This is a genomic window from Klebsiella sp. B345, assembly GCF_051131735.1.
Classification (GTDB): Bacteria; Pseudomonadota; Gammaproteobacteria; order Enterobacterales; family Enterobacteriaceae; genus Klebsiella.
Genome location: NZ_CP180443.1, coordinates 1,431,972 through 1,489,642, shown reverse-complemented (window position 1 = coordinate 1,489,642; position 57,671 = coordinate 1,431,972). Strand labels below are relative to the sequence as shown.

Here is a 57,671-nt window from a genome sequence, read left to right as displayed (position 1 = left end):
CTCGCCACCAGGGGACGAACGCCGGAGTAGGCGCGCAGCACCCGGGTACGACCGAGGACAGGGGCCAGTTTTTCGCCTTCGCGCAGCAGAATGTCGACTTCGGCCGCGGTGACCCGGTTGTCATCAATCTCATGGTCGTCGATATGCACCGAGGTGGTGCCAATCAGCGAAATGGTATCCCCGGGCACCAGAATATCGGCATCGGCGGGCTGGCGGCAGCGGTTGATAACCTGGCGGTTAATACGGTGGTCGAGGATCAGTAGCGATCCCTTGGCTGGAAACATCGCCACCCGCAGATCGGCATATTCGGCGATCCGCTGCCCCCAGATCCCGGCGGCATTGACGACGACACGGGCGTGCAGCGTGCGGCTTTCACGCTGTTGGGTGTCGTAGTAGGTCACGCCGCAAACGCGCGGGCCATGGCGGACAAGCCCGGTAATTTCGCAGCCGGTCAGAATGGTGGCCCCGTGTTCTCGGGCATCCAGCATGTTGGCGGCGCACAGGCGAAAGGGGTCGATAGTGCCGTCGGGTACCTGCACGGCGCCGAGCAGGGCCGGATTGACGGTGGGTTCCATGCGTCGTGCGTCTTCCGGCGACAGCTGGCGGGTATCAATGCCGGCCTGCTGGCAGGCGTTGATGAAAGTTTTCTGCCATGTGAGGTCGTCCTCGGGGAGGGTAATAAACAGCCCGTTGGTGGGCTCAATACAGTGGCGGGCGATACGGCGCAGGATCCGGTTTTCGCTGATGCACTCCCGCGCTGATTCACTATCGGTCACCGCGTAACGGGCGCCGCTGTGCAGTAGCCCATGGTTACGCCCGGTCGCACCGGTGGCGATATCGTGACGTTCAATCAGCGTCACCTGCAGACCGCGAAGTGCACAGTCTCTCGCTATCCCTGCGCCCGTTGCGCCACCGCCAATGACGATGACATCACACTCACGGATTTCGGCCATCATTCGATCCCTCTACTTTCGTTTAACGCCATTTAGCCATACAAAGCTTATGGTTTGTTTGATTTCGAGCACATTCGAGCATTATTTGCTCGTATTATGTGATTTTATGCTCAATATGGAATTTTTTTGTCATATTTTTGTAACAAAGCGTGCGATGTTTCACAGTATCCGGGACGGGCTTTGCCTACCATCCCGGCACATCAGAAGTGAGTGATTAGATTAGATTTTTCTCATCGAACTCATCAGCAGAGAAACCATGGCCACGGAGGCTGCTATGTTAACTATTTTTAAACCCGCGCCACATAAAACGCGCTTACCGGCGGCGGAGATTGATCCGATGTATCGCCGTCTGCGCTGGCAGATTTTTATCGGTATCTTCTTTGGCTATGCGGCTTACTATCTGGTTCGTAAGAACTTTGCGTTGGCGATGCCCTATCTGGTCGAACAGGGCTTTTCGCGTGGCGACCTCGGCTTCGCGCTTTCGGGGATTTCGATTGCCTATGGATTTTCGAAATTCATCATGGGGTCGGTGTCCGATCGCTCGAATCCGCGCATTTTTCTGCCGGCGGGTCTGATTCTGGCGGCGCTGGTGATGCTGGTGATGGGGTTCGTCCCGTGGGCCACCTCCAGCATTATGGTGATGTTTGTGCTGCTGTTTCTGTGCGGCTGGTTCCAGGGGATGGGCTGGCCACCGTGTGGACGAACCATGGTGCACTGGTGGTCGCAGAAAGAGCGCGGCGGCATTGTGTCGGTGTGGAACTGTGCGCATAACGTTGGCGGTGGGATCCCGCCGCTGCTGTTCCTGCTGGGGATGGCCTGGTTTAACGACTGGCACGCGGCGCTGTATATGCCAGCATTTGGCGCGATATTGCTGGCGGTGTTTGCCTTTGCGATGATGCGCGATACCCCGCAATCCTGCGGTCTGCCGCCGATTGAAGAGTACAAAAACGACTACCCGGACGACTACAGCGAACAGCATGAACAGGAGCTGACTGCCGGACAGATCTTCCGTCAGTATATTCTGCCGAACAAGCTGCTGTGGTATATCGCCGTGGCTAACGTGTTCGTCTATCTGCTGCGCTACGGCATCCTTGACTGGTCACCGACCTACCTGAAAGAAGTGAAGCACTTCGCGCTGGATAAATCGTCCTGGGCCTACTTCCTGTATGAGTATGCCGGGATCCCTGGGACGCTGATTTGTGGCTGGATGTCGGACAAGGTGTTTAAAGGAAATCGCGGGGCTACCGGGGTGTTCTTTATGACGCTGGTGACGATAGCCACGGTGGTTTACTGGCTGAACCCGCCGGGTAATCCAGGGGTGGATATGGCCTGCATGATTGTGATCGGCTTCCTGATCTATGGTCCGGTCATGCTGATCGGCCTGCATGCGCTGGAGCTGGCACCGAAGAAAGCCGCGGGCACCGCTGCTGGTTTTACCGGGCTGTTTGGCTACCTCGGCGGTTCAGTGGCGGCGAGCGCTATCGTTGGCTATACCGTGGACTTTTTCGGTTGGGATGGTGGCTTTATGGTGATGATAGGCGGTAGCGTGCTGGCGGTGCTGCTGCTGATCGTGGTGATGATCGGCGAAAAACGTCATCACCAACAGCTGAAGCAGGGTTAACAAAGAAAAAGGGAACGCATGGCGTTCCCTTTATTCCTTCAATTCCTTCCGCTGGTTACATCTCGATTTCGATGTCACCTTGCGCCCGGCAGCAGCAGGGCAAAATCTCACCCGGCTGGATAAACGCCAGCGGTTCGGTCAGCCAGTCAACCTGGCCGGATACCAGTCGCGTACGGCAGGAGCCGCAATAGCCGGCACGGCACTGATACTCTACGTCGATGTTATGCGACTCCAGCGCGGCCAGCAGGGAAGGGTGTTCATCCTGACACTCAAGGCGAGTGTCAGAAATCTTCAAAAAAATGCGTTTCATCAGAGCTGGAAGTTGCTCAGGTCGTCGGCGTCAACTTCGGCGTCGATCTGGCCGACCAGATAGGAGCTGACTTCAACTTCCTGCGGCGCCACCTGCACGTTGTCGGAGACCAGCCAGGTGTTGATCCACGGGATCGGGTTGGAGCGGGTCTGGAACGGCAGATCGAGACCGACCGCCTGCATGCGGATGTTGGTGATGTATTCCACATACTGGCAGAGAATGTCTTTGTTCAGGCCAATCATGGAACCGTCGCGGAACAGGTAATCCGCCCACTCTTTTTCCTGCTGCGCCGCCAGCACAAACAGGTCATAGCACTCTTGCTTGCACTCTTCGGCGATCTCCGCCATCTCCGGGCCATCGACGCCGGAACGTAGCAGGTTCAGCATATGCTGGGTGCCGGTCAGGTGCAGGGCTTCGTCACGGGCGATCAGGCGGATGATTTTGGCATTGCCTTCCATCAGCTTACGTTCCGCGAAGGCAAAGGAGCAGGCAAAGCTGACGTAGAAACGGATGGCTTCCAGCGCATTGACGCTCATCAGGCACAGGTACAGTTTCTTTTTCAGTTCGCGCAGGTTTACGGTGATGGTCTGGCCGTTGACGGTGTGCGTGCCTTCACCCAGCAGATGCCAGTAGCTGGTCAGCTCGATGAGGGTATCGTAATAGTGGGAAATGCCTTCCGCACGTTTCTGAATCTGCTCGTTGGTGACGATATCGTCAAACACCGTCGCCGGGTCGTTGACGATGTTGCGGATGATATGGGTATAGGAGCGCGAGTGGATCGTCTCTGAGAATGCCCAGGTTTCAACCCAGGTTTCCAGCTCCGGAATCGAAATCAGCGGCAGCAGCGCGACGTTGGGACTACGGCCCTGGATGGAGTCCAGCAGGGTCTGATATTTCAGGTTACTGATGAAAATATGCTTTTCGTGATCCGGCAGCGCCTGGTAATCGATACGATCGCGGGAAACGTCGACCTCTTCCGGACGCCAGAAGAAGGAGAGTTGCTTTTCGATCAGCTTTTCGAAGATGTCATATTTTTGCTGATCGTAGCGGGCGACGTTCACCGACTGACCAAAAAACATCGGCTCAAGCAGCTGATCGTTTTTGGTCTGAGAAAAAGTGGTATATGCCATTAAATGTTGGTCCTGTTGAAATTGTATCGCCCGGCAGCGAGGGTGTGCCGGGCTTACAAAACGTCTGGCCGGGTGAGCGTGGCGCTACCCGGCGAGTGTTTTAAATCTTACATGCGCCGCTTTCGCAGCCGTCGTCCTGAATGGATGGCGCCAGATCGTCCTGGGCATCTTCTGCACCATCACGAGTGTTGTGATAGTACAGCGTTTTCACGCCGAATTTATAGGCGTTGAGCAAATCTTTCAGCAGCTGCTGCATCGGCACTTTGCCAGACGGGAAACGCGTCGGGTCATAGTTGGTGTTCGCTGAAATCGACTGGTCGATAAACTTCTGCATGATGCCAACCAGTTGCAGGTAGCCGTCGTTGCTCGGCATTTCCCACAGCAGCTCGTAGTTTGCCTGCAGGGATTCGTAGTCAGGAACCACCTGGCGCAGAATGCCGTCTTTCGACGCTTTGATGCTGACATGACCGCGCGGCGGCTCAATGCCGTTGGTGGCGTTAGAGATCTGCGAGGAGGTCTCAGACGGCATCAGTGCGGAGAGCGTGGAGTTACGCAGGCCGTGGGTTTTAATCGATTCACGCAATGCTTCCCAGTCGTAATGCAGAGACTCGTTGACGATAGCATCGAGATCCTTTTTATAGGTATCGATCGGCAGGATCCCCTGCGCGTAGGTGGTTTCGTTAAACCACGGGCAAGCGCCTTGCTCGATCGCCAGCTCGTTCGATGCTTTCAGCAGGTAGTACTGAATCGCTTCGAAGGTTTTGTGCGTCAGGTTGTTGGCGCTGCCGTCAGAGTAGCGTTTGCCGTGCTTCGCCAGGTAGTAGGCGAAGTTAATCACGCCGATACCCAGAGTACGACGCCCCATCGCACCGCGTTTGGCCGCCGGGATCGGGTAGTCCTGATAATCCAGCAGGGCGTCCAGCGCGCGAACCGCCAGGACCGCCAGCTCTTCCAGCTCATCCAGGCTATCGATAACGCCAAGGTTGAATGCGGACAGGGTACACAGGGCGATTTCGCCGTTTTCGTCGTTGACGTCATCCAGCGGTTTGGTCGGCAGGGCGATTTCCAGACACAGGTTGGACTGGCGCACTGGCGCAACCACCGGGTCAAACGGGCTGTGGGTGTTGCAGTGGTCAACGTTCTGGATGTAGATACGGCCGGTAGAAGCACGTTCCTGCATCATCAGGGAGAACAGTTCAACCGCTTTGATGCGCTGTTTGCGAATGCTGTCGTCTTGTTCGTATTGGGTATACAGACGCTCGAATTCGTCCTGATCGGCGAAGAAGGCATCGTACAGGCCCGGGACATCAGACGGGCTGAACAGGGTGATGTCGCCGCCTTTCAGCAGACGGGTGTACATCAGCTTGTTGATCTGCACGCCGTAGTCCATGTGACGCACGCGGTTGGCGTCGGTACCACGGTTGTTTTTCAGCACCAGCAGGCTTTCGACTTCCAGATGCCACATCGGGTAGAACAGCGTTGCTGCACCGCCGCGAACGCCGCCCTGAGAGCAGGATTTCACCGCAGTCTGGAAATGCTTGTAGAACGGAATACAGCCGGTGTGGAACGCTTCACCGCCGCGAATCGGGCTGCCCAGCGCACGGATACGACCGGCGTTGATGCCGATACCGGCACGCTGGGAAACGTATTTCACAATTGCGCTGGAGGTGGCGTTGATGGAGTCCAGGCTGTCGCCGCACTCGATCAGCACGCAGGAGCTGAACTGACGGGTCGGGGTACGCACGCCGGACATGATCGGCGTCGGCAGCGAGATCTTAAAGGTGGATACCGCGTCGTAGAAACGCTTGATGTAATCCAGGCGCGTTTCGCGCGGGTAGTTGGAGAACAGACAGGCGGCTACCAGGATATAGAGGAACTGGGCGCTCTCATAAATTTCACCGGTGACACGGTTCTGGACCAGGTATTTGCCTTCCAGCTGTTTTACCGCGGCATAGGAGAAGCTCATGTCGCGATCGTGGACGATGAACGCGTCCATCTGCTTGAACTCTTCTTCCGTGTAGTCTTCCAGCAGATGCGTGTCGTATTTGCCGTTCTTCACCATCTTAGATACGTGGTCGTACAGCGCCGGCGGCTCAAACTGACCGTAGGCTTTTTTACGCAGATGGAAGATCGCCAGGCGAGCGGCGAGATACTGGTAATCCGGTGCATCGCGAGAGATCAGGTCCGCGGCAGCCTTGATGATCGTTTCGTGGATGTCGGCGGTTTTGATGCCGTCATAGAACTGGATGTGGGAACGCAGTTCTACTTGAGAAATGGAAACGTTATTCAGCCCTTCTGCCGCCCAATCCAGTACGCGATGGATTTTGTCGAGATTGATGCGCTCGGTGCTACCGTCACGCTTTGTCACCAGCAGACTCTGATTCATGTGGATTTTACCTGTCCGTGAGAAAAAATATCCCCCCATTTATCCACAGCACAGCGTTGTGATTAACTCTGTGGATAAATACTATATGTAGGGGGTAGTAGATAAAAGAAACGCTATATGGTGAGTATTTTAGTAAGGATTCTTTTGAGTACAAGGGTTGATTTTGACGTTAATTTGAGGGTGCGGAAGCATAATAATCGCGAAATCCACGCCCCATAAGGCCTGGCGGAGATGTCAATAAACTGGAAAATAAAAATGAAAATTTGATCGAGTGCTGATTTCTTCAACGGATGTGAAAATTACGCGGCTTGATACCGCGCAATCATCGGATCTTTACTATACGAAATACTGCTGACGTTATGCGCTTTTTGCGGTTGTATGCAACATATAGTTAACATCAACCCCCGGCGCGAGCTTGAAGGTATTGGTCAGCGGATTGTAATGCAGGCCGGTAATATGCTGCTCTTTGAGAATAGTCTGATCAACCCAGCCGATTAGCTCCGCCGGCTTGATGAATTTTTTCACGTCGTGGGTGCCTTTGGGCACCATTTTCATCACGTATTCGGCGCCGATCACCGCCATCAGCCAGGCTTTACCGTTACGGTTGATGGTCGAGAAGAAGACCTGGCCGCCGGGTTTGACCAGCCGCGCGCAGGCATGGACCACCGATTGCGGGTCGGGCACGTGCTCCAGCATCTCCATGCAGGTCACCACATCGTACTGCTGAGGATGCTTTGCCGCGTGTTCTTCTACGGTTTCCTGGACATATTCAACCTGAACGCCGCTTTCCAGCGCGTGCAGCTTCGCAACCTGCAGCGGTTCAAAGCCCATATCGAGGCCGGTCACCGTCGCCCCTTCACGCGCCATGCTTTCTGCCAGAATCCCGCCGCCGCAGCCGACATCGAGCACTTTTTTGCCAAACAGGCCGCCAGAACGCTGTGCAATATAGCCCAGACGCAGCGGGTTGATGCGGTGTAATGGCTTGAACTCACCCTCTAAATCCCACCAGCGCGAGGCGACGGCTTCAAATTTAGCGATTTCTTGATGATCAACGTTGTGGGCCACCGGCTGTTTTTCGGCATTCATGGGCGCAATTACTCCTTATCTGTTCAGACTGGCGAGTATATCAGGTGGCTGGCATGAATAAACCGTCTATCCCCTTCATCCTTCAAGTTGCTTGGTTGTTAGCTGCAGCCGTTCACCCCAGTCACTTACCTGAGTAAGCTCCTGGGGATTCACGGCTTTGCCGCCTACAAGCAACTCGAATTATTTTGGGTAAATCCAATCTTGAGCCCACGCGAAAATCATTGGGTATAGGTTTACCCGTATCACCGCGGCTGTGTTATAATTTGCGACCTTTGAATCCGGGACACAGTAGAGGGATAGCGGTTAGATGAGCGACCTTGCGAGAGAAATTACACCGGTCAACATTGAGGAAGAGCTGAAGAGCTCCTATCTGGATTATGCGATGTCGGTCATTGTTGGCCGTGCGCTGCCGGATGTCCGAGATGGCCTGAAACCGGTACACCGTCGCGTGCTTTACGCCATGAACGTATTGGGCAATGACTGGAACAAAGCCTATAAAAAATCTGCCCGTGTCGTGGGTGACGTCATCGGTAAATACCACCCGCATGGTGATACCGCCGTTTATGACACCATCGTACGTATGGCACAGCCATTCTCCCTGCGTTATATGCTGGTCGATGGCCAGGGTAACTTCGGTTCTGTCGATGGCGACTCCGCCGCAGCGATGCGTTATACGGAAATCCGTATGTCGAAAATCGCCCACGAGCTGATGGCCGACCTCGAAAAAGAGACGGTTGATTTCGTAGACAACTATGATGGCACGGAGCGCATCCCTGACGTCATGCCGACCAAAATCCCTAACCTGCTGGTAAACGGTTCATCCGGTATCGCAGTCGGGATGGCGACCAACATTCCGCCACACAACCTGACGGAAGTGATCAACGGCTGCCTGGCCTATATCGACGATGAGGATATCTCCGTCGAAGGGCTGATGGAACACATCCCGGGTCCAGACTTCCCGACCGCCGCCATTATCAATGGTCGTCGTGGTATCGAGGAAGCTTACCGCACCGGTCGTGGCAAAATTTATATTCGCGCTCGCGCAGAGGTAGAAACCGATGCGAAAACCGGCCGTGAAACCATCATCGTGCATGAAATTCCGTATCAGGTGAACAAAGCGCGCCTGATCGAGAAAATGGCCGAGCTGGTAAAAGAGAAGCGTCTGGAAGGGATCAGCGCCCTGCGCGATGAGTCCGATAAAGACGGCATGCGCATCGTGATTGAGATCAAGCGTGATGCGGTGGGTGAGGTGGTTCTGAACAACCTGTACTCTCTGACTCAGCTGCAGACCTCTTTCGGCATCAACATGGTTGCTCTGCACCATGGCCAGCCGAAGATCATGAACCTGAAAGATATTCTTTCGGCGTTCGTGCGTCACCGCCGCGAAGTGGTGACTCGCCGTACTATTTTTGAACTGCGTAAAGCTCGCGATCGTGCGCATATCCTCGAAGCGCTGGCGGTTGCGCTGGCCAACATCGATCCGATCATCGAACTGATTCGCCGCGCGCCGACCCCGGCCGAAGCGAAAGCTGGTCTGGTTGCCCGCTCCTGGGATCTGGGTAACGTCTCCGCCATGCTCGAGCGTGCTGGTGATGATGCCGCGCGTCCTGAGTGGCTGGAGCCAGAGTTTGGCGTGCGTGACGGTCAATACTACCTGACCGAACAGCAGGCACAGGCGATTCTGGATCTGCGTTTGCAGAAACTGACCGGCCTTGAGCATGAAAAACTGCTCGACGAATACAAAGAGCTGCTGGAACAGATTGCTGAGCTGCTGCACATTCTTGGCAGCGCCGACCGTCTGATGGAAGTGATCCGTGAAGAACTGGAAGCGATGCGCGAACAGTTCGGCGACGCGCGTCGTACCGAGATCACCGCCAACACCGCGGATATCAACATTGAAGATCTGATCAACCAGGAAGATGTGGTGGTCACCCTGTCTCACCAGGGCTATGTGAAGTATCAGCCGCTGACTGACTATGAAGCGCAGCGCCGCGGTGGCAAAGGTAAATCGGCCGCCCGTATTAAAGAAGAAGACTTTATCGACCGCCTGCTGGTGGCCAACACCCACGATACGATCCTCTGCTTCTCCAGCCGCGGTCGTCTCTACTGGATGAAGGTCTATCAGCTGCCGGAAGCTAGCCGTGGCGCGCGTGGCCGTCCAATCGTCAACCTGTTGCCGTTGGAAGCCGACGAGCGTATTACCGCGATTCTGCCGGTACGCGAATATGAAGAGGGCGTAAACGTCTTTATGGCGACCGCCAGCGGTACCGTGAAGAAAACCGCGCTCACCGAGTTCAGCCGTCCGCGTTCAGCCGGTATCATCGCCGTTAACCTCAATGATGGCGATGAGCTGATTGGCGTTGACCTGACCAACGGTAGCGACGAAGCCATGCTGTTCTCGGCCGCCGGTAAAGTGGTGCGCTTTAAAGAGAGCGCAGTGCGTGCCATGGGCCGTACCGCTACCGGCGTTCGCGGCATCAAGCTGGCGGGCGAAGACAAAGTCGTCTCGTTGATTATTCCTCGTGGCGAAGGCGCTATCCTGACCGTGACGCAAAATGGTTACGGTAAGCGTACGGCAGCAGAAGAGTATCCGACCAAGTCGCGTGCGACGCAGGGCGTTATCTCGATCAAAGTGACCGAGCGTAACGGTTCCGTCGTTGGGGCTGTGCAGGTAGATGATTGCGACCAGATCATGATGATCACCGATGCGGGCACCCTGGTGCGTACCCGCGTATCGGAAGTCAGCATCGTCGGTCGTAATACCCAGGGCGTTATTCTGATCCGTACCGCGGAAGATGAAAACGTCGTCGGTCTGCAGCGTGTTGCCGAGCCGGTAGATGACGAAGAGCTGGATGCCATCGATGGCAGCGTAGCGGAAGGTGACGATGAAATCGCGCCAGAAAGCGATGCTGATACTGATGATGACATCGCCGAAGACGAAGAATAATCTTCGGTTGTGATGCCAGAAGGGTCGGGATATCTCCCGGCCCTTTTTGTTTTCCGGTTGCGGTGGGTTGTTGAACGTGAAATCCAGAGAGTATAACGTTGCGACAAGACGTGTTTACCGCTACCTTAACCCCATTCTGTTGAGTCCCTGACGGCCGAGTATCGCCCCATTGAAATATCTTGCCTCTTTTCATACCACCCTGAAGGTTTCGCGCTATTTGTTCAGAGCGCTGGCGGTGCTGCTGTGGATGCTTATCGCTTTCGTTTCGGTGTTCTATATCGTCAATGCCCTGCATGACAGAGAGTCAGAGATCCGTCAGGAATTTAATCTCAATGCTGACCAGGCGCAGCGCTATATTCAGCGCACGGCCGATGTGATCAAAGAGTTGAAATACGTCGCCGGGAACCGGCCGGCAGGCGGCGGCGAGGGTGGCATTTCGCCGTCTGAGAATGGCAACATCGCCATCCCGGATTTCGAACCGCTGTATCCTGATTCCGACTGCGGGACAATGAGCACCACCTGGCGTAACTCCCTGCAATCGCTGGCGTGGTTTATGCGCTACTGGCGCGATAATTTTTCCGCTGCCTATGACCTGAACCGCATCTTTTTGATTGGCAGCGACAATTTGTGTATGGCTAACTTTGGCCTGCGTGAAATGCCGGTGGAACGAGACCAGGCGTTGAAAGTCCTGCACCAGCGCATCGAACAGTATCGTGATGCCCCGCAAAATGAACGTGGTAGCAATCTGTTCTGGATAAGCCAGGGGATGCGCCCGGGGATGGGCTATTTTTATGCCTTGACGCCCGTATACATGGCGAACCGCCTGCAGGCGCTGCTGGGGATCGAGCAAACCATCCGTATGGAGAGCTTCTTTACGCCGGGTAGTCTGCCGATGAGCGTGACGATCCTCGACGATAACGGCCAGCCAATGATCTCCCTTGCCGGGCCGGATAACAAAATTAAGAGCGAAGCCCGCTGGATGCAGGAGCGTATCTGGTTTGGCTATACCGCCGGTTTCCGCGAGCTGGCGCTGAAGAAAAGCCTGCCGCCGTCATCATTAAGTATCGTCTATTCGGTGTCGGTCGATCAGGTCCTCGAACGTATTCGGATGCTGATTATCAATGCGGTGATCCTGAACATCCTCACCGGGGTAATTCTGTTCGCGCTGGCACGGATGTATGAGCGGCGGATTTTTATCCCGGCGGAAAACGACGCCCAGCGACTGGAAGAGCACGAGCAGTTTAACCGTAAGATTGTTGCTTCAGCGCCGGTGGGGATCTGCATTCTGCGCACCCTCGACGGCACCAACATTCTGAGCAACGAGCTGGCGCATAATTATCTCAATATGCTGACCCATGAGGATCGGCAGCGGTTAACGCAGATAATATGTGGGCAGCAGGTTAATTTCGTTGACGTGCTGACCAGCAATAACACCAACCTGCAAATAAGCTTTGTCCATTCACGCTACCGCAACGAAAATGTGGCGATCTGCGTGCTGGTTGACGTCAGCGCCCGCGTGAAAATGGAAGAGTCGCTGCAGGAGATGGCGCAGGCCGCAGAGCAGGCCAGCCAGTCAAAATCGATGTTCCTCGCGACCGTCAGCCATGAGCTGCGTACCCCGCTGTACGGCATTATCGGCAACCTTGATTTACTACAAACCAAAGAGCTGCCCAAGGGGGTCGATCGCCTGGTCACGGCGATGAATAACTCTTCCAGCCTGCTGCTGAAGATCATCAGCGACATTCTCGATTTCTCGAAAATTGAGTCCGAGCAGTTGAAAATCGAACCAGAAGAGTTCTCGCCGCGTGAGGTGATGAACCATATCTCTGCCAACTATTTACCACTGGTGGTGCGCAAGCAATTGGGGCTGTACTGCTTTATTGAACCTGATGTGCCGCAGTTGATGTCCGGTGACCCGATGCGTCTGCAGCAGGTGATTTCCAACCTGTTAAGCAATGCCATTAAGTTTACCGATACCGGCTGTATTATTCTGCATGTCCAGCGTGCCGGCGACTATCTGCAGATCAGCGTCCGGGACACCGGGGAAGGGATCCCGGCGAAAGAGGTGGTGCGTCTGTTCGATCCGTTCTTCCAGGTCGGGACCGGCGTACAGCGTAACTTCCAGGGCACCGGGCTGGGGCTGGCGATCTGCGAAAAGCTTATCAACATGATGGACGGTGATATTGCCGTCGAGACCGAGCCGGGCATGGGCAGCCGCTTTACCATCCGTATTCCATTATACGGTGTGCAAAACCGCCAGCCGCTGAGCGTCGAGGGGCTGGCGGGAAAATCCTGCTGGCTGGCCATTCGCAATACCTCACTGGCGATGTTTGTGGCCTCACTGCTTAAGTACCACGGTATTGAGGTCTGCGACTATGACGGACAGGCTCCTGGGGCAAATGACATTCTGCTGACCGACGACCAGCCGGATCCGCGCTGGCAGGGTGGGGCAACGGTGGTTTTCTGCCGCCGTCATATTGGCATTCCGCAAGAGCGAGCGCCGGGCGAGTGGCTGCACAGCGTCACGACACCGCACGAGCTGATTCCGCTGCTGGGACATATTTTCCACGTCGCCGTAACCACGCAGGAACATGGTCCTGCGCTGGCGGCGCCGGAAACGCACACCGCCAGCAATGACGACATGATGATTCTGGTGGTGGATGACCATCCGATTAACCGCCGACTGCTGGCAGACCAGCTGGGTTCACTGGGGTATCAGTGCGTGACGGCGAACGATGGCGTCGATGCGCTGGCCGTGCTGGCTAAACAGCATATCGATATTGTGCTGAGCGACGTCAACATGCCGAATATGGACGGCTACCGGCTGACGCAGCGTATTCGTGAGCTGGGCATGAAGCTACCGGTGATCGGGGTAACCGCAAACGCCCTGGCCGAAGAGAAGCAGCGCTGTCTGGAGTCGGGGATGGATAACTGCCTGTCGAAGCCAGTAACCCTGGATATCATCAAGAAGACGTTGGCGTTGTATGCCGCCCGGGTGCGAAAAGAAAGGGGTTAAGCGGGCGTGAAGGCGGGCAGGATTCTTACCCGGAGAAGGCGCGTGGCGCCATCATCCGGGTAGCTGAACATTACTCTTTGTCGGTGGCGCTCAGCGTCACGGAAGAGAGGTAGTTCAGCAGGGCAATGTCGTTCTCGACGCCCAGCTTCATCATGGCCGATTTTTTCTGGCTGCTGATGGTTTTGATGCTGCGGTTAAGCTTTTTGGCGATCTCGGTCACGAGGAAACCTTCGGCGAACAGGCGCAGCACTTCACTCTCTTTCGGCGACAGGCGCTTATCACCGTAACCGCTGGCGCTGATTTTTTCCAGCAGACGCGCAACGCTTTCTGGGGTGAATTTTTTGCCTTTCTGCAGGGCGGCCAGCGCTTTCGGCAGATCGGTCGGCGCGCCTTGTTTCAGCACAATCCCTTCGATATCCAGATCCAGCACTGCGCTGAGGATCGCCGGGTTGTTGTTCATCGTCAGCACGATGATCGACAGGTCAGGGAAGTGACGCTTGATATATTTGATCAAGGTGATCCCATCGCCGTATTTGTCACCGGGCATCGACAGATCGGTAATCAGAACGTGGGCGTCTAATTTGGGCAGATTGTTAATCAGTGCAGTCGAATCTTCAAATTCGCCAACAACGTTTACCCACTCGATTTGCTCAAGGGATTTACGAATACCGAACAGTACGATCGGGTGGTCATCGGCAATAATTACGTTCATCGTGTTCATGTATAGGCTACCTTGCTACAGCAAGCTCTTGACGTAGACGTCAATGTCGCTGATATATTTTTCTATGCCTTGCACATCTTTCTCGCGAATCAGATGCTCTAGCGTTTCACATAACTGTTTGCCGGGTATCAGATTAAGCATAGCAAACGCCCCTTTGAGGCGGTGCGCTGTCTGCGCCAGCGCAGCTAAATCACTGGTTGCTAGTTCAGTATACAGTCTCTGAACATCATCCGGAACCGTGTCGGCAAATAGTGCGTAATAGCCGCTGGCGTGGAGTTCGGCGTTACTTTCGCTTCCAGCAGGGGTGGATTGCTCCTCTTCCTGCGCCAGCTGCTGTTCAATCAGTTGCAGAATCGCTTCCTGCATGGCTGTGCTGATATTAAAGTTGACACACAGTTGGCCTGGGCCAATTTTGCGTATCCCAACCTCATCATCGCTTAAAAGCAAGCCGGAAGCAGTAAGATTAGACGGATTATCTGTTAAAAACAGATCGTATTCTTGACTTGTCAGCCGCTCGTCCGGGGTGATGCAGGTCGCTCCCCAGTTTTCAAGCTGGCGTACTACGATTTTCCGCACTTCATGGGCGGTAATATCCAGCATTACCACCACATCATCCAGCAGGTGTTCGCCTGCTTCGGCCGCTTCGCTGCTGGCCGGCATTTTGAGATGCAATGAATAGCGGGTGCCCAGCGACTCTCGTGCCTTAATATTCAGCTGACCGCCGAGCTTGCGCGTCAGACGATCGCAGAGCCAGAAGGTCAGGGCGTTGGCTTTGCCATACAGATCGGACTGGGTCTCGTTAAGGAACGGGAAGTGCATGTTGTCGATTTCGTTGCCGGATACGCCGTTGCCGGTGTCCAGAATACGGAAGGTTAGCCGGTCGTCGGCCGACTCATCTTTGCTCACATCGAGAGTGATTTTGCCAATTTGCGTAGTCGTCACCGAATATTGAATAAGCATCAGCAACGTGCGGCGCAGGGCGTCACGATCGCCATAACGCTGTTCATTGGCCGGCAACGCGTTGTTAATCAGCAGCTGTAACCCTTTACGTTTGATCACCGGCAGGACTTCAGGCACCACTTCATCAATCAGTTCCTGAATCGAGAACCGCGCCGGCTGGCTCTTCCAGCTGTCGTTTTCCAGCAGATTAGCCAGCTGAATGTCGTCCACCAGCTGCACTAACTGGTCCGCATGCTGCGACAGCTGGAGGCTATGCTCGATACCGAGGGCCGCAGCTTCTTCCGCCAGGCTTTGCGCCGGGGCTTTCAGAGCGCTACCGATGTGCGCCATAAATGCTGCGCGACCCTGCTGGTTTTTCTCATACAGACGCTGAGCCTGCTTGAGCTTTTTATTGACCAACACTTCCCGGTCCTGATCGCGAATAATGAAGATCTGCGTGCGCGGAGCGACCTGGCTGCGATAGAGGCGAATTTCAAACAGTTCATTATTGATCGTTGCCTGAATTACCCCTTGATGCTGGTCCGCCATATTGGTGATGTTCTGCAGATTAAGATGCGGTAGCAAGTGATCGGCTATCGGGTTGCTGATTATCGTGCGGTTAGTTTCCAGGTCGTGGACCAGCAACCCCAGCGGCAGCAGCGAGACAATCTCTTCATTAATGGCGCGTTGGGTGCGTAATTCGCTATTGGCGGCAGCAGAGACGCCGGTGCCGGTCTGGCGCGTGCGGCCGCCGTAGTGACGAAAGGTGGTAAAGCCGAACAAGGTTAAAGCCAGCAGTCCGATAATCAGCAGCAGCGGCAACAGAACATTCTGCAGCGATTCCATGATCAAAGTACCAAACGGTACGACCCAAATTAGCCGCATACCGGTGGTATTGATGCTGGTGGTCATCTCAATTTTGGTACCGTTAAAGTCGATACTGATGCTGTCAGAGGCTTCTTTATCCGTGCTGGTGGTACCGCTTTGTGCCGGGTCAGGCTCAATCCGGAAATTATCCAGCAGCATGCCGGGCGGTATCAGGTCATTGATGGGGAGATCGAAGGCCACCACGGTTGCCAGGTGGCCCGGTTGGTTAAAGGTGGTGCGCAAAGTGAAATAGTGGCCATTTTGCCAGGACAGGCGGCGCAGTGACGAAAAGGTTTCTCTCTCGTCCAGGGTGTTGGCCTGCAGCAGCATCTCCGCGCGGCGGGACTCTACGACGCTGGTGATCGTCGACTCTTTAAAGCTGGATGACAGGTCCTTAAGCGGTAGCGTCGACACCAAAATCAGGCTGTTATCCAGGCCGTTCAGGTAGTACATCGACCAGGGAATGGTTTCCGCGCCCCACAGGATGTCGAGGTAGCTGGAGATTTTCTGCGTCATCTCCAGGGTGGAACTGTCATGGGAGCCAAATATCAGCGCTTCGGTCTTGCGCCGCGGTTTTTCCAGGTAATAGACATCCTGCTTCAGACGCGTTTCCTGTAAGCCGTCGCTGGCGGTACTGGTAGAGGTCGCGGCGATATTGTCATAAATCTGCCAGGTGGCATAACGCCAGCTATCGATGCGTTTATGCAGCGCATGGCTGACGTCGATGACCTGATAACTTTTATCTTTCAACCAGGTATTGACCGCGCTTTGGATCATGACGCCCATCGTCGCCAGCAGGACGATGACCATCAAAATGAAGAAGCGGGTGATGCTGCCAGGCATCAGGGAGAATTTTTTCTGGGTCATCGTGTGGCGAAGCGACTCATCAATGTGTGTAAGCAGGGCATTGCACCAGGTGGCTGGTAGCAGAGTGAATACTGTTAGCAGTATAAAGGCTAATTTATCAAATCCATACTACAGATTGCCGTTCGTCAAAGTTTAATCGCGAGAATAATCTTAAAAAAATGAACATCGGTAAGATGTACAGCAATGTTCATATTGTACAATTATTTACGGAATTTCACGGATAAATAGCACTAAATAACAAGAAATTACCTCGGTGAGCATTTTCTTATCGGCGAATTGTTTGATTAATAGACGTTATTTTTATCGCGGATAACACGCGGAAATTCAAGATATGTAAAGAAGGGTAAAAAAAACCGAATGCAGGGCATCCGGTTCAAATAGGGGTAAACAGACATTCAGAACTGAATGACGGTAATAAATAAAGTTAATGATGATAGCGATGATTATTCTAGTCGTAAGGGTGCGTTTTGTTTTGTCATTCAGTGCTATACGGATGTTGCTACGTAACCGATTGAACTATATTGGAAAAATTTATTTTCTTGATTATTGGTGCTTATTTTCGTGGTTTTTGATGGTGCAAAAAAGTTCCCCTGCATTTACAAATTGAAACATCTTGTGGGAACTTTGAAACACCTTAGAAGTTTTCGTATCATATTCTTGTTGGATTATTCTGCATTTTACAGCACAATGAATATAGCCGACTGATTAGAAGGGTAATCAGTAAGCAGTGGCATAATAAAAGGCATATAACAAACAGAGGGTTAATAACATGAAAGTTAAAGTACTGTCCCTCCTGGTACCAGCTCTGCTGGTAGCAGGCGCAGCAAATGCGGCTGAAATTTATAACAAAGATGGCAACAAATTAGACCTGTACGGTAAAATCGATGGCCTGCACTACTTCTCTGATGACAAGAGCGTAGACGGCGACCAGACCTACATGCGTATTGGCGTTAAAGGCGAAACTCAGATCAACGACCAACTGACCGGTTACGGCCAGTGGGAATACAACGTTCAGGCGAACAACACTGAAAGCTCAAGCGATCAGGCATGGACTCGTCTGGCATTTGCTGGTCTGAAATTTGGCGACGCAGGTTCTTTCGACTACGGTCGTAACTACGGCGTAGTATACGACGTAACGTCCTGGACCGACGTTCTGCCGGAATTCGGCGGCGACACCTACGGTTCTGACAACTTCCTGCAATCCCGTGCTAACGGTGTTGCTACCTACCGTAACTCTGACTTCTTCGGTCTGGTTGACGGCCTGAACTTTGCTCTGCAGTACCAGGGTAAAAACGGCAGCGTCAGCGGCGAAGGCGCGACCAACAACGGTCGTGGCGCTCTGAAACAGAACGGCGACGGTTTCGGTACTTCCGTAACTTATGACATCTTTGATGGCATCAGCGCTGGTTTCGCGTACTCCAACTCTAAACGTACCGACGATCAGAACGCACTGGTTCTGGGTGAAGGCGACCACGCTGAAACCTACACCGGCGGCCTGAAATACGACGCGAACAACATCTACCTGGCAACTCAGTACACCCAGACTTACAACGCAACTCGCGCGGGTGACCTGGGCTTTGCTAACAAAGCACAGAACTTCGAAGTGGTTGCTCAGTACCAGTTCGACTTCGGTCTGCGTCCGTCCGTTGCTTACCTGCAGTCTAAAGGTAAGGACATGGGTTCCTACGGTGACCAGGATATCCTGAAATACGTTGATCTGGGTGCGACCTACTACTTCAACAAAAACATGTCTACCTATGTTGATTACAAAATCAACCTGCTGGATGACAACAACTTCACCCGTAACGCCGGTATCTCTACCGACGACGTGGTTGCACTGGGCCTGGTTTACCAGTTCTAAGTTGCACGAAGTTTATGAAAAAGGCGCCTCTGGCGCCTTTTTTTATGCCTGGTTTAACCTTGCTGGTGTAATCTTGCCGCCTTAGCAAGAGGAACCTGATTTTATGGATATCGCTTTTTTCCGTACCGCGCTGTTTAGCGTCTGCGTACTGCTTTCCGGCTGTGATTCGGCCACCACCTCCAGCGCACCTGCGCCAACCGCCACCGTCCTGGATGGCAAAACGATGGGCACCTTCTGGCGCGTCAGCGTGATTGACGTGGACCAGCAAAAAGCCCAGGCGCTACGTCAGAAAGTACAGGCGCAGCTTGATGCTGACGATCGCCTGCTGTCCACCTGGAAAAACGACTCGGCGTTGATGCGTTTTAACCACTCGTCGGGCACCGAACCCTGGCCGGTGAGCGAGGCGATGGCCGATATCGTCACGATGTCGCTGCGCATCGGTGCCAAAACCGATGGCGCTATGGATATTACGGTAGGGCCGCTGGTTAACCTGTGGGGATTTGGTCCCGATAAGCAACCGCTGAAAACACCGGATCCGCAACAGATCGCCGCGGCGAAAGCGCGCACCGGGCTACAGCATCTGACGGTGATTAACCATGCGGATCGCCAGTATCTACAAAAAGATATTCCGGATCTGTTTGTCGATCTCTCGACCGTGGGTGAAGGCTACGCTGCCGATCATCTGGCTCGTCTGATGGAGCAAGAGGGCATTTCACGCTATCTGGTTTCTGTCGGCGGCGCGCTGGTGAGCCGGGGAATGAACGGCGACGGGAAACCGTGGCGGGTGGCGATCCAGAAACCGACCGATCGTGAAAATGCCGTCCAGGCGATCGTTGATATCAACGGGCATGGGATCAGCACCTCCGGTAGCTACCGCAACTATTATGAGCTCGATGGCAAGCGTATTTCGCACGTTATCGACCCGCAAACCGGCCGGCCCATCGACCACAAACTGGTGTCGGTGACGGTGATTGCGCCGACGGCGCTGGAAGCGGACGGCTGGGATACCGGCCTGATGGTGCTAGGGCCGCAGAAAGCTCAGGAAGTGGTGCGTCAACAGGGGCTGGCGGTCTATATGATTGTCAAAGAGGGTGACGGGTTTACAACCTGGATGTCACCGCAGTTCCGCACCTTCCTGGTGGGCGAAAAAAATTAAACCGCAAGAATTCGGGTTTTTATTCACGGGCGCCGATGCAGACTGACGATACACTTAAAGCAGGAGCCCATTATGAAACCGATAATTGCTGATACCGATGCGCGCCGCTGGCAGGCGGTGTGCGATCGCGATGCGAACGCCGATGGTCAGTTTGTTTTTGCCGTGTTGACCACCGGCATATGCTGCCGCCCCTCCTGCCGTTCGCGGCGGGCGTTACGGGAAAACGTGCGCTTTTATCCCGATGTCGAAGCGGCCGTGGCTGACGGCTTTCGCCCCTGTAAACGCTGCCAGCCGGACAACATCGACCCACAACAGCAGAAAGTGGACAAAGTCGCCCGGGCCTGCCGACTGCTGGAACAAGATGCGCCAGTGACCCTTGAAACGCTGGCGCAGGCGCTGGCGGTCAGCCCGTTCCATTTTCATCGTTTGTTCAAATCAGTCACCGGCATGACGCCAAAAGCCTGGCAGCAGGCGTGGCGCGCGCGGCGTTTACGCGAGGCGCTGGCTCAGGGGGAAAAGGTCACGCCCGCGGTGATGGCCGCCGGTTTCCCTGATGGCAGCAGCTACTATCGCCAGGCGGATGCTGCGCTCGGCATGACCGCCAGTCAGTTTCGTCGCGGCGGTGCAGATATCGATATTATCTATACTTTCGGCGACTGCGCGGTTGGCCGTTGTCTGGTCGCGGAAAGCGAGCGGGGCGTGTGTGCCGTCCTGCCGGGGGAAGCCGATGGGCCGCTGCTTGATGAACTTGCCCGCCTGTTCCCCAGAGCGCGGTTGATACCTGGCGATGCGCATTTCCATCAGCGGGTCGCCCAGGTCTTCGCCCATCTGGACGATCACCGTCAGGCCATCGACCTGCCGTTGGACATCCGCGGTACTGCTTTCCAGCTGCGCGTCTGGCAGGCGCTGCGCGAGATCCCGGCAGGAGAAACCCGTAGCTATCGTCAGGTGGCGCAGAGCATCGGTCAGCCGCGTGCGGTAAGAGCCGTGGCGGGCGCCTGTGCGGCGAATAAGCTGGCGATCGTCATTCCTTGTCATCGGGTGGTTCGCGAGGGTGGGGCGCTTTCAGGCTATCGCTGGGGAACGGCCCGCAAAGCCCAGCTGTTAACGCGCGAAGCGCACAGCGAGGAGCCATAATGCTCGATTTATTTGCCGATACGCCACCCTGGCAAGAGCCGCTGGCACCGGGTGCCGTGATTTTGCGACGCTTCGCCACTTCGCGAGCGCCGGCTTTGCTACAGGCTATCGCGCAGGTTGCCAGCCGCTCGCCGTTGCGTCAGATGGTGACGCCGGGCGGCTATACGATGTCGGTGGCGATGACCAACTGTGGCGCGCTGGGCTGGACCACCGATAGCCATGGCTACCTTTATGCACCTGACGATCCGCTGACCGGGCAGCGCTGGCCGCCGATGCCGACGCTATTTGCCACGCTGGCGACAGAGGCGGCGCTGGCCTGCGGCTATCCACGCTTTACCCCAGACGCTTGTTTGATAAACCGCTACCAGCCTGGCGCAAAACTCTCTTTGCATCAGGATAAAGATGAGCGCGATCTGCGGGCGCCCATTGTTTCCGTGTCGCTGGGGCTGCCGGCGGTGTTCCAGTTCGGCGGCCTGCATCGGAATGACCCACTGCAGCGGGTGCTGCTGGAGCACGGCGATGTAGTGGTGTGGGGCGGTGAATCGCGCCTGTTTTATCACGGTATTCAGCCGTTAAAATCGGGGGATCATCCACAGACCGGAGCCTGTCGCTACAATCTCACCTTCCGCCTGGCGGGTAATCTGGCGGCTAATAAATAACAAAAATAAGAATTATTCTTGATGTCATCGCCGGGCCGTTTAAACTGCTGGCTGTTTTGCTTGTCCGGATTGCGTGTTATGGAACTCCTCCTCCTTGTTTGGCGCCAGTATCGCTGGCCGTTTATCTCAGTCATTGCGCTAAGTCTGCTCAGTGCGGCGCTGGGCATCGGGCTGATTGCCTTTATTAATCTGCGGTTAATGACCGTGGTCGATACCTCACTAACGGTGTTACCGGAGTTTCTCGGCTTATTGCTGTTGCTGATGGTGGTCACGCTGGGCTCTCAGCTCGCCTTGACCACCCTCGGGCACCATTTCGTCTATCGCCTGCGCGGCGAATTTATCAAGCGGATCCTCGATACCCAAATCGAACAGGTTGAGAAAATTGGCAGCGCGTCGCTGCTGGCCGGACTCACCAGCGACGTGCGGAACATCACCATCGCGTTCGTGCGTCTGCCGGAGCTGGTGCAGGGGATTATCCTGACGTTTGGTTCCGCCGGTTATCTGGCGTGGCTGTCGGGGAAAATGGTAATGGTGACCGCTCTGTGGATGGCGCTCACCATCTGGGGCGGCTTTGTGCTGGTGGCTCGCGTCTATAAACACATGGCGACGCTGCGGGAAACCGAAGACAAGCTCTATCATGATTATCAGACGGTACTGGAAGGGCGCAAAGAGATGACCCTCAACCGGGAACGTGCGGAATACGTATTTAATCAGCTGTATCTGCCGGATGCCCGCGAATATCGCCACCATATTATCCGCGCCGATACTTTCCATCTCAGCGCGGTGAACTGGTCAAATATCATGATGCTGGGCGCAATCGGGCTGGTGTTCTGGATGGCCAACGGTCTTGGCTGGGCGAATACCGCGGTGGCGGCGACCTATTCGCTGACCCTGCTGTTTTTGCGCACGCCGCTGCTCTCGGCGGTCGGCGCACTGCCGACGCTGCTGAGCGCCCAGGTGGCATTCAATAAGCTCCATCGCTTCTCTCTGGCGCCGTACCGGGCCGAGTTCCCGACGCCGCAGGCGCATCCTCACTGGCAGACGCTAGAGCTGCGCGATGTCAGCTTCCACTATCCGGACAACAGCTTCGCGGTAGGGCCGATTAACCTGACCCTTAAGCGCGGCGAGCTGGTCTTTTTGATCGGCGGTAACGGCAGCGGAAAATCGACGCTGGCGATGCTGCTGACCGGGTTGTACCAGCCGGCCTCCGGCGAGATTTTGCTCGATGGTCAACCCCTGGCGGTGGATAAACCGGAAGATTACCGCAAGCTTTTCTCGGCGGTGTTCACCGATGTCTGGCTGTTTGACCAGCTGCTGGGAGAGGGCGGCAACACCGCTGACCCGGCGCTGGTAGCACAGTGGATGGAGCACCTGAAAATGACCCATAAGCTGACGCTGGATAACGGCAAAATCGTCGATTTGAAGCTGTCAAAGGGGCAGAAAAAACGAGTGGCATTGCTGCTGGCACTGGCGGAAGAGCGGGATATCATTCTGCTGGATGAATGGGCGGCGGATCAGGATCCGCACTTCCGCCGCGAGTTTTATCAGGTACTGCTGCCGCTGATGCAGCAGATGGGGAAAACCATTTTTGCCATCAGCCATGACGATCACTATTTCCAGCACGCGGACCGCTTGTTGGAGATGCGAAGCGGCCAGTTGACGGAGCTGACCGGGGAAGAGCGCGAGCTGGCGACCCGTGATGCGGTGGCCCGCACCGCCTGATTGCCTGCGCCTGCTGGTCAACAGGGGGCGCGGTTGTTGATTTTTCCGCCGTACGAACGCCCCGACGGTTATTTTTTCTCCCTCCTCGCGCTATGCTTATGGCACCTGGCCTGCCGCCTGTTCTCAAAAGGATTGCCTGACCGATGTCCGTGTTGCATAAAAAAAGCGCCAGATTGCGTGATGAAGAGCGTGCCCGTCTTATCTGGCTGCTGACCACCGATAAAGCCGTCACCTCGGCGCTGACAGGCAAATTAACCCTCGCCGAACGCTACGACGACGGCACCCTCGCCGACGATCTGGCCGAAGTGGAAGTGCTGGTTTCCCACCTTCCGCCGCCAGACCTTGCCGATGCCCTGGAAGCATTGCCCAACGACGGGCGTAACGCACTCTGGCAACTGGTCAGCAACGATAAGCGTGGCGAAGTGTTGCTCGAGGCGTCGGAGAACGTCTGGGGCGATCTCATCGATAAGATGAGCGATCATGAACTGCTGGATGCGCTGCAAACCCTGGATATTGACGAACAGGTCTATCTGGTTCAGCACCTGCCGCGAAACCTGACCGGTCGCTTACTGGCGACGATGCCGCCGGAAAAACGCGCGCGGGTGCGTCAGATGATGCGCTACGCCGACAACACCGTCGGGGCGATCATGGAGTTCGAAGTGATCGTCGTGCGCCCGGAGATGACCCTGGCCGCGGTGCAGCGCTATCTGCGGCGGCTGGGAAAAATGCCGGAGAACACCGATAAGCTGTTTGTTACCACCCGCAATAAATTGCTGCTGGGCGAGCTGGAGCTACAAACCATTCTGCTCAATGACGCACAAAAGCGAGTAGGCGATGTCATGGAAGGGGATCCGGTGACCTTCCAGCCCCACGAAGCCGCGGAAAAAGTGGCCCGAACCTTCGAACGTGATGACTTGCTTAGTGCCGCGGTGATTGATGCGGACGGGAAGTTAATGGGGCGTCTGACCATCGATGAGATCGTGGATGTGGTGTACGAAGAGACCGACAGCGATCTGCGTGGAATGGGCGGCCTGAGTAGCGAAGAAGACGTCTTTGCGCCGGTCAGCAAAGCGGTGAAAACCCGTTGGGCGTGGCTGGCGGTCAATCTGTGCACCGCCTTTATCGCTTCGCGGGTGATTGACGGCTTTGAACATACCATCTCACAGCTGGTGGCGCTTGCTTCCCTGATGCCGATCGTCGCCGGGATCGGCGGCAATACCGGTAATCAGACCATCACCATGATTGTCCGGGCAATGGCGCTTCAGCATATTCAGCCCGGTAGTTTTTCGTTTTTGATTATGCGTGAAGTGGGCGTGGCGTTGATTAACGGTCTGGTGTGGGGCGGCATTATGGGGGGCATTACCTGGTGGCTGTATGACGACCCACAGCTGGGCGGCGTGATGACCCTGGCAATGATGCTGAATCTGCTGATGGCGGCGATAATGGGGGTCATTATCCCCATGGTGATGGTCAAACTGGGACGCGACCCGGCGGTCGGCTCCAGCGTGATGATCACCGCTATCACCGACACCGGCGGGTTCTTTATTTTTCTCGGTCTGGCAACGCTGTTTCTGATGTAACCTGAGGCTTGTTGCGCCAGCGCCGTGGAATCAGCGCCATCACTGCAAGCCCTGCCAGTACGCCAATCGCCAGATTGCTGGTCCCGACCGTCGCGCCGACGGTCACCAGCATCACCAGCGTTTCTGGCCACGGATTTCGTGCCAGCTCCGCCGGGCGAAGGCTCTGCCAACTGAAGGTTTTCGCCGCGACGATCACCATCACGCCGGCCAGCACCACCATCGGAATTTTCGCCATCACTTCGCTCAGGGCGGTCACCAGCAACAGCAGCACCAGACCGGCGGCAATGGTTGAGACGCGGCTGCGCCCTTTGCCCATTTCGACGTTGACGATGGTCTGACCGATCATCGCGCAGCCGGCAATCCCGCCATACATCCCCGCCAGTATATTGGCGATGCCCAGCCCGGTACTCTCGCGCGCTTTGTTTGACGGGGTCTGGGTCAGGTCATCCACCAGTTTTGCCGTCAGCAACGATTCCATCAGGCCCACGAAGGCGATGCTCAGCGCACAGGGCCAGATAATTTGCAGGGTATGCAGGTCGAGCGGGACCAGCAGGGCGGTGAAGCCGGGCAGCCCGCCGCTCATTGACCCTTCGTCGCCAACGGTTGGCAGCAGCTGGCCGCTGGTAACGGTAAACAGGGTCAGCAGCACAATGGCGATCAGCGGCGATGGAATCGTTTTTGTCAGGCGCGGCACCCACAACACAATCAGTAGCGTCAGAACGAACAGGCCGAGTATCAGCGGCTGCTTGCTCCAGAAATGCGGCACCTGGGCAAAGAAGATCAAGATCCCCAGCGCGTTGACGAAGCCGGTCATCACCGAGTGCGGAATAAAGCGCATTAACCTCGCCATGCCGCATAACCCAAACAAAATTTGAATAATACCAGCCAAAATGACGGCGGGCAGAATATAGCCCACGCCGTGCTGGTGCACCATCGGCCCAATTACCAGCGCAACCGAGCCGGCTGCCGCAGTCACCATCGCCGGCCTGCCACCCAGTACCGACATCGCCAGACACAGCACCACCGAGGCAATCAGGCTGACTTTCGGGTCAACGCCGGCGATGACGGAGAAGGAGATCACTTCCGGAATCAGGGCCAGCGCAGTGATCACGCCTGCCAGGGTTTCCCGGGTCAGCAGCGCCGGTGAGCGTAATACGTGACGAAGTGCGCCGGTTGAAGCGGAAGAGACGTGATTTGAGGCTTGAGGCATAAGCGGTTCGCAGGTTGGTCAGCGGCGGCGGCACAAGCCTGGGCTTGTGTGCGGTATGTCACAAAACAGGGGATGATAACGCGGGCGCGTCACTTATACCAGTACAAAATATGATTTAACGTACACATTTATTAAACATTTTTATAACAGATCTCAAAACTCAACTTAAATTTTAAACAATATTTAAATTTTTGATCTTCGGTGTTACCTTGATTCACGAAATCGTTTCACCTGCGCTAATTATAAAAGCGAGTAAAGTAAGGCTCAAATCCGATGAAAAGAAAGATGGCCGTACCCAGCTCACCGGCGGTTGGTTCGAATACACCTCGGACCAACACCCGCCATGAGCAAGAGACGGATGTACTGTTGATTGGCGGCGGCATCATGAGCGCCACGTTGGGAACCTGGCTGCAGGAGCTTGAGCCGGACTGGTCTATTACCATGGTCGAGCAGATGTCCAGCGTCGCTGAAGAGAGTTCGAACGGCTGGAATAATGCGGGTACAGGTCATGCGGCGCTGATGGAGCTGAACTACACGCCACAAACAGCCAGTGGGATTAACATCGACAAAGCGGTCGATATCAACGAATCCTTCCATATTTCTCGTCAGTTTTGGGCACACCAGGTGACCCGCGGCATACTCAGTAAGCCGAAATCATTTATTAACAGCGTGCCGCACATGAGCTTTGTGTGGGGCGAAGATAATGTCAATTTCCTGCGCGCGCGTTACGCGGCGCTGCAGCAGAGCGAACTGTTCCGCGGTATCCGCTATTCTGAAGACCATCAACAGGTTAAAGCCTGGGCACCGCTGGTGATGGAAGGGCGCGATCCACAGCAAAAAGTGGCCGCCACCCGCACTGAAGTCGGTACCGACGTCAACTACGGGGAAATCACCCGCCAGCTGATTGCCGGGCTGCAGACGCACGATAACTTCTCCTTGCAGCTGGGTACCGTTGTGCGTCGCTTTAAGCGCAACGCCGATAAGAGCTGGACGGTGACGCTGGCGGATGCCGACAATCGCCGTCAAAAGCGGGTCATTAAAGCCAAATTTATCTTTATCGGTGCCGGCGGTGCAGCGCTGACGCTGCTGCAGGAAACCGGTATTCCTCAGGCGAAAGAGTACGCCGGCTTCCCGGTGGGCGGCCAGTTCCTGGTCTGCGAAAATCCGGAAGTGGTTAACCACCATCTGGCTAAAGTCTACGGTCAGGCAGAAGTCGGGGCGCCGCCGATGTCGGTGCCGCATATTGATACCCGTATTATTGATGGCAAGCGCGTCGTGTTGTTTGGACCGTTCGCCACCTTCTCAACCCGCTTCCTGAAAAACGGTTCACTGTGGGATCTGCTGGCATCAACCAACACCTCGAATATTCTGCCGATGCTGAATGTTGGTCTGGATAACTTTGATCTGGTGAAATACCTGATTAGCCAGGTGATGCAGAAAGATAACGATCGCCACGAAGCGCTGCGTGAATACTATCCTGAAGCGCGCAAAGAGGACTGGCGTTTGTGGCAGGCGGGTCAACGCGTGCAGATTATCAAACGTAACGGCAAGAAGGGCGTACTGCGCCTGGGCACCGAAGTGGTCAGCGATGATGATGGTACCGTTGCTGCTTTGCTGGGGGCATCGCCTGGTGCATCTACAGCGGCGCCGATCATGCTGCAGCTGATGGAGACGGTCTTTAAAGAGAAGGTTCAGTCAGCGGCCTGGCAGGCTAAGCTGAAAGAGATTGTTCCCTCTTACGGTATGCGTCTGGATGGCAATCCGGCGGCAATTGAGCAGGCGCTGGCATGGACCAGTGAAGTGTTACAGCTGCACTACGAGCCGGTGACGGCAGCCGACGAGGTGCCAGAAGCAACGCTGAAACCGCTGTCTGGTGATAAGCCAATGGCGGATATCGCCCTCTAAGAAAAGCAACCCGGCGGCGCCTGCTGCCGGGCTATTAGTGCCTGAGCTTAGCGCTCGACGGCATTACCGGTTGTTTCTTCTGCTTTCCAGATCCGGTATTTCACTTCAACGTTCGCCGGGGTATAAACCACAATCGGCAGCTTGCTGTTGTAACGCAGCATGCCAGCATCGCCTAATCCGGCGGTGACAAATTTCTTCTCTTTTTTGCCGTCAGGGCAGGCCATCATCGTCGAAATTGGTGAGGTCACTTTATCAAATACGTAGTAATCGTAGCCCCAGCCTTCCAGCGTTTTGCTTTCCAGATGACCACCCAGACGATGGCGGTTGCAGTCAACTTCCAGCGTCTGACCAATCATCAGCTCAACTTTATATGCCGATTCGTCTGGCTGCTGCGGCAGCTGAATCACCTGGCGCTTCATGCCTTGTTCTGCTTTCGGGTACGGCGCAACCTTTTCCAGAGGCTGCTCAGCGGCCAGCGCACCGGTAGACACACAGGCGATAGCCAGCAGGGAAACGGCAAGTGTAGCGATTTTTTTCACGATTCATGATCCTTTATCATCGAGTTTTAACGGCAGAAGACTAGCACTCTTTTGCTGACTGGTAAGAATTATTTACCAATATTTTAATTTTACGTAGTTATATGTACTGATTTATAAGGCTGTTCTGAATGTAGTTTCTGTTGGTTGGCCAGGTATCCGATGTAATCTGCTGAACGCCGCTTTTAGGTTCACCGGGGGAGGCTAAACCTCCCCCCGAGATTACTCCTCCCGGCTGATTTTCCCTTCTTCGATAAACTCTTCATCAAGCTCATCGGTGTTGCCGGCATGCTCACGACCTGACAGCAGGTTCCAGCAGGCGATAAACAGGGCGGCGATCAGCGGGCCAATGACAAAACCATTAATACCATAAATTTCCATGCCGCCGAGGGTGGCTATCAGGATCAGGTAGTCCGGCATTTTAGTGTCTTTACCCACCAACAGCGGGCGCAGAATATTGTCGACCAGGCCGATGACAATCACGAAGAAACCGACAATGAAGAGGCCTTGCCAGAGCTGGTCGGTGGCGAACAGGAAGATGGCTGCGGGCACCCAGACGATGGCGGAGCCGACGGCCGGAATCAGTGACAGGAACGCCATGATCGCTCCCCACAAAATGCTGCCGTCGATACCCGCGACATAAAAAGCAAAACCGCCCAGGATGCCCTGAGCAAGCGCGACCGCGGCGGTTCCCTTGACGGTTGCCCGTGATACGGCGGCAAACTTGGCAAACAGATGATGCTTAACGTAGTTAGACAGCGGCAGCGCTTCAAGGATCGTCAGGACCAGATAGGGGCCATCTTTGAGCAGGAAAAACAGCAGGTACAGCATAATACCGAAGCTAATGGTAAAGCCGAAGGTCCCTTTACCAATCAAAAATGCGCTGCCGGCGAGATACTGCCCCCCTTTAAGGACGGCGTCGGAGAGTTGGCTCTGTATCTGCTGGGCGCTGTCGAGATTATGCTCAGAGAGGAAACTTCTGGCCCACCCAGGTAGATGAGCAATCAGGTTTGCCACGACGCTCGGAAACTGGGTGTCATTATGCTGAAGTTTGGTGTACACCACGTTCAGCTCGATCGCCAGCGAGGAGATGATGATCGCCAGCGGAGTAAAGACTATCAGGCAAATGATGGCGACGGTCAGCAACGATGCCAGACCGTTGCGTTCCCCGAGGCGGCTACGTATCTTGTTTTTTACCGGGTTGAAAATGACCGACAAGATCGCGGCCCATAAGATAGCCGAGTAATAAGGTGAGAGAACATCAAAAAAGGCGAGGCTAACCACAAGCAAAATCAGGATAAAAAATCCTTTCGTAAGCCCATTTACTCTCATAGTAATCATCCATATGGCAGGCAAGTACGAGGAATAATAGAAGTTATTCCTCGATTTACAATCGGTAAAGTCGCCATTTCTTCGCCACCAGCCAGAAGACGACGGGTCTGCGGGCATCATCGGTATCAGGACAGGGCACCGGCGGTGAATATCTGGGCGATAGTTATCTGGCCAATAGGATGAAAAGTTTGAAAACTCAAAAAGGCAGGAAATTACTTGTCTGTCGTGCGTGAGTAAAGCAGAGCACAGATAAAGAAAAAGGGCTAACCTTTCGATTAACCCTTTGACTTATCTGAGAATTTGGTCGGCACGAGAGGATTTGAACCTCCGACCCCCGACACCCCATGACGGTGCGCTACCAGGCTGCGCTACGTGCCGACGCGATATCTACAGATTGATGCTATAAAGCAGGAGCTATCCTAGTGTGCTTATGCTTGCCAGTCAACAGCATACGACCAGTCGGTGGTTTAATTGCTTATCTAATGAGCTATTTGCTATGGCAACGCAATCGTCGGTTCACCTTCGTTTTGGCGGCAGGTTATCCAGGCTTCTGGTGGTGGGCTTACCGCAGTTTTTACCGCCTGTACCCAGGAGATATCTGAAATAATTAACGGCAAAAATAAAGTGTTCTTATGAGCTAGTCCGTGATGATGTTTGCCATCTGATTTTCTTTCTTATCTTCGTCATTGGCAGGTAGAAATCGATTACTTTCGCGTGTTTTTTATTAATTCATCTTTGTATTTACGTTTCTTTACAGTGTTAATTCTCATATTGATGTCAATTAAAGCCCTGTTAACAGCCGCCATTTTACGATCGTAGGTTGCGGCATGATAAAAATATAATGATTTGATATATAACTATATATTTATAATTCATATCTTTTCTCTGCTCATTAATACGGATGAAATAGTTTCGCCAGAATGACCATTTCTTAAGGCTGTTTATGTCAAGAAATGTCAGTGGGGTTTACAAATGCCGGTGCTGTCAGCATGATTCAATGAGTCGGGCGGGTGTAGTACAAAAACCAACCGAAAAACAGGTAGCACAAGTACAGGCACATCAGCTTTCCCATGATTTTATCGTCAGTTTGTCTGCCAGCCCGGGTTTAACGTCATCGCGTTCTGCTGGGCCAGAGAGACATATTGAGCGTCAGTATCAATGGTTGTTCGAGGTTACAAACATGTTTATTCCAGTGTGGGGTATGTATACCGTTAGCATGCTTATATTTTTAATGTTTTGTGGTTTATATCATGGAGGTAAAAAGGAAGTTATTTTAAAGGCGAAGTATCACCATGCCGAACGAACGTTTTCCGATATCGCCCTGAATTTGTTTTCATTGGAACACGATCTTGAAAGGTATGTTGCCACAATCAAAAACTATGATCGTGAGTTACATAAATATGTTTCACAAGTTGATTGTATGTGGCGCGCTTCATCTTATGAGGAACTGAAAGAAAACTTCGATGCCCAGCTGAAAAAACAGTGGGAATCATTACATCGTAGTCTGCAGTATGCGCATCAAATCGCTGAGAAAAATTCATAGTCGTGCTGCCAGAACATATATTTAACGGTGCGAAGGTGCCTGAAACATTCTGTTTTTAGCCACTCACACGCAATTGCACCGGGTAATACACCATTACATGCGGCAGTGTCGAGATAATAACGATAATTTTTAAATGAAACGCAAAGGGTAAATGTCATGAAAAAGAAAATTCATTTGGTCCTCGCGACGGCGGTGCTGGCGACGGCTTTCCAGGCGTCGGCGATCTCTGAGCATTACCGCCAGCAACTGGCCCGTAGCGGATGCACCCAGGTGACCGACGGCAACGGCTGCGACATCCATAAGAGCAAAGCCGAGAACGCCAGCGCGAGTCATCACCCGACTGATGCCGTGAACAGTCGCTCGCTTAAACAGACCTTACCGGGTAAGTCGGTGGCACAGGCGACCCGGATGCTTAAAAGCACCGGCTGGCGCCCGTCCGATGAAAATGCGTTAACGTTTTGGAACGAATCGCAACAGAAAACGCTGCGTATGACCGTGGATCCTAAAACCGATACCGTTACGGGCATCAGCGTGAAATAACCCACGGCATCGCGGTATATTACGTTTCTCTATCACTGTGATTTATCGCCACGCGATAATGCGATGATTGAATAATCATCCTGGATAACGGCCATGATTCTTATCCGCTTGCTAGCAAGCAGGGGTCAATGTACTGGCTGATTATCTGGTGATGAGGGAGTCACACTTATTATTACATTTTGGCTATATGGCTGCATCGCTATTATTTTCTATGCAGGTTGGTTATCCCACGCGCTGTTCAGGAAGTATTCTTTTTATATTGCTGGCAAGCGGCGGCGAACATCTTGCAAAGATAAGAATAGTCATCGGGGGAGGGCGTAAGCTTACCTTTTGCTTTTTGGCGAGGTGCGGAAAACGCTGGGAACTATTTTGGCGGTTATTTATTTCCCTTCCCCGGCGGGATAATCACCGGGGAAGGGGCGGTTAATACGCAATGCTTACTCAGTTAGCGATGAAGCGTTTTTCATCGGTGAGTATCTGCAGCAGCAGGCTGAGCTGCGGCTTACGGTTGTCAATCTTCTTACCGTCGCTGTTCCAGGTGCTGTAGGTACCGTTGTGGTTCAATACTACGGTGACGTCGTTCGAGGTGACGGCCAGTGTCTCACTGTTGGCGGCCGTGACCCAGGCACGACGACGTGCCGGGCTAAAGAGGTCTTCACCCTGTGAATACTCATTGGCCGGCGTGGAGACGTGCAGCAGGCGCTGCATCAGCGTTGTCATCACATCTTTATTGTCGGTCAACGTCGCAATGCTCTGCGCCGGAATGCCCGGCCAATGGATCACCAGCGGTACCTGCAACTGTTCCCGCGACCAGTCAAACTGACCGTGCTGTGGGTTCAGCGGCATACCGTGGCCAGCGGTGATGATCACCACCGTATCGTCCAGTTTTCCGCTCTCGCGCAGGGTGCTTAACACCCGGCCAATCTGGCTATCAACATCGCCGGCGGCACGGCTGTAGCGACGCACAAAGTTTTGCTGCTGGCTATTTTCAAGGGTCGTACCATTCAGCGAAATCCATGAGAACCAGCGATTCTCATCCTGGGCATAGCGGTTCAGCCAGCCAATCCACTGATTTGCCGTCTGCTCATCACTTTGGGTTTTAGCGACCGGCAGGGAGAAATCAGACAGCAGCGCCTGGCGGTAAAGCGGGCTGCTGAAGCCATCAGAGGAGAACAATCCAAGCTGATAACCTTGTTGGTTAAGGGCGGTAATCAACGCCGCCGGGATGCGGGCCGACAGTACGCCATCCATATAGCCCGGCGAGATCCCATAGAACAGACCAAAAATACCGTTATCGGTGGTATTGCCGGAGCTCATATGCTGCGTGAAATTGACGCTCTCTTTGGCGAAACTGGCCAGTTCCGGCATGTTTTTCTCATACCGTGAGTAGTTCAGGTTATCGACGGTAATCAGCAGAACGTTATAGCCGGCGCCGAGGTCGCGATAGCGCAGGCTGCTCAGCGGGTATTCGACGGAAACCGCTTCCGGCGCCCCTTGCTCGACCAGACGCCGCTGGTAATCCTGGGCATCAAGCAGACCGTGTTTCTCAAGGAAACGACGGGCCGTCATCGGATAGGAGAGCGGCAGGTTGGCCCGTTGCATGGTGATCGGGCGATAGAAGTTAGCATCCGCCCAGATATAAATCAGGTGGCTGCTGATAAATGAAATAAAGAACAGCCAGGCGACAGGCCGGGCATAGCGACGGCGGCGCGTCAGGCTGCGTAGCTTCTGCCAGCTCCAGGTCGCAAACAGCATCTCGAGCAAGAAGATAATGGGCACGCTAATAAACATCAGCTGCCAGTCGCGCGCCATCTCATTCTGGTCGGGGTTAATGACCAGTTCCCAGACAATAGGGTTAAGATGCAGGTGGAAACGGGTGAAGACTTCGCTGTCGATCAGCAACAGCGTCATACCGATGGTCGCCAGAATGGCCGACAGGAAGCGCATTAATCGCTGAGAGACGACGATAAAGGTCAGCGGGAAGAGAATCAGTACATAGCTGGTGAAAACCAGAAAACTGAAGTGACCAACGAGGCTGACGTAGGAGAAAATACGTCCGCCCAGCGTCGTTGGCCAGTCGGCGACAAAAAGATAGCGGCTGCCGAGCACCATGGCCAACAACATGTTGAACAAGGCGAACCAGTGCCCCCAGCTGACCATCTGGGAGATTTTTTCTCGGTAGGGCTGACGGTGAGTCACCATATCAGTTGTTGGTTATCCTTAGTGCGCCGGGTCGTCGTTAATTGAAGACTGCAGAGCCTGAGCAAATGAGCGGGCGATAGCCTGACGTTGCGCTGGCGCGACGCTACTATTGATCAGGTTGGTCACCATATTACCTAGCACCATCAGTGAAAGGTCAACGGGGGCTTTATGTGTTTCCAGCACATTGGTCAGCTCACTGAGCAGCTGTTCAACGTGTTCATCACTATAGCGGGATAATTGCGGCATAAATTCGAAATCTGTTTGTTCGTGAAAGGGCAACATATTACCGTAGCAGCAGCTTTTTTTCCGCATTTTTTCGCCACGGCGCAAAAGGGCGCAGGATCGCGAGTCTCTGGCTGTCGAAGAGTCACGCGGCGGTTGCGTCGTCGTCCCGGCGGTGGTTGAATACCGGCCGGTCTAAAAGGAGAGTTTAACATGAGTCTGGATATCGACCAGATTGCCCTGCATCAGTTAATCAAGCGTGATGAACAAAACCTCGAGCTGGTGCTGCGTGATTCATTGCTGGAGCCCAACGCGACGGTCGTGGAAATGATGGCCGAGCTGCACCGCGTCTACAGCGCTAAAAATAAGGCCTATGGCCTGTTTAACGAAGAGAGTGAACTGGCGCAAGCCCTTCGCCTGCAGCGTCAGGGTGAAGAAGCGTTTCTGCCGTTCAGCCGTGCGGCAACCGGTCGTCTGCGTGACGAGCTGGCGAAATATCCCTTCGCAGAAGGTGGTATCGTGCTGTTCTGCCAGTACCGTTATCTGGCGGTAGAGTATCTGCTGGTGGCGGTGCTGAATAACTTAAGCAGCATGCGCGTCAACGAAGATCTGGATATCAGCTCCACCCATTATCTGGACATTAACCATGCCGATATCGTGGCGCGTATCGATTTAACCGAATGGGAAACCAATCCGGAATCGACCCGCTACCTGACCTTCCTGAAGGGCCGGGTCGGGCGCAAAGTGGCCGATTTCTTTATGGATTTCCTCGGTGCCAGCGAGGGGCTTAATGCCAAGGCCCAGAACCGCGGGCTGCTGCAGGCGATTGATGATTTCGCCTCCGATGCGCAGCTCGACAAGTCCGAGCGGCAGAACGTGCGCCAGCAGGTCTACACCTACTGCAACGAACAGCTGCAGGCGGGTGAAGAGATTGAGCTGGAGTCTTTATCGAAAGAGCTTGCCGGCGTCAGCGAGAAAACCTTCCAGGAATTTACCGCGGAACAAGGGTATGAGCTGGAAGAGAGCTTCCCGGCGGATCGCAGCACGCTGCGCCAGTTAACCAAGTTTGCCGGCAGCGGCGGCGGGTTAACGATCAACTTCGATGCCATGCTGCTGGGCGAGCGAGTGTTCTGGGATCCGGCAACGGACACCCTGACCATCAAAGGCACGCCGCCAAACCTGCGCGATCAGCTGCAGCGCCGGACCTCCGGCGGTAACTGACCGTAACCAGCCCCGGCCAGCGGCCGGGGTTGCTCACCTGCTTATCCTCTTTCTATTCCGTGCCTGCATGGATCGTGGCGATCCCGTGCTCGGTGAGCTGCGTCTGTAATGCCTCATCTGGCGGGCTGTCGACAATCAGCGTACTCGCCAGGGTCAACTCGCCAATCGCGAAGGCGGATGCTGAATTGAGCTTTTCCTGTGACGCCATCACGATAGTCTCCGCCGCCCGTGCCGCCAGCGCTCGCTTGATGCCGGCCTCTTCATAATCGCCGGTGGTGAAACCGGCACGGTGATGCACGCCGGTCACCCCCATGAAAAACAGATCGGCGTTTATGCGCGCGATACCTTCCAGCGCGCTGGCGCCTACGGTCACCACCGAATGTTTAAACAGTCTCCCGCCGATAAGAATTACCTCGATCAGCGGTCTGTCGACCAGCGCGACGGCAATCCCAGGGCTGTGGGTCACGATAGTGCAGGCTAAATCCGCAGGCAGATAGTTGACCATGTATCCGGTGGTAGTGCCACCATCGAGGATCACCACCTGACCCGGCTGGATCAGTGACGCCGCCTGCCGGGCAATGGCCTGCTTTGAGGCTGTTTGCACGTTTCTTCTTGTTTCAATTGGGGCAATCGCGGCGGAAACCGGCAGAGCACCACCGTGAACCCGCTGCAGCTTACCCTCAGCCGCCAGTTCGCGTAAGTCCCGTCGGATAGAGTCTTCTGAGACATTAAAACGTTGGCTTAACTCGCCGGACATCACCTGTTTCTCGGCGTTGAGGATCTGCAAAATCTGCTGTTTTCGTTGGCTGGCAAGCATGTTTTGTCCTGCATGTTTGATCTTGTTTGTGCGTTATTTTGCATGTTATGGTGCTGACTGTCACCTCATCAGGGGAAAAAAATGCAAAGTGAGATACCGCAGGTTCGTCATGTTCAGGAAACGCTGCTGTCCGATAACTGGTACACGCTAAAAAAATATACCTTTGAATTGCTGCGGCGGGATGGCCGTTGGCAGGAGCAAAGCCGTGAAGCCTACGATCGCGGCAATGGCGCAGTGATCCTGCTTTATAACCGGGCGAAGCAGACGGTGGTGCTGATCCGCCAGTTCCGCTTTCCGGTATGGATTAACGGCCACGATGGCTTGCTGATCGAGGCGGCCGCCGGGCTGCTGGATAATGCCTCACCAGAAGATCGCATTATCGCTGAAGCGCAAGAGGAGACCGGTTTTCGCGTCACGCGGATCGAGCCGGTGTTTACCGCCTACATGAGCCCGGGCTCGGTCACCGAGAAGCTCTTTTTTTTCATTGCCGAATACACGGCAGACGATCGCTGCGGCGAAGGGGGAGGGTTGGCGGCGGAAGGGGAAGATATCGAAGTGCTGGAATGGCCGTTAGACCAGGCGTTACAGGCGATCCGCGATGGCATTATCGTGGATGCGAAAACCATCATGCTGCTGCAACATCTGGCGCTGAATGCCGGAATATTGCTGGCAGTGGAGCAGGGTAATACGTGATAAAACAAAACGCCCCGGACCTTGCGGACCGGGGCGTTTGCCACTCAACTTAATTGTCGGCGATTAAGCGCGAACGAAGTCGATGTGAGTCAGTTTCGGCTTGAACGGGTGACGCTGAACAGCCTGAACTTTTACTTTTTCTTCTTTGCCATCGATAACGATGGTCAGAACTTCACCGTAGAACTCAGCTTTGCTCTGAACGTTCCACACTTTGTCCTGGTCCAGCTCGATTGCTACCGGAGTAGCTTCGCCGCCATAAATGATGGCCGGGAATTTGTTAGCTGCACGCAGGCGGCGGCTCGCACCCTTACCCTGCTCTTTACGTACTTCTGCGTCGATAGTAAACATTGATGTCTCTCTATATTTAAATCCTGCTACAGGCGACCCAGCAGCAGGCAGATGATCTGCTTTGCGAATGCAAAAGCGGGCGGCATTATATCCACCTATGGCGCTAACGGCAATGAAAACCTCAGTCGCGAAGCGGATTAGCGCAGTTCGCCGGCCCGGCGGAAACGGCCCTGATAGTCGAAGACTTTTTCCCGTACCTGCCAGTATTGCCCTTTCATGCGGGCGACCACGAAGTCCGGATGGCGCAGCAGCGGCTGCTGGGCGAGAATATCGGCAGGCGTTATCCAGCGCAGCGGAATACCAGGCGTGCGGGTATGCGGGCGGATAAACAGCTGCTCAAACGCGGTACGCTGGGCCGGCGTTTGCAGGCGGAAGCGTTCGCTGACGTCGGCGCCGTCTTCATCGTAATAGGTGATTTTCAGCCACGGACCTTTGTCGTCGGCGCCGTGCTGCAGGTCCATACCGCTACAGCGTAAGACCAGCGCGTCTTTAAGCTTCAGCGCCGCCTTCAGCATATCGTCGGGATCCACCAGGATCGTGTCGCACTCGCGGCAGCGGCGGGCGGCAATATCATTCTCCGCATTACACTGTGGGCAGTTTTTAAAGCGAAAGCGAAAATCACACTGCTCACGATGGCCTTCATCATCGTCAAACCAACCCTGGCAGCGACGGCCAAAATGTTCGATTAGCGTACCGTCGGCGGTGGTTTTTCCCCAGAAAGTATTGGCGAAACCGCAGGCCGGGCAGAAGACCTGCACCGGAACGTTATCGCTTTTGCCTTTTGGCGTGCCGACTTCCGGTGCGTAGAGGTCATGGGGGTTTCCGGCATAATCGAGGATGAGACAGTCGGTTTTACCCGGAGCCAGGCGCAGCCCACGGCCAACAATCTGCTGATACAGGCTCACCGATTCGGTAGGGCGCAGAATGGCGATCAGATCGACATGCGGTGCATCAAACCCGGTGGTGAGGACCGCCACGTTGACCAGATAGCGGTACTCCTGCGCCTTAAACGCCTCGATAATGCGATCGCGCTGCTGGCCCGGCGTCTCACCGGTAATCAGCTCCGCTTCACCAGCGGGCAGCAGGCCGGTAATTTCCCGCGCATGTTCGACGGTGGAGGCGAAAATCATCACCCCTTTACGCGTTTGGGCAAACTCCACGATCTGGCTGATAATGTGCGGCGTAATGCGCTGCTGTTTTTTTAGCTCCAGGTTGAGGTCTGCTTCACTAAACAGACCGTTACTCTGCGGTAGCAGGCGGCTGAAATCATACTGCACCACCGGCATATCCAGGCGTTCCGGGGGCGTCAGAAAACCGTGCTTTATCATGTAGCGCAGCGGCAGTTCGTAGATACAGTCGCGAAACAGCGCCTTTTTGTCACCGCGCACCATGCCATGATAATGAAACTGGTAGATCCAGCCTTTGCCGAGCCGGAACGGCGTGGCGGTTAGCCCGAGCAGGCGCAGCTGCGGATTGACCTGCTGCAAATGGCTGATAATTTGCTGATACTGGCTGTCATCGTCATCGCTGATGCGGTGGCATTCATCGACAATCAGCAGGGAAAATTCACTCTGAAAGCTATCGAGATTGCGTGCTACCGATTGCACGCTGCCGAAGACCACTTTGCCGCGACTCTCTTTACGTTTCAGTCCGGCGGCAAAAATATCCGCCTCCAGCCCGAGGGCGCAATACTTGGCGTGGTTTTGCGCCACCAGCTCTTTAACGTGCGCCAGCACCAATACGCGCCCCCGCGCAAGGCGTGCCAGTTCGGCGATAACCAGGCTTTTGCCGGCGCCGGTTGGCAGGACGATGGCGGCAGGTTCATGGTGGCGACGAAACCAGGCTAGCGTGGCGTCGACCGCCTCTTTTTGATAGGGGCGTAGTGTAAAAGTCATGGTGTTTCGGGCATTAATCAGTTGGCAAAGAGGAGTCGCCGACAGTATGCCACGAATTTTTTCCCTTGAGTGGCGTTAAGAGCCCGTTATACTAGCCAGTGAATTTCTTCTTTTTCGGGCGTTTGCCCGCTCCAGCATTATTACAGGCTAAAAAAATCTCATGCGACTTGATAAGTTTATCGCTCAGCAACTTGGCGTCAGTCGGGCTATTGCCGGGCGTGAAATCCGCAGCAGCCGCGTTCTTGTGGATGGCGAGATCGTCAAAGATGCGTCGTTCAAGCTCCTGCCGGAGCACGACGTGGAATTTGACGGTAACACCCTGACTCAGCAGAACGGCCCGCGCTACTTTATGCTCAACAAGCCGCAGGGATACGTCTGCTCCACGGATGACCCCGATCATCCTACGGTCCTCTATTTCCTCGATGTTCCGGTGGCGTACAAGCTGCATGCCGCAGGCCGACTGGATATCGATACTACCGGGCTGGTGCTGATGACCGACGACGGGCAGTGGTCCCATCGCATTACTTCTCCGCGTCATCACTGCGAGAAAACCTATCTGGTGCAGCTGGAAAACCCGGTGGATGATCAGACGGCGGAGCAGTTTGCCCACGGCGTTCAGTTGCACAATGAAAAAAGCCTGACCAAGCCGGCGGTCCTGGAAGTGCTGACGCCAACGGAAGTCCGCTTGACGATTAGTGAAGGGCGTTATCATCAAGTGAAAAGAATGTTCGCGGCGGTGGGTAACCGCGTGATCGGTCTACATCGTGAACGTATTGGTGACATTATGCTGGATGAGGATCTGGAACCAGGCGAATATCGCCCGTTGACGGAAGCCGAGATCGCCAGCGTGGGCCTCCCACAAACACGGAGTAAAGCGTGACGGCAAAGCAGAATTCTTCACTGGGGATTGTGTTTATTCTTGGCCTGCTGGCCATGTTGATGCCACTGTCTATTGATATGTATCTCCCGGCGTTGCCGGTGATATCAGCACAGTTTAACGTGCCGGACGGCAGTGCGCAGATGACGCTCAGTACCTATATTCTGGGCTTCGCGCTAGGCCAGCTACTGTACGGTCCGATGGCAGACAGCATCGGCCGTAAGCCGGTGATCCTCGGGGGAACGCTGATTTTTGCCGCAGCGGCGGTGGCCTGTGCATTATCACAGACCATCGAAATGTTGATTACCATGCGCTTTTTCCACGGCCTGGCGGCCGCGGCGGCGAGCGTGGTGATCAACGCCCTGATGCGTGACATCTACCCGAAAGAAGAGTTTTCGCGAATGATGTCATTCGTCATGCTGGTGACAACGATTGCACCGCTGGTGGCGCCGATGGTGGGTGGCGCCGTGCTGGTGTGGTTCAGCTGGCATGCTATTTTCTGGATCCTCGCCGTGGCGGCGCTGCTGGCCTCTGCGATGATCGCCTTTTTCATCAGCGAAACGCTGCCGGTTGAACGGCGGCAAAAGTTTCGTCTACGCACCACGCTGGGTAATTTCGCCACCTTGTTCCGCCATAAACGGGTGTTGAGCTATATGCTGGCGAGCGGCTTCAGTTTTGCCGGGATGTTCTCGTTCCTCAGCGCCGGTCCGTTTGTGTACATCAATATTAACCACGTTTCGCCGCAGCACTTTGGTTACTATTTTGCCCTGAATATCGTCTTCCTGTTCATCATGACCATTATTAACAGCCGTTTTGTCCGGCGGGTCGGGGCGGTGAATATGTTCCGGGCCGGGCTGTGGATCCAGTTTTTGATGGCTGTCTGGATGGTGGTCTGCGCGCTGCTCGGGGTTGGCTTCTGGGCGCTGGTGCTGGGCGTTGCGGCGTTTGTCGGCTGCGTATCGATGGTTTCATCTAACGCCATGGCGGTGATTCTCGATGAGTTTCCGCATATGGCGGGTACCGCCTCTTCGCTGGCCGGGACCTTCCGTTTTGGTATCGGGGCAATTATGGGGGCGCTGCTGTCGATGGCGACCTTTACCACCGCCTGGCCAATGCTCATTTCCATCGCGTTTTGCGCCAGCTGCTCCATCCTGTTCTATCTCTACGCCAGCCGGCGGAGAAAAACTGCTCATTAGTATTTCTTAACATTCCTTCCAGAAGGGGCGATTTCCGCCCCTTTTTTGATGCACATCAATCACGATGAGCTTCATTCTTCTGTAATTTGTTTCTTTTATGTAAAATCAATTAGTGTAAAAAGTCGCATTGTTGCGATAAAAAAGTTGTTTTAGATCACAGAAACGGGTACATATAGCCCCGATCTGTTTCCGCAGCGAAACTATAAAGTTCTGGATTATAAGTCGTTAGCCCTGGCGTGATGCAGGTGTAAACGTTTTCCAGGCGGATGCAGGACTATTTGTCAACAATGTGTTAAGATTGATGTAAATTTATTGTGAAGCATTTTGCTTCCGGGGAAACTAAGTGAATACACAGCAACTCTCTATCGTACACCGTCTGCCGCAGAGCTATCGTTGGCTCGCCGGTTTTGCGGGTTCAAGAGTTGAACCGATTCCGCAAAACGGCGCGCAGAGCGAAAACAGCCTCGTCGCGTTGAAGCTGCTCAGCCCGGATGGCGAGAAGGCATGGCCGGTTATGCATAAGCTCAGCCAGGCGCTCAGTGATATCGAAGTCGATTGTTCCATCGTAGAGTGTGAAGGTGAGCCGTGCCTGTTTGTGAATCTGCAGGACGAGTTTGCGGCAACCTGTCGGCTGAAAAATTTCGGCGTGGCGATCGCGGAACCTTTCTCTGGTAACAACCCATTCTGACCGTCAGCCCAGCGCCAGAAGCTGGCGGGTATACGCCTGCTGCGGAGCAGTAAACACGCGTTCGCACTCTCCTTGCTCGACAACCTCCCCATGCCTGAGCACCATCACCTGATGACATAACGTCCGCACGACGCGCAAATCGTGGCTGATAAAAATATAGGCCAGCCGGTGCTTTTGCTGTAATGCTTTCAGCAAGGCCAGAATTTGCGCTTGTACGGTCTTGTCCAGTGATGAGGTCGGTTCATCCAGCACGATAAGCTGGGGTTTCACAATCAGCGCCCGGGCAATAGCAATACGCTGACGCTGGCCGCCGGAAAACTCGGCGGGGTAGCGAAAACGCGTGAGAGGATCGAGCCCGACCTCCTGCATCGCCTGTACCACCGCCTGCTCACGCGCGTTGGCGCTTAACGTTGGCTGGTGGACGCGCAGTCCTTCCTCAATAATCTGTAATATGTTCAACCGGGGATTCAGCGATGAGTTAGGGTCCTGGAAGACGATCTGCATTCGCCGACGTAACGGCAGCATCTGCCGCCGAGTGCGCCCCTGTAAGGTCTCACCCGCGAAAACGATACTTCCTTCGGAGGCTATCAGACGCAGCAGCGCCAGGCCGGTGGTGCTTTTCCCTGAGCCGGATTCACCCACCAGTCCGAGCGTCTCTCCAGCCCGCAGCTGGAAGTTGAGTGCGTTAACTACCCGGTTATGATCGACCACCCGACGCAGGAGCCCTTTGCGCACCGGGAACGCGACGCTCAGATCGTTGGCCTGAAGCAGAAGCGGCGCGTCGGCGGACAGCGGTACCGGACGACCGGAAGGTTCGCTGTCCAGCAGACGCTGGGTATACGGATGCGCAGGGGCGGCAAACAGGCTGGGGCAGTCGTTCTGTTCGACGCAGCGCCCGTGCTGCATCACCGCGACGCGGTCGGCCAGCTGACGGACAATGCTTAAGTTATGGGTAATAAACAGCAGGCCCATATTGAGTTCGTTTTTCAGCTCACGCAGCAGCTGCAGAATTTGCGCCTGCACTGACACGTCCAGCGCGGTGGTTGGCTCGTCGGCAATCAACAGCTCCGGGCGGGTAAGCAGCGCCATGGCAATCATCACCCGCTGGCGTTCGCCGCCGGAAAGCTGATGCGGGTAGTCGGCCAGCCGACGCAGAGGCTGGCGGATCCCCACTCGCTCGAGACAACTGAGGATCTCTCCCCGGGCCGCTTCTTTACGCATCCCGCGATGCAGAGACAGCACTTCATAGAGCTGTTTTTCCAGGGTGTGCAGCGGATTGAGCGACACCATCGGCTCCTGGAAAATCATCGCAATACGGTTGCCACGGACCTGACTCAGGGTACGTTCATCGGCGTGCAGCAGCGATTGCCCGTGAAAGCGAATGTCACCCCCAGGATAGCTGACCGGTGGAGCGGGAAGCAGACGCAGCACCGACAAGGCGGAGACACTTTTACCGGAGCCGGATTCGCCGACCAGCGCCAGGGTTTCACCGGCGGCAATCTGTAGCGAGAGGTCGCTGACGACAACGTTGGTGTTCCCTTGTTGGTGAAAGGCGATAGACAGGTGGTCGATCTCTAACAACGGCTGGGTCATGTTATACCGCCTTACCGGGATCGAAGGCGTCGCGGACGGCTTCACCAATGAAAATTAATAACGTTAATAGCACCGCCACCGATAGAAACGCGGCGATGCCCAGCCACGGCGCTTGCAGATTGTTTTTGCCTTGCAGCAGCAGTTCCCCCAGCGAAGGCGAGCCCAACGGCAGGCCGAAGCCGAGAAAATCCAGCGACGTCAGGGTGGTGATGGAGCTGCACAGGATAAACGGCAGGAAGGTCAGGGTCGCCACCAGCGCGTTGGGCAGCATGTGGCGCCAGATGATATGGCGATCGCTGACCCCCAGCGCCTGGGCGGCACGGATGTAGTCATAGTTGCGGGTACGCAGAAACTCTGCGCGCACGACGCCAACCAGCGTCATCCAGCCAAACAGTACGGTAATGGCCAGCAGCCACCAAAAGCCCGGCTGTACCACACTGGAGAGTAAAATAATCAGGAACAGGGTTGGCATCCCCGACCACACTTCAATAAATCGCTGCCCCCAAAGGTCTATTTTTCCGCCGTAGTAGCCCTGTATCGCGCCTGCCAGCACCCCCAGCACGCTGGAGAATAAGGTCAGCATCAGGCCGAACAGCAACGAGATCCGCGTGCCGTATAAAATCCTGGCCAGCACATCGCCACCGTTGGCATCGGTCCCCAGCCAGTTGCGTGCGGAAGGCGGTGAAGGGAAGGGGGCATCGGTAGCGAAGTTGATGGTGGTAGCGCCAAAATGGACCGGCGCCCAGAGGACCCAGCCGTTGTCATGCAACTGGCGTTGCAGCCACGGGTCCTGATAGTCAGCGGCGGTGGCGAAAGGGCCGCCAAAGGTGGTTTCGCTGTAATTTTTGAGAGCCGGTACGTACAGGCTGCCGCGATACTGCACCAGCAGGGGGCGGTCGTTGGCAATCAGCTCCGCGCAGAGGCTACAGACAAACAGCAATAAAAACAGCCACAGCGAGACGTAGCCGCGACGATGCTGGCGAAAGCGCGCCCAGCGGGCCTGATTAGCAGGAGTCAGAAAGGACATCAGCGGCCCTCAAAATCAATGCGGGGATCGACCAGCGTATAGCAGATATCGCTGACAATATTCAGCAGCAGGCCGATGAGCGTAAATATGTACAGCGTCCCGAACATCACCGGATAATCACGGGAGACGGTCGCTTCGTAGCCCAGCAGCCCCAGACCATTGAGGGAGAACATTACCTCAATCAGCAGCGAGCCGGTAAAGAACATACTGATAAACATCGCCGGGAAGCCGGCTATCACCAGCAGCATGGCGTTGCGGAACACGTGGCCCCATAGAATGCGCTTCTCGCTGACCCCTTTGGCCCGGGCGGTGACGACATACTGCTTGCGGATCTCATCCAGAAAACTGTTTTTGGTCAGCATGGTCAGCGCCGCAAAACCGCCGATGACCGTTGCCAGCACCGGCAGCGTAATATGCCACAGATAATCGAGGATCTTCTGGTACCACGACAGGCTGTCGAAGTTGGCCGACACCAGCCCGCGCAGCGGGAAGAGATCGAAATAACTGCCGCCGGCGAAGACCACGATCAGCACAATGGCGAACAGAAACGCCGGGATGGCATAGCCAATTATCATCAGGGTGCTGCTCCAGATATCGAAGCGGCTGCCGTTATGTACCGCTTTACGGATCCCTAGCGGGATCGACACCAGATAGATAATCAGCGTGCTCCACAGGCCGAGGGTGATGGAGACCGGCAGGCTGTTTTTAATCAGCTGTAAAACCGATGCGCTGCGAAACAGGCTGTCGCCAAAATCAAAACGCAGATAATCACCGAGCATTTTCAGGTAGCGCTCGTGGAGCGGTTTATCGAAGCCGTAGCGGCGGGTGATTTCGGCAATCACCTCCGGGTCCAGGCCGCGTCCGCCGCGATAATGCCCCTCGCTGATATTGCTGACGCCGGTGCGCGCATGGCTGGCGGTCATGCCGCTTTCTCCGGCCCCCGGTAAGCCGCCGTGATTACCAAATTCGATAGCGGCAATAGCTTGATCGACCGGGCCGCCGGGGGCGATTTGCACAATAAAAAAGTTGATCGTGATGATCGCCCATAGGGTGGGGACAATCAGCAGTAACCGGCGGATCAGGTATGCGCCCATCGTGATTTCTTACCGTCTGTCCGCGGGCAGTTTTGCCGCTTTGTTGTCGTCATACCACCAGCTATCAAACCCTGATGAGTAAACAGGCCGAGTCTGCGGGAACGAGAACTTATTCCAGTAGGTCGTCCTGTCCTGCGCCATATACCACATCGGCAGCATGTAATAGTTCCAGGTAAGCACCCGGTCCAGCGCACGTCCCAGCGGCAGCAGCTTCTGCTTATTACCCTGCCAGCGGATGATCTGCGCAATCAGCTGGTCCACTTGCGGGCTCTGAACTCCCGGGGCGTTGTAGCTGGAGTGAATATACGATGAATCCCAGGAAATTTGCAGGTCGGTGCCGGGCCAGGGCGTCGCGCGCCAGACGTTAGGCATCATGTCGTAATCGCGGCTGCGTCGACGGTTAGTGTACTGCGAATTATCAACCTGGCGAATATCCATGGTGATCCCCAGGCGCTGGAGGTTATGCCGGAACGGCAGCACCCAGCGGTCGTTGCTGCCGGAGGAGAGCAGCAGTTCGAAGCGCAGCGGTTTACCGGTGACCACATTGACCCGCCGCTGGTTTTTCACGACCCATCCGGCCTGGTTCAGCAGGGCATCCGCCTGCAGCAGGTTGGCCCGGTCGAACCCATCGCCGCTGGAGCGCGGTGGTTGGTAAACGGTGGTGAAGACCTCCGGCGGCAACGCTTTTTTCATCGGCGTCAGCAGGGCAAGCTCTTCGGCGTCAGGCAGCCGACGGGCCGCGTATTCGGTATTCTGGAAGTAGCTGTCGCTGCGGCTGTAGGCACTATAAAACAATGCCTTGTTCATCCATTCGAAATCGAAGGCGAGGGTCACCGCCTGGCGAACCCGGCGGTCGCTGAAGACCGGGCGCTGGATATTAAACGCCAGCCATTGGGTATCCTGCGCCGAGGTATTCTGGTAGGTATCTTTGACGATATAGCCCTGGGTAAAGTTGCGCCCGACGTAACGGGTGGCCCAGTTTCTGGCGACGGCCTCTTCGCGACGGTCGACGGCTCCGGCCTTAAAGGCCTCAAAAGCGACGTTGTCGTCGAGATAATAGTCATAGCGTAGAGTGTCAAAATTCCAGCGCCCGCGGTTCACCGGGAGATCGGCCGCCCAGTAGTCTTTGACCCGCGAGTAGACGATGTATTGCCCCATCCGCCAGTCGGTAATGCGGTACGGGCCGCTGGCGAGCGGCGGCGTGGAGAGCGGATCGCTGAGCTTATGCTGACGCCAGAACGCCTCCGGCATCACCGGCAGGGTCAGCAGGCCGAGCATGTTTTCTTTTCCGGGCTGCCCGAGCGTGATGCGCACGGTGCGCGGGGCAATTGCCTCGACGGTCGTCCCCTTGTAGAACAAGCGAAACTGCGGCACCCCTTCGGTCATAAATTTGTGGAAGGTAAAGGCGACATCGCTGGCGGTGATTGGGCTGCCATCATGAAAACGGGCGCGGGGATTGAGGATGACCTCCATCCACGAGAAATCATCGGCGTAGCGGGCGCGTTCTGCAATGAGCGGGTAATAGCTGCCGGGTTCGTCGTCGGAAGTGGTGAACAGCGTATCGTAAAGGGCCTCGGTGCGAACACCTGGGTTACCGCGTAGCGCGTAGCGGTTGAAATTGTCGAAGGTGCCGATAGCGGCATTGACGATAGTCCCTCCCTTCGGTGCCGCGGGGTTAGCGTAATCAAAGTGGCTAAAATCGTCGCGGTACTTCGGTTCACCAATGATCGAGAGCGTGCGGCTCTCTTGAATAGTTTGCGCCTGGCTGTTCAGGCTCAGCAGGGTCAGGAATACCAGGCAGACGCGGACAAACATAACCAGATTCTTATCCTTTGTGAGCAGGCCTGATGGTGGCCTGCCTGCAGAGTGGCATCATAAGGGAAGGCTAGCGGTTGGCAAAATATTTTGCCGGTTCGTCATGCGCTTCCAGCAGCATTTCCAGCGAGATCGGGCGGCTCAGCCAGTAGCCTTGCAGGTAGTGAACCCCCTGCTTGCGGAGCCACTCGGCTTGTTCAGGCGTTTCGACCCCTTCAGCCACGGTCAGGAGCTTCAGGCGCCTGCTCAGGGTCAGGACGGCGTCCAGCACCGGCGAGGTGACGGTTTCGGTCCCGATAGCCTGCACAAAACCACGGTCGATTTTCAGGTAGTCAAAGTTATAACGCTCAAGATAGATCAGCGCGCTGTGCCCGGTACCAAAGTCATCGATCGCAATTTCAAAGCCCTGCTCATGGAGCCAGTCAAAGATCGCCAGCGATTTGTTTTTATCGATCATCGCCCGTTCGGTAATTTCGAGCACCACATTGAAGTGGTTGGCGGGCATGGCGGCGGCAAACTGGCGGATATCGTCCTGAAAACCATCGGCATGGAGGTGGGCAGGGGAGATATTAAGCCCAAGCTTAGTGCCTGCCGGCAGGATCGTTTTCAGCGTTGGCGCATCACGGGCGATCAATGAGAACAGATGATGGGTGAGCGGGACGATCATTTGCTGGGTTTCGGCGAGGTTAATAAATACGTCCGGAGGGATCTCTCCGCCTATAGGATGTCGCCAGCGCATCAGCACTTCGACGCCGCTGATATGCAGGGTATCGGCTTTTACCACCGGCTGGTAAACAATGTAAAACTGGTTTTTGTTAATCGCCGTCTGTAGCTCTTTTCGTGGGTCGGAGCGCAACGTGAGAATGTAGTAACCAATCAGCCCCGCCAGCAGGCCGCTAACCATCCCCAGCAGGAGGGAGAACTGCATATTCTCCGACAGCCAGCTGTTGGCATAGAGATAGACCTTCAGCGGCAGGCCTTTAATTTCCAACTGGCGAATGGGTTGCGTTGACATGGTCTGCGGGTCAACGAGGCGGTTGTTAAAGGTGGTCAGGGCAAGATTATTCACGACCAGTGCAATACCGCTGAAATCATCCTGGCGGGCGGTATAGAGAAAATAGGGTAGCAGATTGGTATTGACGGAGACGAATACGCCATCCTTTCCGCCGTGCGGGCTACGTATCCACAGAGCCAGAGCGGCACTTTTCGGCATCATGGGCGTCCCAGGCAGGAGCTGCATGTCGACCGCTTTACTGAGGTCCAGTCTGGGAATAAGCTGCGTCAGCGGTGTGTCCATCGGCCCGGTGGCGGAAGAACAGAAGGCCCTGCCATCTTTGACCAGCAGAAAAGCGCGAACGTTTGGGCTGAAGGCCGCCTTGGCGGTCAACCCGGAGGCGATATTTTCACAGTTCTGGTCAACCAGCGGCTGCAGCTCGACCATGGTCTTGTTGAGGTCGTGAAAATAACTCGTCAGAAAGACGCTGATGTTATCGATGACGCTGTCAAAGCGCTCAGATCGACTGTGGTAGATCGCCATAAACTGGATACTACCGACGAGCAGGGCGGCGATGATTCCAATGAGTATGCTGGTCAGCCAGATATTCCGTCGGGGCGATAGATAACGGGTAAGCATAGCCTGTAGTCTGTCCGTGTTAATAAGTTACGCTAATGGGTGATATACCCGTCATACTTCAAGTTACCTGGGTGTTGGCTGCACCCGCGCACCCCAGTCACTTACCTGAGTAGGCTCCTGGGGGTTTACGGCCTTGCCGCCGACAAGCAACTCAAATTATTTTGGGTATACAACATGCTTTTTCTATCGTCACTAAATAGAGATAGCCTATATTGCGGCGTTTACAGGTAAATGGGCAAAAAAAAACACTGCCACAGCAGTGTTTTTTTATCTGAACGTCAGCCAAGGGTAACTGACGGCAGAAGAGATTACGAGCGGCTCAGAACTCGACGCGCTTCGTTATAGCGCTTTTTCCAGTAAGGTTCGTTCATGCTGGAGATGGTCACACCGCTGCTGGTGGAAGCATGTACGAACTGATCGTTACCGATATAAATACCCACATGACGACCCGTAGACCCTGCGCGGAACAGCACTAAATCACCGGTGCGCAGCTGAGAACGAGAAATCGACTTGCCGGAATCTTGCTGCTCAGAGGTTGAGCGCGGCAGTTCCAGGCCAAATTGTTCGCGGAAGGTACGCTGTACGAATGCGGAACAATCAATACCCTTACGGGTGCTGCCACCGAGGCGGTAACGCACGCCTTTCCAGCTGGCATACTGGTCCATCAACTTGGTCTTAACGTTCAAGTTGCTGACCAGCTTTTCAAATTCATCCTGAGAGGCTTGCAGTGATGATAAATCGCCACTACCCACAGCATGCGTCTCAGAATGCATATTCTTCGCGGTACTACTTGTCGAACTACAGGCAGAAAGCAACACTGCCACTGCTATTGCGGGAACCACCCGCAAGATATATCTCAAAATCGGCTGAGATTTGACCATGTTGTTTGTTTTCCCTTGTTGTCCTTAACGACAATGTCGTTATAAAAAATGCCAAACGTGTTAGAGCCTAAATACCTGCCAGCAATGAGACAATTCCTTAAATCCAAATTTGTGGGATAACGCACAAATTTAATTTTGAGCCAGAATATGTTGCTGAAAAGGCAAAACGAGAACGAGATTACCCTATCAAACGGGGGATGGCGAGTGGTTTTGCGCGATTTCTTATAAGAATTTTTGCGTCTAAAAGTGAATCATCGGGAAAGCGCAAAATAGCGTCAATAGTGGGTAAAAAATATGCAATTACTTCATTTGTAAGATGATTAATGTGACACGAAGATGACAAGACCGACAAGAAATGGCGAAAGCCGATAAGGGGACCGAGAACGATCCCTTATGGATAATATTAATAATTTGTAACGGTCGGGTTAATTTTCACCCTTTTTACCCGGCAGCGAGCGATCAAACCAGCCCACCAGAATATCGCTTAATGGCGTCAACAGAACCCAGGGGGCGCCAATCAGCAGGGCAGTTAATGAGCCCACGGCAATATCGGTAAACCAGTGGGCGCCAATCATCACCCGCGGGAAGGCGAAAATAACAAAAATAGCGAGTGCAATCGCCAGTGCCCGGCGGCCAAAATAGCGCCACATAAAGGCGGCGAATATCAGCAGCATCATTCCGTGGTCACCGGGGAAGCTGTCTTTTGAGGCGTCTTTGGTTGGGAAAGAGACGACATCGCTGACTTTCACAATTCCGCTGAACGACAGGGAAGGGCTGGCGCGTTTAACCGGCATCAAATGCTGCGCCAGCTGATTAATAATCACTGCGGAAAGCAGCATCACCAGGCCAATAATAACGATCCGGCGGCGCCCGGCGCTCTGTTCTTTCAGCCAGAAGCTGAGCATCAGGCAGCCCATTGCCAGCAGCGAGCAGCCATCGAAGGCGCGGTTATTGATGATCGCCAGCAGCCAGGCCCAGGCGTGGTTTGTCCCCACACTCTGGTTAAAGAAGTGGAAGATCGCGGAGTCCAGCGGAAACCAGAAACCATGATTCGCAGGCAGATACCACGATAAAAACAGGGTGAAACCGGCGGCGTTAAGCAGCAGGATCAGGGGTAATCGATTTTTTAACATAACGGTCGCGATTTGTGTAAAACGGCGGAAAACATACCCGCCTTAACTTAAACGAAGTTTCAACAAAGAGGCTTGCAACGTGTTCCAGTCGGCCTCGGAAGCGCTAATGAGCTCAATTCGGCTATCCGGCGGCGCCACGTTTTGGGTCTCAATATGCAGGTCAAGCCCCTGGCGATTGATACGGACCAGGCCTTCCGCAATGCGCAACACGCCCTTCACGCGTTCAACCGGCGCCAGACGTGCCCACTCCAGCAGCCCAATAGTATCAAAGGTGGTATCGGCATCAAAAATCCAGCCGCAGGCCTGATAGCCCTGGCCGCTGTTGAGGCTGCGCCGCCAGCGCTGGTGGGCGGGCAGGCTGAGTGCGCCGAGGCCCTTTGCGGAGCCGTGACTGTGCGCATGTTCGGCGCTGGTTGGCAGCGGGGCAACATTACGTCGAGCGTGGTCGAGCAGTGCCGGGTCGATGTTGCCTTGCGTCGCCGCGACATACAGACGTTCACCGGCATGTTCCTGCCACCAGGCCTGAAAGGCCTGCTCGCTGTCTGCCGTTATGCGGTCCGTTTTATTGCTGATAATGATATCAGCAGCGGCAAGCTGATCGCGGAAGTTATCGTTCGCCATCACTTTGCTGTCCAACAGCTGGCGTGGGTCCAGCACGCACAGTGTGGCGCGCAGATCGATCCACGGTTCGTAGACGGCGGCGGTGAGGATATCGAGAATTTGTTTCGGGTGTCCGAGCCCGGTAGGTTCAATCAGCAGGCGATCCGGTTTCCCCTGGCGCAGCAGGGTGTTCAGCCCAACCTGCATCGGCAGGCCGTTGACGCAGCACATGCAGCCACCGGGGATCTCTTTGAGTAGCGCACCGCTTTCGGCCAGTAAGGCCCCATCGATGCCCACTTCGCCAAACTCATTAACCAGCACGGCCCATTTTTCATCTGCAGGCTTATGGGCCAGCAGATGAAGAATCGAGGTCGTCTTACCGCTGCCGAGAAACCCCGTGATCAAGTTTGTTTTGGTCACATTTTCTCCAGGATACAAATGTAATGTTGTAACAGTTGCGACTATCCTGACGAAAAAATGACGAAAAGAGAAGAGGAAGCGCGGGCAGAAAAAAATTCTGCCCGCTAAACAGCAGAAATTGTTAAATCTGTACCACCGTAGCGATGGCCTGGCGAGCGCCAGAGATCGACAGCTGATGCCAGGCGGCAGTAATGTCTGCGACAAATTGCGCATTGCGCGGCAGGTCGCGGCCAAAGATCTCTTCCAGCGAGAGCAGCGCGCTAACACGATCCTCTTCACGACTGCCGGCGACCAGAGCCTGAATCTTCTCAGATAGCGGGTCACGCACATCAATAGCCTGACCGGCATCGTCCACGCCGCTGACGTAACGCATCCAGCCGGCGACACCAAGCGCCAGTAACGGCCACTGACTGCCACGCTCGAGGTGCACGCGAATGCCGTCCAGCATGCGCTGTGGAAGCTTCTGGCTGCCGTCCATTGCGATTTGCCAGGTGCGATGTTTGAGCGCCGGGTTAGCAAAACGGGCGATCAGGCTGTCGGCATAGGCCGTCAGGTCGACGTTCTCGATGGTCAGCGTCGGCGCCTGTTCATCAAGCATTAAGCGGCGAGCGGCGGTGCGCAGGACTTCATCCTGCATACAGTCGCTGATATGCGCATGCCCTGCCAGGTAGCCAAGATAAGCCAGGAACGAATGGCTACCGTTGAGCATCCGTAGTTTCATCTGTTCCCACGGCAGCACATTGTCGGTCATCTGCACGCCGGCGGTTTCCCACGCCGGGCGACCGGCAACGAAGTTGTCTTCGACGACCCACTGAATAAACGGCTCACAGCTGATGGCGCAAGGGTCTTCAACCCCCAGCGCGGCGCGGATTTCAGCCAGCGACTCGTCGGTAGCGGCAGGCACGATACGGTCCACCATGGTGCCGGGGAAGCTGACGTGCCCGGCAATCCACTGTGCCAGTTCCGGGCTGCGCTTTTGCGCCATGCCGAGGACGGCATTTTTAACGACGTGCCCGTTATCAGGAATGTTATCGCAGGAGAGAACCGTAAACGGCGCCAGGCCCCGTTCACGACGGCGTGACAGCGCTTCGACCAGAATGCCCGGGACCGACTGCGGCAGCGTCGGGTTTTCCAAATCGTGAATAATCCGCGGCTGTGTCAGATCCAGTGAACCGGTGGCAGGGTCAATGCAGTAACCTTTCTCGGTGATGGTCAGTGAGACGATAGCAACCTGCGGCTCGCAGAATTTCTCAATAATGGCAGGCAGCGAATCTAGTTTGGCGTTCAGGCACTCGTGAACTGCGCCCACGACAATGGGCTGATTGCCTGCGGCCCCTTTTTCCAGCACGGTGAACAGGTGGTCCTGCTGGCGAAGCTGGCTCATTATCTTATCGCCGCTGAACAGACTAATTTCACAGATCCCCCAGTCTCCGCCGCCGGCGTTGAGTACCCGATCCGTTAACAGGGCCTGGTGTGCGCGGTGAAAGGCGCCAAAACCAAAGTGCACAATACGCGAACGCAGCTGACTGCGATCATACTGAGGGAGTTGCACGTTTTCTGGCAGCGTAGCTGTCGCAATAGTCGTCATTCTTTATACACCTGATTAACCAATGATTAACAAGGTCAGTGTAAAGTTATATGACAACAAATTAAATTGGTAAGCCGTATTTATCCGCTTAGTGTGAGCTTGATCAATCAATACAGCGGGATTCATTGATCCTTTACGATAAGCCTGTATGGTAGTCGTCATTGATGTTGAGGTTATTGGTATAACAACTTTGAGAGGGCATAGCGATGGAGCAAACCTGGCGTTGGTATGGACCGAACGATCCGGTATCGCTTGATGATGTACGACAGGCGGGCGCAACTGGGGTAGTCACGGCACTGCACCATATTCCTAACGGTCAGGTCTGGCCGGTTGAAGAAATTCAACAGCGTAAGGCGCTGCTGGCGGAAAAAGGACTGACCTGGTCAGTCGTGGAAAGCATTCCGGTGCACGAAGAGATTAAAACCCATAGCGGGCAGTGTGCGACCTGGATTGCCAACTACCAGCAGAGCATTCGCAACCTCGCAGCCTGCGGGATTGATACAGTGTGCTACAACTTCATGCCGATTCTCGACTGGACGCGTACCGATCTGGAATACCAGCTGCCGGACGGTTCGAAAGCGCTGCGTTTTGACCAAATCGCCTTTGCGGCATTTGAGCTGCATATTCTTAAGCGTCCCGGCGCCGAAGCGGACTATAGCGAAGAAGAGCAGCGCCAGGCGCAGGCCCGGTTTGCGGCGATGAGCGCGGCGGAAATTGATAAGCTGACCCGTAACATCATTGCTGGTTTACCCGGTGCTGAAGAGGGCTATACCCTCGACCAGTTCCGCGCGCGTCTGGCGGAATACGATCATATTAATAAAGCGCAGCTGCGCGATAACATGGCCGTGTTCCTGCGGGCCATCGTGCCGGTGTGTGAAGAAGTCGGCGTACGGTTGGCCGTGCACCCGGACGATCCGCCGCGCCCAATCCTCGGCCTGCCGCGTATCGTCTCGACTATCGAAGATATGCAGTGGCTGAAAGAGACCGTGGACAGCATCAACAACGGCTTTACGATGTGTACCGGTTCTTACGGCGTGCGTGCCGATAACGACCTGGTGAAAATGGTCGAAACCTTTGGCGACCGTATCCACTTTACTCATCTGCGTTCCACCTGCCGCGAAGAGAACCCGAAAACCTTCCATGAAGCGGCGCACCTGACCGGCGACGTCAACATGGTGGCGGTGGTGAATGCGATTTTGAGCGAAGAGCTGCGCCGTAAACGCGCCGGCGATCTGCGTCCGATCCCGTTCCGTCCGGATCACGGTCACCAGATGCTGGACGATCTGCGTAAGAAAACCAACCCGGGTTATTCGGCAATTGGCCGTCTGAAAGGGATGGCGGAAGTGCGCGGCGTTGAGCTGGCACTGAAGATGACGAAGTACCCGGAACTGCTGTAATTTCAGCAGCCGGAAAATCAAAAGGACAGCCTGAGGCTGTCCTTTTTGCTATTGGCGTTGTGCTGCGCCGGGCGTAATTAGTCGGCGCGACCCATATAGCGGCTTTCTTCGATATGGATACGAATTTTCTCGCCGGTGGTCAGGTATTCCGGAACCTGAATCACCAGGCCGGTGCTCATGGTCGCCGGTTTGGTGCGGGAGCTGGCGGAAGCGCCTTTAATGCCCGGTGCCGTTTCGACGATTTCCAGGTCCACGGTCTGCGGCAGTTCCAGCGCCAGCAGCTGACCATCCCAGGTGAGAACCTGCATGTCAGGCATGCCGCCTTCCGGAATAAACAGCAGCTCTTCTTCAATCTGCTCTTTGGTGAAGGTATACGGCGTGTAATCTTCTTTATCCATAAACACGTACTCGTTGCCATCAACATAAGAGAAGTCAACGAAGCGGCGGGTCAGGGTCACGGTATCGACGATATCGTCGCCTTTGAAGCGCTCTTCCACTTTCAGGCCGGTACGCACGTCGGAGAAACGCATTTTGTACAGCGTTGCTGCGCCACGGGCGCTCGGTGACTGAATATCAATATTTTTCACAATCAGCAGCTTGCCGTTGTAATTCAGCACCATACCTTTTTTAATTTCATTCGCTCTTGGCATTGCAGTAATCCTGTGACTTAACGGTTCAAAAAATATCGCGTAAAACTACTCGTGCCGGGCCTTTCAGGCAAGAGGAATTCGCGAGTTTTGCTATCTCTGGGCAAAACGTTTAGGCTGAGCCGTGAACCGCAATATCAAGAGAGTCATGTATGGAATGTCGTATCGATTGCGGTGCCTGCTGTATCGCCCCTTCTATTTCATCCCCGATCCCAGGAATGCCCAACGGCAAGCCTGCTAACACGCGCTGTATCCAGCTTTCAGCCAATAATCTGTGCAACATCTTTACGTCGCCGCTCAGGCCGAAAGTTTGCGCGAGCCTGCAGCCGGTTCTGGAGATGTGTTCGACGGATCGTGATGCTGCTATGACGTATCTGATTCATCTGGAGTCCAGTACAGCACCATAAGTATTGGTAGTACAGCAATCCAGACAGACTCACAATGAATGGACAATGCCACCACCATCCCTGGCGGCGGCTAGCCTGCAACAAACTCAGACGGCAACGTCGCGACGAGGGATACTGGTACGTTGTTGAATTTCCCAGTTGGCGGCAAGACCTACTTGCACATCAGAGGGTGCTAGCATTTCACGGCCACGAATCAAATCCGCTGCGCGTTCTGCCAGCATAATCGTCGGTGCGTTCAGGTTGCCGTTAGGTTCGGTCGGGAACACCGATGAATCCACTACCCGAACCCCTTGCAGGCCATGAACACGCAGTTCGGAATCGACCACCGCGAGGCTGTCTTCACCCATCTTGCAAGAACCACACGGGTGCATGGTACTTTCCATATTGGCCCGCACAAAAGCATCGATCTCTGCGTCTGTTTTCACATTCGGGCCTGGGGCCAGTTCCACACCACGGAAGCTGTCCATTGCTTGCTGGCCAATGACTTCACGCGTCAGGCGCACACACCGGCGGAAGCCTTCACGGTCTTCTTCGCGCTCCAGATAGTTAAAACGGATTTCCGGGTGCTGATAAGGGTTGGCAGAACGTACACGCACATAGCCACGGCTTTTGGGTTTATTGGGGCCAGTCAGCACCATAAAACCGTGTCCTTTTAACGGTTTATCGCCGTCATAGCGCATTGCCGCAGGCAGGAAGTGGAACTGGATATCAGGCCAGCGTAAGCCTTTAGCTGAGCGGATAAACCCGCCGGCTTCAAAATGGTTGCTGGCCCCTAAACCGTCTTTGAACAATAACCAGCGCAGGCCAATCATTGCCTTAGAGAACAGCCCCATTTTGCTGTTGAGCGACACCGGCTCTTTACATTCGAATTGGATGTAAATTTCGGCGTGATCTTGCAAGTTTTCCCCCACGCCGGGTAAGTCGTGTTTCACCTCAATGCCAGCGTTACGCAGCACGTTGGCCGGGCCGATACCGGAACGTTGAAGCAGGTGAGGGGAACCGATAGGACCTGAGGAGACTATCACCTCACGGGTGCAGTGCACGATGTGGACGACCCCGTTTTGCTCATATTCAACACCCACTACACGCTTGCCTTCGAGCACCAGTTTACGGCTCATTGCATTGGTGATGACGCTCAGGTTTGGACGCGCCATTGCCGGGCGCAAATAGGCGTTTGCCGTCGACCAGCGCACGCCATTTTTGACCGTCATATGCATGGCGCCAAAGCCTTCTTGCATGTAGCCGTTGGTATC

The 57,671-nt window shown here is 54.9% G+C and carries 45 protein-coding genes and 1 tRNA gene (2 of these 46 cut by a window edge); 19 read left to right on the top strand and 27 right to left on the bottom strand.

The annotated features are described in order from the left end of the window. Window positions 1-953, bottom strand: the 5' portion of a protein-coding gene (gene glpA, locus ACMYSO_RS06885) for an anaerobic glycerol-3-phosphate dehydrogenase subunit A (RefSeq protein ID WP_434670762.1). Its footprint begins 670 nt before the window's first position; only the first 953 of its 1,623 coding nucleotides appear in the window; its start codon is at window positions 951-953; its stop codon lies off the left edge, out of view. A gap of 274 nt (window positions 954-1,227) precedes the next feature. Between glpA and glpT the strand changes: the two genes are divergently transcribed. Beyond that, the gene (gene glpT / locus ACMYSO_RS06880) at window positions 1,228-2,574 is read left to right on the top strand and encodes a glycerol-3-phosphate transporter (RefSeq protein WP_434669907.1); all 1,347 of its coding nucleotides are present in this window, start codon (window positions 1,228-1,230) and stop codon (window positions 2,572-2,574) included. A 55-nt stretch (window positions 2,575-2,629) separates the two neighbouring features. On the opposite strand, the gene yfaE is transcribed toward glpT, so the two are convergent. From yfaE to ubiG, 4 genes are all read right to left on the bottom strand, one after another. Beyond that, window positions 2,630-2,884: a class I ribonucleotide reductase maintenance protein YfaE gene (gene yfaE / locus ACMYSO_RS06875; protein WP_123755204.1), complete on the bottom strand. Its 255-nt coding sequence runs from the start codon at window positions 2,882-2,884 to the stop codon at window positions 2,630-2,632. Further along, window positions 2,884-4,014, bottom strand: coding sequence for a class Ia ribonucleoside-diphosphate reductase subunit beta (nrdB, locus tag ACMYSO_RS06870; RefSeq protein ID WP_434669906.1), 1,131 nt, complete (start codon window positions 4,012-4,014; stop codon window positions 2,884-2,886). The genes yfaE and nrdB overlap by 1 nt, the downstream gene beginning before the upstream one ends. A 100-nt stretch (window positions 4,015-4,114) precedes the next feature. Then, a complete protein-coding gene (gene nrdA / locus ACMYSO_RS06865; protein ID WP_434669905.1) occupies window positions 4,115-6,400 on the bottom strand; it encodes a class 1a ribonucleoside-diphosphate reductase subunit alpha in 2,286 nt (761 codons plus the stop codon). 357 nt (window positions 6,401-6,757) lie between these two features. Beyond that, window positions 6,758-7,486 (bottom strand): bifunctional 2-polyprenyl-6-hydroxyphenol methylase/3-demethylubiquinol 3-O-methyltransferase UbiG, encoded by a 729-nt coding sequence (ubiG, locus tag ACMYSO_RS06860; RefSeq protein ID WP_434669904.1) that lies wholly within the window; start codon window positions 7,484-7,486, stop codon window positions 6,758-6,760. Between the two features lie 307 nt (window positions 7,487-7,793). On the opposite strand from ubiG, the gene gyrA reads away from it, so the two are divergent. Together gyrA and rcsC are read left to right on the top strand one after the other, a co-directional pair. Beyond that, complete coding sequence (gyrA, locus tag ACMYSO_RS06855; protein ID WP_434669902.1) at window positions 7,794-10,433, top strand: DNA topoisomerase (ATP-hydrolyzing) subunit A; 2,640 nt, start codon at window positions 7,794-7,796, stop codon at window positions 10,431-10,433. Window positions 10,434-10,602: 169 nt separating this feature from the next. Further along, complete coding sequence (gene rcsC / locus ACMYSO_RS06850; RefSeq protein WP_434669901.1) at window positions 10,603-13,449, top strand: two-component system sensor histidine kinase RcsC; 2,847 nt, start codon at window positions 10,603-10,605, stop codon at window positions 13,447-13,449. Window positions 13,450-13,519: 70 nt separating this feature from the next. Here the strand turns inward: rcsC and rcsB are convergent, their stop codons facing one another. Both rcsB and rcsD read right to left on the bottom strand, forming a co-directional pair. Then, on the bottom strand, window positions 13,520-14,170 hold the full coding sequence (rcsB, locus tag ACMYSO_RS06845; RefSeq protein WP_123755198.1) for a response regulator transcription factor RcsB: 651 nt from the start codon (window positions 14,168-14,170) through the stop codon (window positions 13,520-13,522). A 15-nt stretch (window positions 14,171-14,185) separates the two neighbouring features. Next, on the bottom strand, window positions 14,186-16,843 hold the full coding sequence (gene rcsD / locus ACMYSO_RS06840) for a phosphotransferase RcsD (RefSeq protein ID WP_434669900.1): 2,658 nt from the start codon (window positions 16,841-16,843) through the stop codon (window positions 14,186-14,188). A 769-nt stretch (window positions 16,844-17,612) separates the two neighbouring features. On the opposite strand from rcsD, the gene ompK36 reads away from it, so the two are divergent. The 6 genes from ompK36 (at window position 17,613) to mgtE (ending at window position 24,958) form a co-directional block, all read left to right on the top strand. Beyond that, window positions 17,613-18,704 carry a porin OmpK36 gene (ompK36, locus tag ACMYSO_RS06835; RefSeq protein ID WP_434669899.1) on the top strand — a complete coding sequence of 364 codons (1,092 nt, stop codon included), beginning with the start codon at window positions 17,613-17,615 and terminating at the stop codon, window positions 18,702-18,704. A gap of 103 nt (window positions 18,705-18,807) precedes the next feature. Beyond that, window positions 18,808-19,860, top strand: a complete 1,053-nt coding sequence (apbE, locus tag ACMYSO_RS06830; RefSeq protein ID WP_434669898.1) for an FAD:protein FMN transferase ApbE — start codon at window positions 18,808-18,810, stop codon at window positions 19,858-19,860. A gap of 72 nt (window positions 19,861-19,932) precedes the next feature. Beyond that, the gene (ada, locus tag ACMYSO_RS06825; protein WP_434669897.1) at window positions 19,933-20,997 is read left to right on the top strand and encodes a bifunctional DNA-binding transcriptional regulator/O6-methylguanine-DNA methyltransferase Ada; all 1,065 of its coding nucleotides are present in this window, start codon (window positions 19,933-19,935) and stop codon (window positions 20,995-20,997) included. Then, on the top strand, window positions 20,997-21,656 hold the full coding sequence (alkB, locus tag ACMYSO_RS06820; protein WP_434669896.1) for a DNA oxidative demethylase AlkB: 660 nt from the start codon (window positions 20,997-20,999) through the stop codon (window positions 21,654-21,656). Before ada ends, alkB begins: the two co-directional genes overlap by 1 nt. Window positions 21,657-21,734: 78 nt before the next feature. Further along, the gene (locus ACMYSO_RS06815; protein ID WP_434669895.1) at window positions 21,735-23,378 is read left to right on the top strand and encodes a multidrug ABC transporter permease/ATP-binding protein; all 1,644 of its coding nucleotides are present in this window, start codon (window positions 21,735-21,737) and stop codon (window positions 23,376-23,378) included. A gap of 143 nt (window positions 23,379-23,521) precedes the next feature. After that, window positions 23,522-24,958, top strand: coding sequence for a magnesium transporter (gene mgtE, locus ACMYSO_RS06810; RefSeq protein WP_434669893.1), 1,437 nt, complete (start codon window positions 23,522-23,524; stop codon window positions 24,956-24,958). Here mgtE and ACMYSO_RS06805 read toward each other — a convergent pair. Next, window positions 24,921-26,168, bottom strand: coding sequence for a SulP family inorganic anion transporter (locus ACMYSO_RS06805; RefSeq protein ID WP_434669892.1), 1,248 nt, complete (start codon window positions 26,166-26,168; stop codon window positions 24,921-24,923). The two genes, mgtE and ACMYSO_RS06805, sit on opposite strands and share 38 nt — an antisense overlap. Before the next feature lie 273 nt (window positions 26,169-26,441). On the opposite strand from ACMYSO_RS06805, the gene mqo reads away from it, so the two are divergent. Next, the gene (gene mqo / locus ACMYSO_RS06800) at window positions 26,442-28,073 is read left to right on the top strand and encodes a malate dehydrogenase (quinone) (RefSeq protein WP_434583804.1); all 1,632 of its coding nucleotides are present in this window, start codon (window positions 26,442-26,444) and stop codon (window positions 28,071-28,073) included. 47 nt (window positions 28,074-28,120) lie between these two features. On the opposite strand, the gene eco is transcribed toward mqo, so the two are convergent. The 3 genes from eco to ACMYSO_RS06785 form a co-directional block, all read right to left on the bottom strand. Continuing rightward, a complete protein-coding gene (gene eco, locus ACMYSO_RS06795; protein ID WP_434669891.1) occupies window positions 28,121-28,612 on the bottom strand; it encodes a serine protease inhibitor ecotin in 492 nt (163 codons plus the stop codon). Window positions 28,613-28,831: 219 nt separating this feature from the next. Further along, complete coding sequence (locus ACMYSO_RS06790; protein ID WP_434669890.1) at window positions 28,832-29,941, bottom strand: AI-2E family transporter; 1,110 nt, start codon at window positions 29,939-29,941, stop codon at window positions 28,832-28,834. A gap of 301 nt (window positions 29,942-30,242) precedes the next feature. Beyond that, window positions 30,243-30,319 (bottom strand) — tRNA-Pro (locus tag ACMYSO_RS06785). A 565-nt stretch (window positions 30,320-30,884) separates the two neighbouring features. Here ACMYSO_RS06785 and ACMYSO_RS06780 point away from each other — a divergent pair. Together ACMYSO_RS06780 and ACMYSO_RS06775 are read left to right on the top strand one after the other, a co-directional pair. Next, window positions 30,885-31,484, top strand: a complete 600-nt coding sequence (locus ACMYSO_RS06780; protein WP_434669889.1) for a hypothetical protein — start codon at window positions 30,885-30,887, stop codon at window positions 31,482-31,484. 156 nt (window positions 31,485-31,640) lie between these two features. Then, window positions 31,641-32,024 carry a hypothetical protein gene (locus ACMYSO_RS06775; protein ID WP_434669888.1) on the top strand — a complete coding sequence of 128 codons (384 nt, stop codon included), beginning with the start codon at window positions 31,641-31,643 and terminating at the stop codon, window positions 32,022-32,024. 441 nt (window positions 32,025-32,465) lie between these two features. Here ACMYSO_RS06775 and yejM read toward each other — a convergent pair whose 3' ends face one another. Both yejM and ACMYSO_RS06765 read right to left on the bottom strand, forming a co-directional pair. Then, a complete protein-coding gene (gene yejM, locus ACMYSO_RS06770; RefSeq protein WP_434669887.1) occupies window positions 32,466-34,226 on the bottom strand; it encodes an LPS biosynthesis-modulating metalloenzyme YejM in 1,761 nt (586 codons plus the stop codon). Window positions 34,227-34,244: 18 nt separating this feature from the next. After that, entirely contained in the window at window positions 34,245-34,472 is a 228-nt protein-coding gene (locus tag ACMYSO_RS06765; protein WP_015583825.1) for a YejL family protein, read from the bottom strand. Between the two features lie 189 nt (window positions 34,473-34,661). Here ACMYSO_RS06765 and yejK point away from each other — a divergent pair, with 189 nt between their 5' ends. Beyond that, window positions 34,662-35,669 carry a nucleoid-associated protein YejK gene (gene yejK / locus ACMYSO_RS06760; protein WP_123755182.1) on the top strand — a complete coding sequence of 336 codons (1,008 nt, stop codon included), beginning with the start codon at window positions 34,662-34,664 and terminating at the stop codon, window positions 35,667-35,669. A 52-nt stretch (window positions 35,670-35,721) separates the two neighbouring features. On the opposite strand, the gene ACMYSO_RS06755 is transcribed toward yejK, so the two are convergent. Further along, window positions 35,722-36,486: a DeoR/GlpR family DNA-binding transcription regulator gene (locus ACMYSO_RS06755; protein ID WP_434669885.1), complete on the bottom strand. Its 765-nt coding sequence runs from the start codon at window positions 36,484-36,486 to the stop codon at window positions 35,722-35,724. An 81-nt stretch (window positions 36,487-36,567) separates the two neighbouring features. On the opposite strand from ACMYSO_RS06755, the gene ACMYSO_RS06750 reads away from it, so the two are divergent. Further along, a complete protein-coding gene (locus tag ACMYSO_RS06750; protein WP_434669884.1) occupies window positions 36,568-37,179 on the top strand; it encodes an NUDIX domain-containing protein in 612 nt (203 codons plus the stop codon). Window positions 37,180-37,242: 63 nt separating this feature from the next. On the opposite strand, the gene rplY is transcribed toward ACMYSO_RS06750, so the two are convergent. Continuing rightward, entirely contained in the window at window positions 37,243-37,527 is a 285-nt protein-coding gene (gene rplY / locus ACMYSO_RS06745; RefSeq protein ID WP_434583816.1) for a 50S ribosomal protein L25, read from the bottom strand. Between the two features lie 137 nt (window positions 37,528-37,664). After that, on the bottom strand, window positions 37,665-39,422 hold the full coding sequence (locus tag ACMYSO_RS06740; RefSeq protein ID WP_434669882.1) for a DEAD/DEAH box helicase: 1,758 nt from the start codon (window positions 39,420-39,422) through the stop codon (window positions 37,665-37,667). Between the two features lie 160 nt (window positions 39,423-39,582). Between ACMYSO_RS06740 and rsuA the strand changes: the two genes are divergently transcribed. From rsuA to ACMYSO_RS06725, 3 genes are all read left to right on the top strand, one after another. Next, the gene (gene rsuA, locus ACMYSO_RS06735; protein WP_434583818.1) at window positions 39,583-40,302 is read left to right on the top strand and encodes a 16S rRNA pseudouridine(516) synthase RsuA; all 720 of its coding nucleotides are present in this window, start codon (window positions 39,583-39,585) and stop codon (window positions 40,300-40,302) included. Further along, a complete protein-coding gene (locus tag ACMYSO_RS06730) occupies window positions 40,299-41,495 on the top strand; it encodes a Bcr/CflA family multidrug efflux MFS transporter (RefSeq protein ID WP_434583820.1) in 1,197 nt (398 codons plus the stop codon). Before rsuA ends, ACMYSO_RS06730 begins: the two co-directional genes overlap by 4 nt. Window positions 41,496-41,838: 343 nt before the next feature. After that, window positions 41,839-42,183: a YejG family protein gene (locus ACMYSO_RS06725; protein ID WP_123755175.1), complete on the top strand. Its 345-nt coding sequence runs from the start codon at window positions 41,839-41,841 to the stop codon at window positions 42,181-42,183. 3 nt (window positions 42,184-42,186) lie between these two features. On the opposite strand, the gene yejF is transcribed toward ACMYSO_RS06725, so the two are convergent. The 9 genes from yejF to ACMYSO_RS06680 form a co-directional block, all read right to left on the bottom strand. Continuing rightward, complete coding sequence (yejF, locus tag ACMYSO_RS06720; protein ID WP_434669881.1) at window positions 42,187-43,776, bottom strand: microcin C ABC transporter ATP-binding protein YejF; 1,590 nt, start codon at window positions 43,774-43,776, stop codon at window positions 42,187-42,189. Between the two features lies 1 nt (window position 43,777). Beyond that, complete coding sequence (locus ACMYSO_RS06715; RefSeq protein ID WP_434669879.1) at window positions 43,778-44,803, bottom strand: microcin C ABC transporter permease; 1,026 nt, start codon at window positions 44,801-44,803, stop codon at window positions 43,778-43,780. Further along, complete coding sequence (locus ACMYSO_RS06710; RefSeq protein WP_434669878.1) at window positions 44,803-45,897, bottom strand: microcin C ABC transporter permease YejB; 1,095 nt, start codon at window positions 45,895-45,897, stop codon at window positions 44,803-44,805. The genes ACMYSO_RS06715 and ACMYSO_RS06710 overlap by 1 nt, the downstream gene beginning before the upstream one ends. A 9-nt stretch (window positions 45,898-45,906) precedes the next feature. Beyond that, a complete protein-coding gene (locus ACMYSO_RS06705; protein ID WP_434669877.1) occupies window positions 45,907-47,712 on the bottom strand; it encodes an extracellular solute-binding protein in 1,806 nt (601 codons plus the stop codon). Window positions 47,713-47,782: 70 nt separating this feature from the next. Further along, window positions 47,783-49,345 carry a cyclic di-GMP phosphodiesterase gene (locus tag ACMYSO_RS06700; RefSeq protein WP_434669876.1) on the bottom strand — a complete coding sequence of 521 codons (1,563 nt, stop codon included), beginning with the start codon at window positions 49,343-49,345 and terminating at the stop codon, window positions 47,783-47,785. 308 nt (window positions 49,346-49,653) lie between these two features. After that, window positions 49,654-50,226, bottom strand: a complete 573-nt coding sequence (gene mepS, locus ACMYSO_RS06695) for a bifunctional murein DD-endopeptidase/murein LD-carboxypeptidase (RefSeq protein ID WP_123755169.1) — start codon at window positions 50,224-50,226, stop codon at window positions 49,654-49,656. A 425-nt stretch (window positions 50,227-50,651) separates the two neighbouring features. Then, window positions 50,652-51,359, bottom strand: a complete 708-nt coding sequence (locus ACMYSO_RS06690) for a phosphatase PAP2 family protein (RefSeq protein ID WP_434669875.1) — start codon at window positions 51,357-51,359, stop codon at window positions 50,652-50,654. A gap of 42 nt (window positions 51,360-51,401) precedes the next feature. Continuing rightward, on the bottom strand, window positions 51,402-52,379 hold the full coding sequence (locus ACMYSO_RS06685; RefSeq protein WP_434669873.1) for a CobW family GTP-binding protein: 978 nt from the start codon (window positions 52,377-52,379) through the stop codon (window positions 51,402-51,404). A 121-nt stretch (window positions 52,380-52,500) separates the two neighbouring features. Next, on the bottom strand, window positions 52,501-53,967 hold the full coding sequence (locus ACMYSO_RS06680) for a mannitol dehydrogenase family protein (RefSeq protein WP_434669871.1): 1,467 nt from the start codon (window positions 53,965-53,967) through the stop codon (window positions 52,501-52,503). 206 nt (window positions 53,968-54,173) lie between these two features. Between ACMYSO_RS06680 and uxuA the strand changes: the two genes are divergently transcribed. Then, a complete protein-coding gene (gene uxuA / locus ACMYSO_RS06675) occupies window positions 54,174-55,364 on the top strand; it encodes a mannonate dehydratase (protein ID WP_123755165.1) in 1,191 nt (396 codons plus the stop codon). Window positions 55,365-55,441: 77 nt separating this feature from the next. Here the strand turns inward: uxuA and yeiP are convergent, their stop codons facing one another. Next, window positions 55,442-56,014, bottom strand: coding sequence for an elongation factor P-like protein YeiP (gene yeiP / locus ACMYSO_RS06670; RefSeq protein WP_039079953.1), 573 nt, complete (start codon window positions 56,012-56,014; stop codon window positions 55,442-55,444). Between the two features lie 149 nt (window positions 56,015-56,163). Between yeiP and ACMYSO_RS06665 the strand changes: the two genes are divergently transcribed. Then, window positions 56,164-56,418: a YkgJ family cysteine cluster protein gene (locus tag ACMYSO_RS06665; protein ID WP_434669870.1), complete on the top strand. Its 255-nt coding sequence runs from the start codon at window positions 56,164-56,166 to the stop codon at window positions 56,416-56,418. Between the two features lie 86 nt (window positions 56,419-56,504). Here ACMYSO_RS06665 and betA read toward each other — a convergent pair whose 3' ends face one another. Next, window positions 56,505-57,671: the 3' portion of a choline dehydrogenase gene (gene betA, locus ACMYSO_RS06660; protein ID WP_434669869.1), read on the bottom strand. Its footprint extends 522 nt past the window's final position; 1,167 of the gene's 1,689 nt are visible here — the last part of the coding sequence; its start codon lies beyond the right edge, outside the window; it ends in the stop codon at window positions 56,505-56,507.

Excerpts from the sequence above, each read along its gene's own strand:
- glpT (WP_434669907.1), top strand. The coding sequence starts at position 1,228 with ATGTTAACTATTTTTAAACCCGCGCCACATAAAACGCGCTTACCGGCG.
- yfaE (WP_123755204.1), bottom strand. The coding sequence starts at position 2,884 with ATGAAACGCATTTTTTTGAAGATTTCTGACACTCGCCTTGAGTGTCAG.
- nrdB (WP_434669906.1), bottom strand. The coding sequence starts at position 4,014 with ATGGCATATACCACTTTTTCTCAGACCAAAAACGATCAGCTGCTTGAG.
- nrdA (WP_434669905.1), bottom strand. The coding sequence starts at position 6,400 with ATGAATCAGAGTCTGCTGGTGACAAAGCGTGACGGTAGCACCGAGCGC.
- ubiG (WP_434669904.1), bottom strand. The coding sequence starts at position 7,486 with ATGAATGCCGAAAAACAGCCGGTGGCCCACAACGTTGATCATCAAGAA.
- gyrA (WP_434669902.1), top strand. The coding sequence starts at position 7,794 with ATGAGCGACCTTGCGAGAGAAATTACACCGGTCAACATTGAGGAAGAG.
- rcsB (WP_123755198.1), bottom strand. The coding sequence starts at position 14,170 with ATGAACACGATGAACGTAATTATTGCCGATGACCACCCGATCGTACTG.
- rcsD (WP_434669900.1), bottom strand. The coding sequence starts at position 16,843 with ATGACCCAGAAAAAATTCTCCCTGATGCCTGGCAGCATCACCCGCTTC.
- ompK36 (WP_434669899.1), top strand. The coding sequence starts at position 17,613 with ATGAAAGTTAAAGTACTGTCCCTCCTGGTACCAGCTCTGCTGGTAGCA.
- apbE (WP_434669898.1), top strand. The coding sequence starts at position 18,808 with ATGGATATCGCTTTTTTCCGTACCGCGCTGTTTAGCGTCTGCGTACTG.
- ada (WP_434669897.1), top strand. The coding sequence starts at position 19,933 with ATGAAACCGATAATTGCTGATACCGATGCGCGCCGCTGGCAGGCGGTG.
- alkB (WP_434669896.1), top strand. The coding sequence starts at position 20,997 with ATGCTCGATTTATTTGCCGATACGCCACCCTGGCAAGAGCCGCTGGCA.
- ACMYSO_RS06815 (WP_434669895.1), top strand. The coding sequence starts at position 21,735 with ATGGAACTCCTCCTCCTTGTTTGGCGCCAGTATCGCTGGCCGTTTATC.
- mgtE (WP_434669893.1), top strand. The coding sequence starts at position 23,522 with ATGTCCGTGTTGCATAAAAAAAGCGCCAGATTGCGTGATGAAGAGCGT.
- ACMYSO_RS06805 (WP_434669892.1), bottom strand. The coding sequence starts at position 26,168 with ATGCCTCAAGCCTCAAATCACGTCTCTTCCGCTTCAACCGGCGCACTT.
- mqo (WP_434583804.1), top strand. The coding sequence starts at position 26,442 with ATGAAAAGAAAGATGGCCGTACCCAGCTCACCGGCGGTTGGTTCGAAT.
- ACMYSO_RS06790 (WP_434669890.1), bottom strand. The coding sequence starts at position 29,941 with ATGAGAGTAAATGGGCTTACGAAAGGATTTTTTATCCTGATTTTGCTT.
- ACMYSO_RS06780 (WP_434669889.1), top strand. The coding sequence starts at position 30,885 with ATGTCAAGAAATGTCAGTGGGGTTTACAAATGCCGGTGCTGTCAGCAT.
- ACMYSO_RS06775 (WP_434669888.1), top strand. The coding sequence starts at position 31,641 with ATGAAAAAGAAAATTCATTTGGTCCTCGCGACGGCGGTGCTGGCGACG.
- yejM (WP_434669887.1), bottom strand. The coding sequence starts at position 34,226 with ATGGTGACTCACCGTCAGCCCTACCGAGAAAAAATCTCCCAGATGGTC.
- ACMYSO_RS06765 (WP_015583825.1), bottom strand. The coding sequence starts at position 34,472 with ATGCCGCAATTATCCCGCTATAGTGATGAACACGTTGAACAGCTGCTC.
- yejK (WP_123755182.1), top strand. The coding sequence starts at position 34,662 with ATGAGTCTGGATATCGACCAGATTGCCCTGCATCAGTTAATCAAGCGT.
- ACMYSO_RS06755 (WP_434669885.1), bottom strand. The coding sequence starts at position 36,486 with ATGCTTGCCAGCCAACGAAAACAGCAGATTTTGCAGATCCTCAACGCC.
- ACMYSO_RS06750 (WP_434669884.1), top strand. The coding sequence starts at position 36,568 with ATGCAAAGTGAGATACCGCAGGTTCGTCATGTTCAGGAAACGCTGCTG.
- rplY (WP_434583816.1), bottom strand. The coding sequence starts at position 37,527 with ATGTTTACTATCGACGCAGAAGTACGTAAAGAGCAGGGTAAGGGTGCG.
- ACMYSO_RS06740 (WP_434669882.1), bottom strand. The coding sequence starts at position 39,422 with ATGACTTTTACACTACGCCCCTATCAAAAAGAGGCGGTCGACGCCACG.
- rsuA (WP_434583818.1), top strand. The coding sequence starts at position 39,583 with ATGCGACTTGATAAGTTTATCGCTCAGCAACTTGGCGTCAGTCGGGCT.
- yejF (WP_434669881.1), bottom strand. The coding sequence starts at position 43,776 with ATGACCCAGCCGTTGTTAGAGATCGACCACCTGTCTATCGCCTTTCAC.
- ACMYSO_RS06715 (WP_434669879.1), bottom strand. The coding sequence starts at position 44,803 with ATGTCCTTTCTGACTCCTGCTAATCAGGCCCGCTGGGCGCGCTTTCGC.
- ACMYSO_RS06710 (WP_434669878.1), bottom strand. The coding sequence starts at position 45,897 with ATGGGCGCATACCTGATCCGCCGGTTACTGCTGATTGTCCCCACCCTA.
- ACMYSO_RS06705 (WP_434669877.1), bottom strand. The coding sequence starts at position 47,712 with ATGTTTGTCCGCGTCTGCCTGGTATTCCTGACCCTGCTGAGCCTGAAC.
- ACMYSO_RS06700 (WP_434669876.1), bottom strand. The coding sequence starts at position 49,345 with ATGCTTACCCGTTATCTATCGCCCCGACGGAATATCTGGCTGACCAGC.
- mepS (WP_123755169.1), bottom strand. The coding sequence starts at position 50,226 with ATGGTCAAATCTCAGCCGATTTTGAGATATATCTTGCGGGTGGTTCCC.
- ACMYSO_RS06690 (WP_434669875.1), bottom strand. The coding sequence starts at position 51,359 with ATGTTAAAAAATCGATTACCCCTGATCCTGCTGCTTAACGCCGCCGGT.
- ACMYSO_RS06680 (WP_434669871.1), bottom strand. The coding sequence starts at position 53,967 with ATGACGACTATTGCGACAGCTACGCTGCCAGAAAACGTGCAACTCCCT.
- uxuA (WP_123755165.1), top strand. The coding sequence starts at position 54,174 with ATGGAGCAAACCTGGCGTTGGTATGGACCGAACGATCCGGTATCGCTT.
- yeiP (WP_039079953.1), bottom strand. The coding sequence starts at position 56,014 with ATGCCAAGAGCGAATGAAATTAAAAAAGGTATGGTGCTGAATTACAAC.
- ACMYSO_RS06665 (WP_434669870.1), top strand. The coding sequence starts at position 56,164 with ATGGAATGTCGTATCGATTGCGGTGCCTGCTGTATCGCCCCTTCTATT.